We start from the raw sequence: 57671 nt of genomic DNA, 5'->3' as shown, positions 1-57671 counted from the left end.
CGTGTAAAAGAGACCTAACCGTTTAAAATTCGAGAAACAACAGCCGCTGGCTATCAATACAGACCTGTTCACCGGGGTGCGTTACCCGCAAAAGATAAAAAATACAATAAAATACTATTGCCTTTTGCTATTTAATCACTGCAAGTCTCTTTCAGACAATTGATCTACACAGGTTATATACCAGGATATTATTTATCGAAAAATCCTGGCTCAAAGCGTTCTTGAAACAATGACGTCCCTAAACATATTACAGAGAGATTACGCAGATATAAAAAAGCCCACTCGGACAATGGGCAAAAGTTAAAAAAATCAAGTTTTGTTTACTCTGTAAAAAGAACAAGATACACGAGGACTCAAATAACACTGACCATCCTTGTATTCCTCATACAACACAATTGTGAAGTATGACCAGTGCTGGTAAAAACATAGCAACTGTTTTTTAAACCATAATTCAACCAGGCCAGTGAATTTTAAAACAGGCGATAACGCTTTTTGTTGAACACCAGAAAATTCAGCACTGACAGACAAAACAAGTGTGAATTTGCAATTTTGTAACATGTCAAGCAGAGAACATTAGCAGACTAATGACACAAAATAAAAAAAGTATATCTTTATATCACTTATGATCCTATATTCACCTTTTACTTATATAAAAAATTTATTGCCAATCCGTTTACTTTAACTTCATTACGCTTTTCTCTGTAGCTGATGCATTGCCTGGAAGGCATGCAATAAAAACAACGTACACATAGTTATATTCGCCCCGACATGGCCAGATGAAGGGGCATTTTTTTCAATGCCGCCACTGCGTTTTACATGTGAGAAAAAACTAACTCACTTCAAAAATATAGCCCTGCCCACGGATATTCCGGATCACATAACAAAAATCCGGGTACCATACAGAAATTTTTTGCCGTAAACGTGCAATAATAACCTCAAAGGAGTGATTTTTTTCCCCTCCCACCTCCATACGAAACTGGAGTAATATTTCAGCTTTATTCAATACCCTGCCTTTATTGCGCATCAGTACCTCAATAATCAGCGACTCGAATGGAGTAAGCTTTATCTCAAGCCCATAAACTGAGAATTTCCGTTTCCGCAGGTCATACTGGAAAGGATCTATTTTTAAAATTTCAGAGAAAAAACCGTGATTGCGTCGAGTAATCGTATCCAGCCGTGCAGACAACAGCCTGGCATCTTCAACATAGCTGTGGCAGTCAACGGCACCTGCTCGCAACAGCAAAACTTTATCCTGCCAGCAGTCTCGTGTCAGGGAAACGACAGGGATATGGCTTGCCCACTTAATAACGGATAACAAAAAACGTATCGCTACAGATATAGTATAGGGCGTCACATCAAGGATGACTGCCTGTGGATTATAGCTTTCTTTATATTTTGGATAAGCACGAAACGTTTCACAATGTTCATATTTAATATCCAGCACGTTATTATTTTCGAGAAAAACAGTGTGTAAATGATGCGCTCTTAATTTATCCTGAGTGATTAGTAAAAATCTCATAACTCATCCCTTTCTTGCCGAATATAATTTTGAATCCATAAAACAATAAAGATTCAGCTCGCCACCAGGAAAATGGCGAAACATATCCATATGATTATTTTGAGAAATTATGATTTAGCTATTTCTGATACATTACAACATAAAATATTTTAAAACCCCCATTAAAGACATAAAAAACCATAATTACGCCTGCGATTCAATATAACACTCCAAATGACCCCGTGTCACATCGCTTTTCATGCTTTCTTAAACCTCAGTTCAACAAAATAAATCATCAGCAGAGGCGTTTTATAATATTTAATATTATTTTCCCAACTTTATTAACCCATTTAACGTTAAGTTTATTATTACAAAACAACCACACTAAAAATAAGACTATAAAGCAAGATATAAATACCCAACGTTTCTATTACAGAATTCGCGGATAAAAATAAGACCCTAACATGCCTGATATTTACTCAATAAAGAATTTCAACAATCGCGAGAATAACCACGAACAATCTCACCATAACAGGGCAACGGCGGGCAGAAACGATCGGCACAGGTGCATTGTTTTTTTAGTTTTCTGTCAACCACCTGAATATTCAGAATAATATTTTTGGCATCCGGTTTGCAGTCTCCTTGTAACGTCATGTTATGGGGAGAGAGAAAATGAGTGCAACAACGACCCTGAACAGAACGCTTGGCAGCGTCCGCTTATGGGGGATTGCTGTCGGGCTGGTCATTTCGGGAGAATATTTTGGCTGGAGCTACGGTTGGGCGCAGGCTGGCACCTTAGGTTTTCTTATTGTCGCGCTGGCGATAGCCGCTATGTACTGCGCGTTTATTTTTAGCTTTACCGAGCTGACCACCGCGATCCCTCATGCTGGCGGCCCTTTTGCTTACGCTTGCCGCGCCTTCGGGCCTGTCGGCGGTTTTATCGCGGGCTTCGCCACCTTAATTGAGTTTGTCTTTGCCCCACCGGCCATTGCGATGGCGATTGGCGCATACCTTAACGTGCAGTTTCCTTTACTGGATGCCAAATGGGTCGCCTGCGGTGCATATCTTATCTTTATGACACTCAATATTCTCGGCGTGGGTATCGCCGCGACCTTTGAGTTGATCGTTACTCTGCTGGCCATTTTCGAACTGCTGGTCTTTATGGGCGTGGTCTCACCCGGTTTTTCCTGGGACAATTTTACCGCGCACGGCTGGGCAGGCGCAGACAGCTTTAGCGGCCAAACCTTACCAGGCATGTTTGCCGCTATCCCTTTTGCTATCTGGTTTTTCCTCGCAATAGAAGGTGCGTCTATGGCTGCGGAGGAAGCCAAAGATCCTAAGCGAACCATTCCCCGCGCCCTGGGCGGCGGGATCCTGACCCTGACAGTGCTCGCCATCGGCGTGATGATTTTCGCAGGCGGCGTGGGCGACTGGCGCGCGCTCTCAAATATCAACGATCCGCTGCCGCAGGCCATGAAAACGGTGGTTGGCAGCAGCAGTGGCTGGCTGCATATGCTGGTATGGCTGGGGCTTTTTGGCCTGGTCGCCTCGTTTCACGGCATTATTATGGGTTACTCGCGGCAAATTTATTCGCTGGCACGAGCGGGTTATCTTCCGGCAAGGCTTGCCAGGCTTAACCGTAGAACGCGCACCCCGCAGTTGGCGATCCTGGCTGGCGGCGTCGTAGGGATTGCGGCTATTTTCTCTGATTCGCTCATCACCATCAGCGGCATGCCGCTCACCGCCTGCATTGTGACGATGTCAGTATTCGGCGCTATTGTTATGTATATCGTCTCGATGGCGGCGCTGTTTACGTTACGTCGTCGCGAACCGACGCTTGCGCGCCCGTTTAAAGCGCCGCTGTATCCGTGGGCACCCGCATTTGCGCTGGGAATGGCGGTACTCTGCCTGGTGGCGATGGTCTGGTATAACCCCCTGCTGGCGCTGCTCTTTGCGCTGATGATGTCAGGCGGTTATCTCGGCTTTCGTAAAACGGCGCAGGCACGTGAACGCGCAGCAGCCGACCCGCTACTGCGCGCGCTCTCCTGAGGAGGGAATATGTATAAAACGACGCTGGCACGCCGCACGTGGCAGTTTGCCAGCCTGAAAGACCTGCTGGCAAAAGCGTCCCCTGCCCGCTCCGGCGACATGCTGGCGGGTCTTGGCGCAGAGTCGGCAGAGCAGCGGATGGCGGCAAAAATTGCGCTGGCCGATGTGCCGCTGCGGGATATTCTCGCCACACCGCTCATCCCCTATGAGCAGGATGAGGTCACGCGGCTTATCATTGACACGCATGATGCCGCCGCCTTTGCGCTGATTGCGCATCTGACAGTTGGCGAATTTCGTGACTGGCTGCTGGCAGACACGACCGATACGGCCATTCTGAGTCATATCGCCCCGGCAATCACCCCGGAAATCGCCGCCGCCGTAAGCAAACTGATGCGCAACCAGGATTTGATCCTGATTGCCAGCAAGTGCCGCGTGATTACCCGCTTTCGTAACACCATCGGGCTTCCCGGCCATCTTAGTGTGCGCCTGCAACCCAATCACCCCACGGATGATATCAAAGGCATCGCCGCCAGCACGCTCGACGGCCTGCTGTATGGTGCAGGCGATGCGGTCATCGGCATCAATCCGGCCAGCGACAGCCTGCCGGTGCTCAAAAAACTCAACCAGATGCTGGATGACATCATCACGCGCTTCGCCATTCCCACACAATCGTGCGTACTGACCCATGTGACCAATACCCTGGCGCTAATGGAGCGCGGCACGCCGGTGGATCTGGTGTTCCAGTCGGTGGCTGGCACCGAGGCGGCGAACAGCGGCTTCGGTATCAACCTGGCCTTGCTGCAAGAAGCCAGAGAGGCGGCACTGAACCTGCAACGTGGCACCCTGGGCGATAACGTAATGTATTTCGAAACCGGTCAGGGCAGTTGTCTGTCGGCGAATGCGCATCACGGCGTAGATCAACAGACGTGCGAAGCGCGCGCCTACGCCGTGGCGCGGCATTTTAAGCCTCTGCTGGTCAATACCGTGGTCGGTTTTATTGGCCCGGAATATCTTTATGATGGCAAACAGATCATCCGCGCCGGGCTGGAGGATCATTTTTGCGGCAAATTGATGGGGCTGCCGATCGGTTGCGATGTCTGTTACACCAACCACGCCGAGGCCGATCAGGATGATATGGACACCTTATTGACCCTGCTGTGCAACGCCGGGCTGACGTTCCTGATTGGCGTGCCGGGCGCTGACGATATTATGCTGAATTACCAGAGCACCTCTTTTCACGATGCGCTGTATGCCCGCCGCCTGCTGGGGTTGAAACATGCGCCGGAGTTTGCCGAATGGCTGATGCGCATGCAGATAATCGACAGCCACGGCCAGCTGCGACTAACGGGCGCTAACCATCCGTTGTTGAGCGTCTTACCGCAAGGGGAATTCGCATGAGCGCCCCGGATGCCTGGTCGTTGCTGCGGGAATTCACCGCAGCACGCATCGCGCTTGGCCATTGCGGCGCCAGCCTGCCAACCCGTGAAGTCCTCAGTTTTGGCCTCGCCCACGCCCAGGCACGAGACGCCATCCACCAGCCTTTTGACAGCGAAAGCCTGGCAAACACCCTTAATGAGATGGGGCTGCAAACCCTGCAAGCACACAGCGCCGCCGCCGACAGGCATACCTTTCTTCAGCGCCCGGATCTGGGAAGAGTATTGAGCGAAGAGAGCCGCGAGGCCCTCACAGCCCGGCGCACGCCCGCACACGATCTTTTGCTGGTGGTCGGGGATGGCCTGTCGTCTTACGCCGTCCATCGCCAGGCGCCAGGGCTGATTGCCGCCCTGCAACCTTACCTGCAAACCCTGGGCATTACACTCGGCCCGGTGGTACTGGCGCACCAGTCCCGCGTTGCGCTGGGCGATGACATCGGTGAAACGCTCGGCAGCAAAGCCGTGGCGATATTGATTGGCGAGCGGCCGGGTCTGTCATCGCCGGACAGCCTCGGCGTCTATCTCACCTGGCAGCCGCTGCGCACGCGTATCGAGTCCGAGCGCAACTGCATTTCTAATATTCGCCCGCAAGGGCTGAGCTTTGATGCCGCGGCCTTTAAACTGGCGTGGCTGCTGGAGCAGGCTTTTTTACGTAAATTGACCGGTGTAAAGCTCAAAGATGAGAGCGATAACCCGGCGCTGCACGGGCGCGTCACGCCACGCATAGCAGGCGTCGGCTAACCCTTCAAACACGTCCCGTCTGTAGAGTGCCTGCTATACTCACAGCAGTGAAAATTGTGAACAAATAATGGCAAACGGGACACTATGGACGAGAGAAATTCACCGGAAAAGAGTCGTGATATCGATACGCAAGCGCTGAGTGCTATCGCGCTGGCAAATAAGTTAGGCGATATACTGGTGAGTCAGAAACTGCGCGTTGCGGTTGCTGAGTCTTGCACCGGCGGGCAAATCGCCACCTCTTTGTGTGCGGCGAAAGATACGCCCGAGTTTTTTGGCTGCGGGTTCGTCACCTTCACCGATGAGGCCAAAAGCCAGCTTTTGGGCGTCAAGCCGCAAACGCTCGCCCGCTGGACAGCGGTCAGTGAACAGACGGCAATCGAAATGGCCGAAGGCGCGCGAAACGTCAGCCGCGAAAGCGTAAGCCTTGCGGTGACCGGTTACGCCGGGCCGGATGGCGGAGAAGATGGCACTCCGGCAGGCACCGTGTGGTTCGCCTGGTGCTTGCCAGGCCAGCCGCCGCTCGCGGTAAAGCGCCTTTTTGAAGGCGACAGTAAGGCCGTGCTTGAGCAAGCGGTGAAGTATGCGCTGGCGCAGCTTATCGCCCTGTTAGAGTAACGTTTACATCAAGAACGTTGCACGGCGCGTTTTTTATCATTGAATTCAATCAACGCCCCATCAATAATCCCTGAGTCTTCCTCGCGGTGCGCCAGGCTGGCGTACTGCCGCAAACAATAAGGGACGAATGATGAAAATCGTGGTGTTAGATGGCGGCGTACTCAACCCTGGCGATCTGAGCTGGCAGGCGCTGGCGCAACTGGGCGAACTGCACCTGTATGACCACAGCGAGCCGGAGCAGATAGTCGAGCGGATTGGCGATGCCGACATTGTGGTTATCAATAAAAGCCGCCTTGATGAAAACGTGCTTCGCCAGTGCCCGCAGCTGAAGTTTATCGCGGTCACCGCCACGGGCTATAACGTGGTCGACCTGGATGCGGCCAGGGCGCAAAATATTCCTGTTTCCAACGTGCCAACCTACGGCACGGCAACGGTCGCGCAATTCACCACCGCGCTGCTGCTTGAGCTTTGTAACCGCGTTGGCGAACATGATGCGGATGTCCATGCAGGCGGCTGGAGCAAGCAGCGTGAATTTAGCTACTGGCTGAAACCGATGATTGAAGTGGCGGGTAAAAAGCTCGGCATTATCGGCTATGGCCGTATCGGCCAGGCGTTTTCAACGATAGCGCAGGCGCTGGGGATGCAGGTGCTGGCGTACAGCGCGCATCCCAATCCCGCGCTGGAAAGCGACCGCGTGCGTTATGTTTCCCTTGATACGCTGTATCGTGAGGCGGACGTCATCAGTTTGCACTGCCCGTTAACCCCGCAAACCCAGGCAATGATCAACGCCGAAGCGCTTAGCAAGATGAAGAAGACCGCCCTGCTCATCAACGCCTCGCGCGGTGATTTGATAAATGAGCGCGATCTCGCGCTGGCGCTCAACGAGGGGCGCATCGCCGGAGCGGCGCTCGATGTTTTATCTCAGGAACCGCCGCTTGCCCAAAACCCTCTGCTGGCGGCCCAAAACTGCCTGATTACGCCGCATATTGCCTGGGCATCGGTGGAAGCGCGCGGGCGCATCCTGGCCACCACGGTGGAAAACGTGAGCGCATTTCTGCGCGGGCAGCCGCAAAATCGCGTCGATCGCTAAACATTGTTACACCAGGCAGGTGTCGCGCCTTAGCATTACAATCAAAGGTTAAGCGTGCGATCCCTGTCACATTCTTTTGTATGGGCTACGCTTGTTCAAGAGATAAAACAAGAGCGAGGAATTGCCGATGCCATCAACGCCCCCCCTTTTTCCCCCACGCCAGCCCAACGCCGAGCCCAACTCTCCCATGCTGATGAATTGGGCCAAAAATGCCACGCTGGCACCAGCGAGCGCGTGGGTCATACCGGAAAATGAATCTCAGCTACAGGCGGCAATTGCTGGCTGCCAGGGTCGGGTGCGGATTATGGGAACCCGCATGACGCCGGGCAGAATGCTGAGCCTCGGTGGTGAGCAGGACATATTGATAGACCTGTCGCGTTTGCGCGGCAGGCTGGCGTTTGATGACAACAGCGTGACGTTCGCCGCCGGGACGCCGCTGCATGAAGTGTTTGAGATTCTGACGGCGATGGATCGCATGCTGTACGCTTCACCCGGCGTGATTGATATGCAGACGCTGGCGGGGGCGATATCTACCGGCACTCACGGCCAGGGGCTGGCGCAAAGCGGACTGGCTGATGAAGCATTAAGCATTCGTTTAATGGATGCCGAAGGCAATATTTATAATATTGACCGCTATCATCCATGGTTTCCCGCCGCCCAGCTTGGGCTTGGCACCCTGGGCGCTATCACGGCGGTCACCCTGCGCACGCGCCCGGCTACGCGCTATTCCTGTTTTAAAAGCGCCCACAGCGCTGATAACCTGGAAGAGGATCTCCTTGCCTGGAATCAGCAGTGGGCGTTCAGCAAGGCCTGGTGGTTTCCCGACGAGAACAAAGTCCACGCCTGGAATGCGCGCGAAGCCAATGAACAGGAACAGGCGCTGTGGCGTAAAAACCACGGCGATCTGGTCACGCTGGACGAGACCGATGAACAGATGAATGCCACGGTCGATAAAACGCTCGCCCGGATGCGTGACGACACAAAAATCGTTGATGAGAACGGTAAACCGTTTCGCACCGTCACGCGGTTTAAAGACTTTTCAGATGTGATTGGCGATATCTACCAGGTGTTTTGCCGCGGGATCGCCACGCCGCAAATTAATATCGAAATCGGTATTCCACTGGATAAAGCGCCGGCGGTAATACGCCGCATCAAAGCCTGGCATAACGGCGCGCACCCGCATATGCACTACCCGGTTATTTTACGTTGCACCGGCCCGTCCGATGCCTGGCTCAGCCCGGCATGGCAGCACCCGACCTGCTTCTTCGGTTTCGTGGTCTACTACGCGCAGGATGGTTCGCTCTCCGAAGAGGGGCTGGCCTTTTTGCGCGACGTCGAGCAACTGCTGGCTGAAGAAGGCGGCAAGCCGCACTGGGGCAAATATTTCACCCCTGACTTGTACGACTGGCCAACGCTCTATCCGCACTGGGCGCAATTTCAGGCAATTCGCCGCGAGCTGGACCCGCAGGGGAAATTCCTCAACCCGTTTATGCAGGAGCTGATGCGATGAGTCATGGCGCTTTCGCCTGGGCCACACTGCTGACCCAGCCAGGCTATCTGCCGGGCGTGGAGGCGCTGGCGCGTTCGCTGCGCGCCACGGATTCCCGCTGGCCGCTGGTGGTCATGGTAACTGAATCCATTGATGAGACGACGCGCCAGCGCCTGCGCGATGTGGCCTGCATTGTGCGCGACGTCCCGGTGATAGGCCCCAATCCTGCGCTGGCGCACCGCTATGCTAACGCCCGCTTCGCTGAAGTTTGGAGCAAACTGGCGGTGTGGACACTGACGGACTATCAGCGCGTGGCGTTTCTCGATGCCGACATGCTGGTGGTAAAAAACATGGATGAGCTTTTCTCGCAGCCACTGGCGCAGGGCACCATCGCCGCCTGCCATGCCTGTCGCTGCAATCCCCAGCGTATTGCGAGCTACCCGGCAAGCTGGAAGCCGGAGAACTGCTATTACAGCTGGTGTACAGATGATCAAATGCACGCCAGCCCGCCGCCGACGGTTGATAATTACCTCAACGGCGGATTTCTTTTGCTGACGCCCGATGCGGCAGTGTATCAGCAGATGCTGGCGCAACTGGCGGAAAAAGAGGACATTTCAGACTACGTGTTTGCCGAGCAAGACTTCCTCAATGAATTTTTCAAAGACCGCTGGCAGCCGCTGCACTATGGTTATAACGCGCTGAAAACCCTGGCGCAGCAGCACCCGCAAATGTGGAACCTGGCACGGGTAAAAAATATTCATTACATCATTGATAAGCCGTGGGAAAAGCGCCCCGAACCCGGCGATAAGTGGTATGAGCTGCATCGCTTATGGTGGGACAGCGTCTCCTCTTCATAATGCCAGCAACACCTGGGGCGCGCCCTGCTCCGGGTGCTGCGTCACATGCACCTGCGCGCCGTACCATTTACGGATCACCTCGCGCTGGATAACGGCTTGCGCCGTGCCTGCCGCCACAATTTTCCCCGCGTGGAGCAGTATCAGTCTGTCGGCCCACAGCGCGGCAAGGTTCAGATCGTGCACCACCACGCAGACATGAAGCGGACTGCCGCGCGTAAGATGCTTAAGCAGGCGCAATAACTGCTGCTGATGATAGAGATCCAGCGCCGAGGTTGGCTCATCAAGAAATAACCACCCTTGTGGACCACCATCCTGCCAAAGCTGCGCCAGCGCGCGCGCCAGCTGCACGCGCTGCTGCTCACCACCGGATAGGGTGTTATAGCGCCGCCCGAACAGCGCGCTGCAGCCAGTCAGCGCCATCACCTGACGCACAATGCCCTGCTCATCCGCCAGCGCCCAGGGCGCGCGGCCCATCGCCACAACCGTTTCCACTGACCAGTCGAAGGGCAGCTGCGTCTGTTGTAACATCACCGCCCGGCAGCGGGAGAGTGCTCGCGCAGACCAGTGCTCCAGCCTGCGCCCGGCCAGGGTACAGGCCCCCGCATCCGGCGCAAGATAGCCTGTCAGCAGGCGCAGCAACGTTGACTTCCCTGCACCGTTCGGGCCAATCAGCGCCACCATCTCACCCGGCGCCAGCGTTAATGAGACATCATCAATCACCGGGCGCCCTCCCCTGCGAAGCTGCAACTGCGCGGCGGTTAAAACGTTATCCATAAGCAGCGCTCCGCTGGCGAAAGATTAGCCATAAAAACCAGGGCGCGCCCAGCAGGCTGGTGAGCAGGCCGACCGGCATCTCCGCCGGAGCAACCAGCGTGCGGGCGGCGGTGTCGGCAAGCAATAACAGTATCGCGCCCGCCAACAGCGAGGCTGGCACCAGCGCGCGATGATCCGGCCCCAGCCACATGCGCATCAGGTGCGGCACCACCAGCCCGATAAAACCAATGATGCCGCCGATAGCCACAGACGCGGCGACCAGCAATGCGCTGCACAGCAGCAAAAGCCGCTGCATCAGCCGGACGTTGACGCCCAGGTAGTGCGCCTCTTCATCCCCCAGTTGCAGCAGGTTGAGCACCCGCGCAACGCGCCAAATCAGAAGCGATGCGGGCAACATCAGCGAGGCGACAACCAGCAGCGTTGACCACTGCGCTTGCCCCAGGCTACCCATTCCCCATAGCGCCAGCTGGCGCAACTGGGCATCGTTACTCACCCACGACAACACCCCCACGGCGGCACCGCACAGGGCGTTGATGGCAATCCCCACCAGCAACAGGCGTGATAACGCGCCGCCTCCCGCCTGGCTCAGCAGAAAAATCGCCGCCATCACCGCCAGGCTACCGATAAAGGCTGCCAGCATCGGCGCATACAGCGCCACGACCGCCGGAACCGAGAACGGCAGCACCAGCCAGCAGGCGACCGCCAGTGCCGCCCCGCTACTGACGCCCAGTAACCCAGGATCGGCAAGCGGATTACGAAACAACCCCTGCATCACGCAGCCGGAGAGCGCCAGCGCACCGCCCACCAGTAACGCCAGCAGCACGCGCGGCAGGCGTATTGTCAGCCAAATCTGGCGCAGCGCATCATCGCCGCCTTGCCACAGGCGAAACACCGGCAGCTGCATCGCGCCCTGGGTGGTGGCCAGTAGCGTCAGCCCAAGCAACAGCAGGGACATGCCCCACAGTTTTGCCAACACCGCGCGGCGCGTCATGGCAGTTGCTCCGCCCGCTGACGCAGCGCCAGCACCGCCCGTGGCGTGCGTAAGCCAAACGCCAGCAGCGCCACATCATCAACAATGAAGACCTGTTTATGACGCCCTGCCGGAGTTTGCGAAAGGCCCGGCAGCTTCCACAAATTTTCTTCTCCGCCGATGCTTTTTACCCCATCTTCAGAAATCACCACCAGATCAGGCTGGCTGGCGATGACACCTTCTTGCGACATGGCGCGATAATGGCTAAAACCCTGCATCGCATTCTCCAGCCCGGCTTCACGAATGGCACCGTCTGCGGCGGTCTCCTGCCCGGCAACCAGCGAATCCATGCCGCCATGACTGAGGATAAACAACACGCGCTTATGCAACGGCTGACGCGGCAGCGCGGCTATCTCCACATCCAGTTTCTTACGCAAAACGGCCGCTTGCGCTGTTTTTCCGGTCGCGCGCGCAATAAGCGCCACTTTTTTATCAATGCCCGCGAGCGTATAACCACCGGGCACCGGGACTACCGTGACATGATTTTTCTCTACGGTTTGTAGCGCCATTGATGGCCGTGCCTGCGCGCTCGCCAGCACCAGCGTCGGGCGCAAAGAGAGGATGCCCTCCGGGTTGAGCTGGCGCACGTAACCCACATCCGGCAGTTTTTGGGCGCTGGCAGGCCAGTTACTGGTACTGTCGCGTGCCACAAGGCTCTGCCACGCCCCCAGGCCATAGAGGATTTCGGTTACATCGCCGCCCAGCGAAACAATCCGCTCACTCGCCGCACTGCAGAACGGCAGCAGAAACGCCAGCAGGGTTAGCGCTTTTTTCATGTGCACAGCCCCTCACGCGCCAGCGCATCAATTTGCGCGCGCCACAGCACCTGTTCCGGGCTGCCTTCGCTGCGCTGCCCGTAAAGCTGGGCGATTTGCGTACCGTCACTGGCAAATAATTCCAGGCTGGTGACGTGCCCGTCGGCGGTCGGTTTACGCGTGATCCAGCTCTCCGCGATTTCATTAACGCGCAGATGTAGTGTGAATTGTTGGTTGAAGATATTGAGCCAGCCGGGGATCGGGGCAAGCTTCTCAAGCGCGCCGGTGAAAATTTGTACACACCCACGATTACCGACAAAAATCATGATTTCGTTGCCTTCAGACTGTACGGTGTCCAGAAGCCGGGTCAGTGCACCGTTGTCCACCAGGCACGCCAGCTCGTCATCGACCAGGCGAAACGCCTGCTGGCGCGAGACATTATGCTTTTTCAACAAGTTGAAAAACTGGTGCACATCATTCATTGCCCGCCATCCCTGGCGCAGCGCCTGCGCATCGGCAGATTGCGCATATTGCGCGGGCACCACGGCTTCCAGCGCCAGCGGCAGGCTAGCCTGTGCCGTAAAGCGCGCCACCAGCTCGCGCCAGGCGCGGAGATCGGTTTGCGCGGTGGTGTAGACTTTAAGCAGCGCATCACCGTGCCTGTCGAAAAACTGGATACTCTGGCGCTCGCCCCGCGAGGTTTGCTCGCAAAGGTAAAAAGCGCTGGCCCACTGGTTGATAAAAAGGCGCAAATCGAGCGCGCGCGGGTTCAGCACCAGCCCCGCATGTTCGCCCAGATGCTGGTGGGTAAAGCGGCCCATCTGCTCATGCACCGCGTACGCATTACGACAGATGCATTTGGTCTCTCCCACCGTTTCGAGCGCGGTAATAATGGCGCGTATCTCCTCGTTAAGTCGTGTGGCATCGTGCCCCACCCGCGCCTGCGTTAACTCAGCCTCGCTGATGCCTATTTTTGCAGCGATATCGCGCGCAAAGCTGATGGGTTCGTTCGTTTTGATAGTCTGATACTGTTGCCAGATGGCGCTATAATCTTTTGTTGAAACAGCCATTTGAAGCTCTCCCTGAAATGATGAGTCCCCCGCGTAACCGGGGGACATGCGATTAGAAATCCACACTGACGCCCAGCTGCCAGCTCCGCCCAGGCATTACCGCCAGCGCTTTGTCCCAGGCATCCCGCCGGGTTGTCTCTTCCTGTGTTCGACTGTTCAGATAATCCCAATATTTACGGTCGGTAATGTTGAAGACGCCGCCGTTGATTTTGACGTTTTTCGCCACCTGCCAGTAGGCCGTCCAGTCCAGCAGGCCGTAACCCGGCACGCGCATATAGCGATTGCTGGCGTCGGCAACCGGCGTGCCGCTGTTATTGTAGGTTTCGCGGGTGGTAGCGCTGGCGCGTTTGCCTTTGACAAAGGTGGCGGTCAGCGCAGTACCGTAGCGCTGCGCCGGATCGTCCCAGGCAAGACCCACCACCGCTTTCATCGGCGCAACGCTATCGAGCGGGATATATTTATCGCCCAGATAGCGGGATTTCGATTTCCCTTCGTTATAGCCATAAGCCAGCACCGCGCTTAGCCCGTCAGCTTGTTCAAACCAGTGGCCGACGTTAATTTTGGCGCTAATTTCGCCGCCATAGATAAAGGCCTTGTCGCGGTTTTCCGCCTGGTAAGTGGTATAGATATTGGACGGAACATTGACGAACTTATCCGGGCTGTCGGCACGGCGATAGCGGGTGTAAGCGATAAAGTTTTTGTAGCTGTTATAGAACAGCGCCGTGCGCAGCGTAATGCCTTCGACAGGCTCGCCCTTCACGCCCCACTCCAGATTGTTGCTGGTTTCGGTATCCAGACCGCTGTTGCCAATCAGCGCGTACTGGTTTGGCCCGGCGTAGCTGGAGGCAAGGTTCCAGGAACCATACAGCTGGCTGGCGGTGGGGAACTGCGCGCCGCGCTTATATTGCAGATACGTCATCAGGCGTGGCGTGAGGTCGTACTGGAAAGTGAGCGACGGTAGCAGTTCGGTCGAGGAATTTTTGCCATACAGGGTTGAGACGTCCGACTCATTCAGCACGTCATTGGTGGTCGTCAGGCTGACCAGATTGTCCGGTTTTGTTGACTGATGCACTACGCGTGCGCCCGGAATGATAGCGAAGGCGTGTCCCGCCAAATCGTAATTGATCTGATCCTGCACAAATGCGCCCAGCGTATAGCTGCGGCTGTCGGCCTCCGGTTGCATGATAGCGCTAAAGGCGCTGGCGATCGGCGTCTGCCTGAAGGGGCGCTGCGTTTTACCCAGGCTTACATTCACGCCGGCGCTGAGATCGTGGCGACCCAGGCTTTTTGCCAGCGTGCTCTGCATGCCCCAGGTATCGGTATCATAACTGGAATAGATGGTTTGCATGCGCGCGGTGATGATGTCTGGCATCCAGGTACGATCGTGAGCTTCAGTATGCTGCCAGTACACTCGGGTCGAGAGACTATCCAGCCAGCCGTTTGCGGGTGTCCAGTCATCTTTCAGGCTGAGACCCCAGCGGCGAGTCTGGGTGGTTTGCAGCGCCTGGCCTATAATCGCGCTGCTGGCATTGTTCCAGGCAGCAAAATTGGTGTGGTTCGTTTTGTGATAGAAGTCTGCGGTACCGGTGATTTTGTGCGCTTCGTTCGGCTGCCAGATGGCGGATGCCATTAACGCGTCGGAGTGCCAGTTCGCCGGGTACGCATTATGCGTGCCGCTGTTATTGCGCGTTTGTTGCCCGTCGCGGCGGCTATACACGATAATCCCGCGCAGCGTCTCATCCCCCAGCGCGCCGGTGATACCGTTGTGCCAGCTGCGATCGGCGGAGTCGTAACCGCTACGGTAGCCAAAAAAGGTCTCTTTACCCGGATTGAGATATGTGTCAGGGGATTTTGGCAGGAACGAAACGCTGCCGCCGATAGAGGTGTGGGCATTGTCAACGGCGGTCGCGCCGGACTGAATATCAACGCCACCGTACATATAGGGATCGATATAATCACGCCCAATGCCAAAGGTATTGAGACCCGCACGGCTGACATAGCTGCGCCCGGTCGCATCCGGCTGCGCAATCCCGTCAACATCAATGCCGACACGGTTGCTCTCCAGCCCGCGGATGTTATAGCCGGTGTAGCCGCCACGATCAAAACCGCTTTTACCGTGCCCGGAGCCACCGCTGGCTCCTGTCGCGCTGATTAACGGCTCGTAGCGCATAATCGAGCCAAAGTCGTTAGCGCCTTTATTTTGCAGATCTCCGGCGCTGAGCGTGTGGTTGCTGCCCGCTTTCAGCTCCGGAGCGGGCGCGGTGACCACCATTTCTTCCGCATTATCGTGCGAAGAAGCATGCGAAGCGGGTGCGAATGTTTTGGTATCAGCCGCGCAGGCGGAGGTCTGATACAAGGCTGCGAGTAGTGACGTCACCAGTGCGCTTTTATTCAGGCGCGGCCGGGAAAGTTGCGATATACACATAGTGTTTATTAAGCCTTCATATTTATTAGTATCAGGCTCACGTCTTTCTTCCAGTGGTTTCGCATCATGGCGCCATGCCAGCGCAGAACGCTGCCCGGTCACTCTTATCATGCGACATGGATGATAATGATAACCATTACCACTTGCAATAGTTTAATGACGGGCGATTTAAAAATATAAAGTAAGCGTTATTAAATAACTCATTAAGTGAGGTTAAATAAAAACATCACGTAATAAAAAACCGGAAAAATGAAAAGGAAATAAAAACAAAAAATAGCCACAAAAATTTACTGGTTATCTATCAACGAGATAAGGCGTTTTAATAATGATATATTTATTAAAAACAACATTACAGATTATTTCAAAACATTAACTTTAAGGTTAATCCTATACTAAAAATTAGGAATATTCACATACTGGTGGGGTAACGAAAATGCGTTTGCATGCCCTCAGGCACAGACCGGATTTCCTGTTCCTGAGGGTCTCTTTTTGCCGCATTAATCCCTTCCATTGTTCAATACGCCACCATGCCAGGCAGTAAGCTATTTTACGCGGCGTACAAAATGAATGGCAAAGCGAAACGAATCTTATGATTTCACAATTTGTACCGGGCATTTTATTAAGCATATATTGCGCAATAATAACGCGGGTAGAACTGTGCAGATATAAATGGAAGGTTTTATTTTCTGTAAGTTATTTCAGATGTCAGGATCCGCTTAGCCATTTTTTCGACCAAACGTTGCTTTGCAACAGGAAGAATTAAAAAATCCATACCAGTGTCGTTAAAAAACACAACACCGGATTGCTCCCGGCGAGCATTTGCAACAAACTGCTCTACTACCTGTTCGATTTTAGAATTTTCACCCACTAACTAATTTTGTATATTTTGTTCATAACCTCTGTTTCAGCACATTAATAAATATTGATCAATCATATTTCTTCCTGCTCCTGAGAGTTAAAAAAAAATAAAACGAGCCGTTTCCGACCCGTTTATTTCGCCCTGGTTTGTTAATTGACCAAAGGGTATGAGGACGACTATTTACGGCCGCCGCCGTGGCTCTGTTGCCCGCCTTTTTTTCCGGCTTCGGAAGCACGATCGGGGTCATTTTTGAAGTTACCCCCGCTATGCTGCCCGCCTTTGCGTCCTGCTTCGGAGGCTTTTTCACGATCTTCTGCGAAATTACCGGAACCGCCTCTGTGCTCTGCCATATTATATCTCCGATTTTGTCTTTCGATATAACCGATACGCTATTAAGAACCATATCGATCGCGTTGCATGATTAAGTTTGGCTACTTATTAAAATTAGTCAAACGAAAAACTTAAATATCTCATAAAAAATAAAATGTCACATTTTGTTATTTATAAAAAATGGTGCAAAACAGAAAAAAATGAGTAAGTTGCGAAAAGCAACATTCAACTTGTTAATTCTTAGTAAAAAACAAATAAGCGAATCGGTAATACCGCCTCGCTCACCCGATATATCCTGTGGTATTCAAACATTGCGACCATAATAAATTACGCACCGGTAAATTTTGTGCAGACTTAATTTACTGAGGACTAACGAAATGGAGGAATATATGCATCCGGAACATCAATCTTGTGCTGAAATGTGTTACAAATGTGCCGCTGCCTGCGAACACTGCGCGCTGTCCTGCCTGCAGGAAGACGATATGGCCATGATGCGTGAATGCATCAAGCTGGACGTGCAATGCGCCTCTTTATGCCGCCTCGCCGGGCAGTTTATGGCGCTTGAGAGCGAGCATTTACAGCAGGTCTGCCGACTGTGCGTAGACGTATGCCGGGCCTGTGCTGAAGAATGCGGGAAACACCAGCACGATCATTGCCAACGTTGCGCACAAGCGTGCCGCGAATGTGCAGAAACCTGCTTGCGTATGGTGGCGTAAACCAACGTGCATACCTGGCCCACTGAAGCCGTAAGCCGCACTGGCTGGCGGCTTCGCTGGGGGCATTGACTCGCTTAAGGCGAAATAACCTTACCGATCGCTGCGGTAAAATCCCCCCAGCCAGACGCGTTAACCTATTCTTCTGCCGCGCTGCGCAGGCAAAACCAAAAGCATGCAAGTTACCCCTACTAATATTAAGAGTATATTTTTAGCCTCGCTTTACTATCCTCGGCGATAAGAAAAATCTAAACAGCGAGGAATAACGAATGCTAAGCAAAAAGCTGGCACTTTTTCTCCCGGTGCTGCTGGTCGGTTGCGCAATAAGCGATACACAAATGCGTCAACGCTATGCAGAGCATTATTATCAACCACCAGAATATGTCGCCCACTGGCAGAAAAAGAGCGCGACGATGAGCGTGAATGAGCTGGCGGTGGAAGGTGCAGCCATGCAGAAAAAACGCCTGGCGGGTAAATCCCGCATGAAGATTGATGATTCTGTATACATTGTGGATGTCCATCCGCTAGAGAATAAAGTGGTATTTGAATACGCTTTAACGCAGGAGTGGTTAGCGCTCTCTCCTGCCGCTCAGCAAAAGCGGCAGAAAATGATGCAGAAAGATTTAATTTACCGGACCTGCTCTCTCGAAACGGTAAAACTGGCGCAGTTTAAAGGACTGGAAGAAGTGCATAATTACTATTCTCACTACCCTGATACCCTCGCCTTTACCCTGCACACCAGTCGGCAGATTTGCAATGAAAATGGCTTCCCGCGCTAACGCCTTCTGAGTTCACTTTCCCCACGTATCAAGCTGTCACGGCTTGATACGCCCACGTTATGTTTGCATCCCTTCGCCAGCACGATAAAACGTTGTACTTTTTATTTTGTTATAATATAACATATCATTTTACACAAAATGATACCCAGGGAGATGTTATGATCATGAGAAAAACCGCTTTTGTTGTTGGGATGAGTGTATTACTCGGCGCGACACAGAGCTTCGCGCACGAGCATCATTACGGCAAGCCGTTAACAGAAGTTGAGCGTAAAGCCAGCGAGGGATATTTCGCAGATAAAGACGTAAAAGACCGCGCGCTCAGCGACTGGGACGGGATCTGGCAGTCGCTGAACCCTTATTTACTTGATGGCAGCCTCGACCCGGTACTTGAGAAAAAAGCGCAGACGGGCGATAAATCCGTCGCAGCGTATCGCGCTTATTATAAAAAAGGCTACGCCACTGACGTGGAAATGATTGGTATCGAAAATAACGTCATGGAATTTCACGTAGGTAAAGCGGTGAACGCCTGTAAATATAATTACGCGGGTTACAAAATCCTTACTTATACCTCGGGTAAAAAAGGTGTGCGTTACTTGTTTGAATGCAGCGATGCCAACTCAAAAGCGCCAAAATATGTTCAGTTCAGCGACCATACTATCGCCCCACGCCAGTCTCAGCATTTCCACATTTATATGGGAAATGAATCTCAGGAGGCGCTGCTAAAAGAGATGGATAACTGGCCGACCTATTATCCTTATAATATGACCAAAGCGCAGATTGTCGACGAGATGCTGCACCACTAATGGCTACAGGCGGCACACGCGCTGGCATGTGCCGCCAAAGTGTCAGGCTGTACGGGTAATCGGCATGATATTATTCGGGATGAACAGGTGCGGCTCCACGCTGCTGATACTGCCAAACCCGTTGTGATGCACGGTTAGCAAACGGCTGCGGTTAAGTTCAGCCACCACCCCAGGCGTGATATGGAAACTTTTTGCCACTTCCTCATGTGCCAGCCCCGGTTTACGCGAGCGGCGCTCAACGCGAAAACGGTGCTGATTGTACCTGGCCCAGATAATCAGTAAGCCGCCATACGTTGCCGCAACAATAAGATAGATAACTACCGAGCTAAAGTTTGAGGCAAACGGGCGTGGCCCGATATTCGGCTGGGCAATGAATGCCCGCACCATTCCGGCGTAAATAAGCCAGAGAAATCCGCTCCAGGCGATCAGTGTTAAAAGTACATCTGTAAACTTTGGAAACCAACGACGTTCGGTGAAAATTAATGGCTGGTGCATAACTACATCCTCCCAATGCCGCGATCCGGGCTAACCCAACGGGCGCGGGCGCGATGGCGCCTGAGCATCACTTTCGGGAAAGCCACCAGAGTGGTGAAAAGACTTAACATCCAGTAAACGACCGGAAACCAGATGACCCAGAACAACGATTTGGCAATCCCTTTCTCATAGCGCCTGTCAATCAAAAGACTGACAAAGAATTGCAACAAACAGACAGCGCCAAGCAGAAGCCCGGTAAACTCCGGCGGTAAAATCCGGTGAATCAGCAGATTTTCCGGCAGCGTCACCACCAGGCTGAGGAAGAACAACAAGATGCTAATAGCGTAAGAAAAGGCCCAAATTGTCGACAGGCAAAATTCCGCAAATAACACCCACATACGCCGGAACTCCCACGCCCACAGCCGACGTATATTTACCAGGAACACTTCTGCGCCGCCCTGCGCCCAGCGCAAGCGCTGCTTCCACAGCCCTTTGAGCGTTTCCGGCATCAATATCCAGCACAGCGCGCGCGGTTCGAAGAAAATCGCCCAGTGGCTAAGCTGTAACTTCCAGCTAATGTCGATATCTTCCGTGACCATATCCGGGCTCCAGTAGCCCACTTCCGCCAGCGCACGGCGGCGAAACGCGGTGATAACACCGGAAACGGTAAAGATTTGCCCATACACGCGCTGAGTACGTTTGATAAGACCAATAATTGAAGAGAATTCCCCGACCTGTACCCTGCCAATCAGCGTTGAGCGGGTACGAATGCGCGGGTTGCCAGTCACCGCACCGACCCGCGGGCGCTGTAATAACGGAGCGACCAGATAAGCGGCGGTGTCCCGCTCCAGCAGCGCATCACCGTCAATACAGACTAAAAAATCGCTGCGGGCCGCAGCCGCACCGGTATTCAGCGCCACCGCCTTGCCCTGGTTTTCCGCCAGATGGATAACCCTCAGCATCGGATACTCATCGGCAAGCTCGTCCAGCACCTCTGCGGTGTTATCGGAAGAACCATCATTGATGGCAATGATTTCAATATTTTCATAGCGCTGCGCGGCGGCGGCGGCAATGGTTTCCCTGACGTTTAACCCTTCGTTAAAGCACGGGATAAGTATCGAAATCAGCGGATTGCCATCAAGGACAGGTGCCGGAACCTCCTCACCCCAGGGCCAGTGCCGCTCCCGGTGTAGCCAGAAATAGATGCCGCCCGTTATCCACAGCGCCGACATAAACAGCGGCCAGAAGAAGACGAAGTTCAGCACCACTGAACCGGTGAACAGCGCTACCGCACCCAGCGGCAGGCCCAGCACCAGGCAGAGCATCAGTAAAGCCAGAATTCTGTCAATCATTTTTGGGATACCAGTCAGGGGAGAATGCCGGACGTACCTCTGACATCTCCGGTTTACCTTCAATAAAATCATCAGGGTAATAGCCGATATGCGCCGCCCCGCTCAGCTGGAGCTGCGTCATCCATTCAGCCAGTTGCTTACCGCTAATATCCGCATGCTCATCGTCTTTGCGCCAGTCAAGCCCCTGAAGTTCAAAGAGGGTTTTATTCAGCGCGCCGGGACGTTTCGCCACGGCAGTGACCAGACTGTCCAGCCAGGCATTGCTTTCACTAAGAGGGACGTTCTCCATCAGCGGCATCGCCATCGGCGCTGTCCAGTCGTAGGTAGCCAGGAAATCATCAAGATTCTGCGCAAACCAGGCTTCGCTTTCGGGTTGCAGGATGGGCATCGCATAAATGTTGCGCGCTGTTTTTACCTGCGGGCCGCGAATAGCGTGCACCGCTTTTGTCAGCTGTTGCGTAAAATCAATCAGATAACGACTTTTGTAGCGCGTCCAGCGCTGAAACTCCTGCGGATTGCTGCGAATATCGCCGATGTCGCCGCGAAACCCTGCGGCGCGATACGCCTGCATAGCATCCGGCCCGGCATCTTCGAAATCAGATAACAACGCATCATCGTGGAACAGCACGCCATTGAACGTCGCCTGCCGCGCCAGGTCTTCATAGATTTCCGTGATGCGTTGCCGGGCCTGCGGGTTCCACGGAGAGAGCCGCTGGTACTGCTTCGGATCGACTCGCGCAACGCCAGTGCTTTCGTCCCAGCGCTGAACGCGCGGAATAGATTTATCGAGATCAAACGCCAGCACCGGCATCCAGGCGTAGATCCTGACGCTTGTGCGGGTATGAAGCTGCCAGGAGAGATAACCGAACAGATCGGCGCGTACCGGCAGCCAGCGGTTAGGAAAGTAGAGCGACTTCACGGTACCGTCGCCCTGCGGATCGGCATACGCCTGTAAAAAGACGTGGGTGACGCGCATGTCCCACACACGCTGGATCAGTTTGTCGATATTCTTTTTCTGCTGCACCGGATCGGCGTCATACACATAATCCAGATCGATATGCATCACCCTCGTGGTCACTTCTTCCTGGATCTCGACCACTTCATCGGCAAACTGCTTCAAATCCGGGTTACGGGAAACCAGTACGCGCGGAATATTGCGCAGATCGTTGATATCGCCCAGGCCTCTTTCGAGGGTAAAGGCAAGCTGGTAGCCATGCTTTTCGGCAATGGAAAGCGTGGTGCCGTTCGCCTCGCCATAAGGCCAGACCCAGGCGCGGGGCGCTTTGCCGGTCACTTCTTTAATTTTTTCTGTGATACGCCGGACATCCGCGTCAATGCGTTGTGTGAACTGCTCTTCAGTTTCGTACTGGCCGGTCGCTTTGTTGTACAGGCGGTTAGCCACCGCCGGGAGCGCACTACCTTGCGGGTTAGCCTGGCCGCCATAGTGTGAGTTCCAGGTATGGGAGCCGATTTCCACCAGCGGCGACTGGCTGACTTCACGCACCATATCCCAGGTCGCAAATTTAGAACGCGCGGTCATCAGGCCGCCAAAATCCACTTTCTGATCGCCAGGCATATCGACCCAACTGCCAACCGGTGCCCACAAGGCCGGGACTTTGTACGCTTCAAGCAGCGGCCAGACGCGAGTGTAAAAACTGCTAAAGCCATCGTCGAACGTCAGTAACACCGCTTTGGGTGGCAAAGGCGCGCCGCCGTTTCGTGCATCGAGGATTTGCTGCACGCTCACCGGCCGGTAGTCATTTCTTAAAAGCCAGGTGATTTGATCGCGCAGCGCCGAGGTACGCACAGAAAGGTAGCGCTGATCCGCACCGCCATCTTCCACATCGTGATACGCCAGCACCAGAAAGCGGTTGGCGGGCCACGGGTGATTTTGCGCTTCAGAGTGCCGCTCAGCGGGCGGCAGGTAGCGCATTTTTTCTGTGTTGCCGCATGAGGCGATGAGCAGTAATCCCATGGCAAGCAGTGCAAAACGAAGCATATGTCTACGCATGAAATATCCTTAGAACCTCAAATTCATATCAAAGGCCACGCCCAGATTGCGCTCGCGTTTGCCATCATAGGGACGTTTATCCCACATCACCGTTACGCCTACATCCAGCACATTATTGAGCTGCACTCGCTGACCATATCCCAACTGGGTGATAAGCCCGGTTCCCTGCCCTTTTTGCCAGTACGCGCCAGCGCCTGCGGTAATCAGCTGACTCCAGACAGTCTCATAACGGCGGTAAAGAATATGCTCGGCAGAAAGGCCTGGCGTGACGGAGAGATCGCGCTTCGGGTTGTAGTAAGGCACGTTCTCTTTGCTATTAGTGCTGGCGCTGATATCAGGCGTGAGATCGAGGGTAAAATAGGGGCGCGTCAAAAGCCGCTCTTTACCCGTTAAGCCATATTCCACGCGCCGGTTTCCATCGGAGAACCAGCCTGGCGCAATGCTGAGCTGATATTCGCGACGCTCGTTGTGATACCAGCGAACAAACGCCTGGCCGCCATTGGCGGTGACGCCGTTACGCAAGGCCCGCAGCGGCGTGCTTGCAGAGAGCCGTTCTGCCGTCGCGCCGACGCGCCAGTGGTCGCTAAAATCGTGCCAGAGAGAGAGCCGCGCGCCCAGTTTGTTGCCCTGGCCAAAGTTCTGATTAGAAAGCGCCGCTTCCACCCAATAATCACGGGCAGTGAACTCCACGCCGCCCAGCACATCACGGTTATAGCCGCTCCCCTCTTCAAACCGTCCGGTAACAAAATTAAAACCGGCAAAGGGCCGCCAGTGTTCGGCAAGCGGAGGGCCATACAGCACGGAATTCCAGGTAAAGTCGCGTGAGCCGCTAACCGGGCTATCGGAAGAGATGCCTTTGCTGGCGTTAATGCGCAGCTCAGATTTATGGTGAATGTTTCTCGCCCGCGCGAGTTGCCGCGTTGCCGAACTTTCCGGGCTGCGTTCAACAGCGTTATCAGTAAGTTGCTCAAACGCCCGCCACTGCTGGAGGGTTTGCGCGTTATACGCTTGCTGAATGATAAGATTCTGGTTAAGCGGCCCCAGCGCCTCGGCAATTTTTAGCTGCACTTGCGCCGCGCGCGGCAGGCCGCGAGATGCAAGCACCGTGGCATAATTGATTCGCACCTCCTGATTACCCGGCGCGGTGCGTGTCATCTGCCCGGTCAGCTTTTCGGCCCCGGCGAGATCGCCTGTCAGGGCGTAATACTCCGCCAGCTGTAACTGATTAATCAGCCATTGATCGTTGGGTGTTTTGACCGTTGAACCGTAGTCATGAACCTGATACGGCGTGATGGCAATCATCCGATCGACGATACGTTTTGCCGCCGGTAAATTATTGCTCTCCATTGCGGCATAAAACATATCGGGCTGGGTAACATTGCCCGGATTACGGCTGAATAACTCGTACGACTCCTCCGGGCGACGCTGTGCCAGCAGAGCCGTCGCCACCCAGAGATCGGTATAGCCCGGCAAGGGTTGCCCGTCTGCCTGCAGGGATTGCGCCTCCTGCACCACTTCGGCATAACGCCCGCGTGCAAACAGCGCCCCAAGCCTGTCGATACGTGCGGTGCGGTAATCTGCCTGGGCTTCTGGCTTGAACTTCCACTGCGCCAGTAACGAGTCATAACGCGCCAGCGCTTTATCGGCCACGAGAAAACGTTCGGATTCGCCACGGGACGTAATCTGCGCGATACGCACCAGCTCCGCCGCCGCGTCCAGCTCCAGGCGGCGGGTTTTCGCTTCGGGTAGCGTCATTGAACGCGAAAGGTTCAGCGCAGGATCGGCGATCCGGCTGGCGGTCCAGGCATCCAGCACATCGCTTTTCACCGAGGCATTATCCCTGTCGTGCTGCCAGGCTTTGGTCATGGCAAACAACTGATCCCAGTTTTTGCCTTCCGCGCGCCAGACATAGCCCAACGCCTGATAACTTTGCAGGCTGGGGTCGTCCTGTACCAGCTGCTCAGCCTCAACCAGCGCCGGGATATTTTTTTGCGCGTCCACCAGCGTCAGCACCCGGCCTGCCCGCAGCCCCTCGTCGGAAGAGGCTTTCTGGCGCGCGCGTTCCCACAGCGCCAGCGAGGTGTCCCACTGCTTAAGGTTACGGTAAGCGCGTGCGGCAGCCGTAATACCGCGCACCGGGATGTCCATCTGTAAGTGATAACGCTCCCAGACGCGGACCACGTCGCGATCGCGCCCGGCCCACCCCGCCACTTGCAGCCAGTCTGCCACCTGGCTCACGGTCAGCGTACTGTGTTGTTCCCGTTCTTGCAGCCAGGTAAGTAGCGCTTGCGTCTGGCCGTTGCGTGCTTGCAAAACTAACCGATCATATACAGCATCGGCAGCCGTTGCAGATGCGGAAAATAATATAAAACCCAACGCCCAGGCGAGCCTGGAGTGTTTATAGAAGGGACGTTGACTGCGCATATCTCTCCTTAAATATTTATTCCATACTTGCAACGGTTCCATCAGGCTATTGTTCCCGCGAATATTTAAATGCGTAATAACGGGAAAGTATGGGTTTCCGAAAAAAAGGTAATAGAAACCTCATACAGATTTATTTCCGGAGAGAAGAATAAATCTGACCTGAGATGTACTTTACACGTAAAATCAAAGAGTAATATCTTCACCACTCAGTTTTCACGCACCGACTTAAATCTTTAACAATAAACGTAAGAACAGCGTAATAAGCGAAAAAAACGCTTACTTCTCCATTGAAATGTTATTCCCGGAAAATTTACGGGAATTTTTATTATATTTTTATGACAACGAGCGAGCCATTTCCCCAAAACACACGGAAGATAAACATCGCCAACATGAAAAAGACTCAGCATCTTATTTATCCCATTTTCTTATACATGGAAACCTGAATCCCGATGTTTTAGGACTATTCATCAAACAATTACACTTACCCATAAATATCTGAATTTAGCCCAATGGCATGTTTTCCATGAGCTGTAGCGAGACAGCGCAGATAAAAGAGCACGGCGTCTGAATCTGTTGACGCCTCCCGCCCTTTTACCGGATTGAGACAGACCTCACACCTGTACTGACGAAAGATAAGCAACGGAAGACGTTACCGCTGGCTAAGTAATCGTGCCGATATCAAACAAATCTTAATTATGTCTTTTATGTCTTCGCTTCATTGTTTTTATGGCGGTGGTCATCAATAGTGGTGTTCACACCAGACAAAAAACACCCGATATAAAATAATGAGAAATTTCTTTTTATCTCTTTTTCAGAGCAAAGAAAGCCGTATCAAACGCGAGTACGCAGAAAAAACAGCGTGTTATGAAGCTCAACTTAATGGCTTTGGTTGTTCGTTAATGAACCTGCCGCTGGCCTTAGAAGATGTGGTTAACCTGGTTGGCACAAAGTCGCTCACAGAGTGTGAAGTGGATGCGGAACTCTTTAAAGCCAAGCTCGAATACCATAATTTCGCGCTGACGAGCAGCCATACGCATATGGCAGAACTGGATTATCCAGGCCAGCAACTGATAGTCAGATACTGCCTGCAATATACGGTGCATGATTGCATTACCAGCGCCGCGGCGGTTGAACAAATTATCCCTTCGGCGCGTGAAATGGGGTGTTCGTTCTATCAGGCGATAGAAGCCGCCGCCCATGCAAGTCATTTAACGGTCGAAGAGGTTTTTGGCATCAAAGTGCGGCAATAAACTGACTGGTGTGAGAAATATTTTATCTTTTACGCTGGCGGAGAATATATTCTGCCGCAGGCAAAATCCGGCCAGGAAAAGACTCACATCATTGAAATGAAATAAAGCAGTGCAAGCTTTGTGACATAAAGTCGTGTATGGTAGCAGGCCATTCATCAGGAAAAACTCTATGTCACAACGCAAAGACTCAAAAAATCGCCGCAATTATCTTGTTAAATGTAACTGCCCTCACTGCACCCAATCTTCAGAACACAGCTTCTCCCGAGTCCAAAAAGGCGCGATGTTAATGTGCCCCCACTGCAGCAAAATTTTCCATCCAGAAAAAACCGCTTTCGCTTAATTTTACCCGCTCAGTCTCCGGCTCTTTTCGACAGCGGGCAAAAAAAAACCGACGCACTCAGCGCCGGTCTTTTCAGGGTGACCGCGAAATCAGGCGTTTGTGGCCGGTTTTGCCTCGCCCTTAACCTGGTCTTTTTCCAGCATGCGGCGCACCGGTATAATCAGCACCATCAGCACCGCAGCACAGATAAGCAGCGCAACGGAGCAGCGGGCGAAGAGATCCGGCAGCATATCAAGCTGATCGGCTTTGACATGCCCGCCAATCAAGCCTGCCGCCAGATTACCCAGCGCGCTGGCGCAGAACCACAGCCCCATCATCTGCCCGCGCATTCTTTCTGGCGCTAACAGCGTCATGGTCGCAAGGCCTATCGGGCTAAGGCACAGCTCACCGAGCGTCAGCATCAGGATACTGCCCACCAGCCACAGTGGTGATACCCCGGCACCGCCGTTACTCAGGACATTCTGCGCGGCCAGCATCATTAAGCCAAAACCCGCAGCGGCAAATAAAATACCAATCACGAACTTGCTGATGCTGCTCGGACGGATATTTTTCTGCGCCAGCTTCGGCCATGCCCAGCTAAACACCGGTGCCAGCAAAATAATAAACAGCGCATTAATAGACTGGAACCATACGGCAGGGATCTCAAAATCCCCCATCATGCGATTGGTATAATCGTTGGCAAACAGGTTAAAGGAGGTAGGCTTCTGCTCAAAAGCTGACCAGAAAAAGGCGGCTGAAACCAGCAGAATAAAGCACACCAGCAGCCTGCCGCGCTCTTTGCGGTTCAGACCGGCAAACACAAACAACCAGATGAAATAGAGCGCAACCGAAATCGCAATCACATACACCAGCATGCTGGCAACCGCGACAGGGTTGATAACAATAATGCCTTGCGCAATCAGGGTAATGATAATCGCCACGCCAACGGCCAGTGCCAGCAGCCAGCCGCCCACACCCTTTCTCTTCACCACCGGGCTATTCCAGGTGGAATCCAGCCCCACTTCTTTATCGTAGCGCTTCATGGCCGGAACGGCATAAAAGCGGAAGATAACCAGCGCGACCAGCATCCCGATGCCGCCAATACCGAATCCCCAGTGCCAGCCGTGAGATTTAATCAACCAGCCGGAGATTAGCGGCGCGATAAAGGAACCGATATTGATACCCATATAAAAAAGTGAGAAGCCGCCATCGCGACGCGCATCCCCTTTCTTATATAACGTCCCGACCATAACCGAGATACAGGTTTTGAACAAACCGGAACCCAGCACGATAAACATCAAGCCGATAAAAAAGAGGTTGTTGCCCATCACTGCAGACAGCGCGATAGAAAGATGGCCGAGCGCAATCAGAATCGACCCGTACCAGACCGCTTTTTGTTGACCGAGCCAGTTATCCGCCAGCCAGCCGCCCGGCAGCGCAGCCAGATACATGCTGCCGGCAAAAATCCCCACGATAGCGGAGGCATTTTCACGCGCCAGCCCCATCCCGCCATCGTAAACGGTTGCCGCCATAAACAGGATCAGTAATGGCCGGATACCGTAAAATGAGAAACGCTCCCACATCTCTGTGAAAAATAGCGACCCCAGCGGATAAGGATGACCAAAAAAAGTCCGTTGTTTTTGAGGCGTAGAGGAATGCATAAATTCTCCCGAAAAGGTATGCCGTCGTGCTTGCAAGCATTTAAACGAGGCCGTCCAACGTACTGTCTGGCCATTTTTTTACATTTAGCGAAATATTATTTAACCATTTGATAATCAAGCAGTGGTTTTGTCTAGTGCTAACCGGCAAACTTTAAGATGAAAAGTCGACGATTGTCTACTTTCTCAGTTTTTTTGTTGGCAATCCGCGAATAATCATTGACATCAACGTACCCGCAAAAAGCACCACTTCAGGTTTTACTTAAGTCATAACTATATCTGCCCGCATCCTGACTTCTTTCTTCCCCCCGCCACCCGCACGTTTTAAGAATAATCCCGCCGCAAGTGCCGACTATGCTTAACGTTTAAAAACAGTCAGCACGCTAACGAATGCGTCGCCTATTTTTTTCATTCATTTTGAATACCGGAGGCCAGGCATGAGCAACCAAGGCAATACCCCTGCAAATCCCTTTCCGGCAGCGACTGAACACCCGGAGCCAGAAACGCTTCTCCTGACCTTAAACGTGAACGGCAAAACGCAACAATTGCAAGTTGATCCGCGCACAACGCTTCTCGATGCGCTGCGCGAACATTTACATCTCACCGGCAGCAAGAAAGGCTGCGATCACGGGCAGTGCGGTGCCTGTACCGTGCTGGTGAACGGGCGCAGAATCAATTCCTGTCTTACCCTTGCGGTGATGCACCAGGATGCAGAAATCACCACCATCGAAGGGCTGGGAACACCTGACAACCTTCACCCTATGCAAGCGGCGTTTATTAAACATGACGGTTATCAGTGCGGTTACTGCACGCCGGGGCAAATCTGCTCCTCCGTTGCGGTGCTGGGCGAAATAGACGCCGGAATTCCAAGCCACGTGACGCTGGATTTGGTCTCTCCCCCGGAGATGACATCTGAGGAAATACGCGAGCGAATGAGCGGCAATATCTGCCGCTGCGGTGCCTATTCCAACATTCTTGCTGCTATCGAAGAGGTCGCCGGGGAGCCAAAACCATGAAATCTTTTACCTATGAACGCGTGACAACGCCTGGCGAAGCCGCCGCCAGCGCCCGGCGTAACACCGGGGCGAAATTTATCGCAGGCGGTACCAATCTGCTCGATCTGATGAAGCTGCAAATTGAAACGCCCACCCATCTGATTGATGTCAATGGTCTTGGGCTGGATAACATCGACGCGACCCCGGACGGCGGTTTGCGCATCGGCGCGCTGGTGCGCAACACCGACCTAGCTGCCGACACACGTATTCGCCGTGATTATGCGGTGCTCTCACGGGCGCTACTTGCCGGAGCGTCCGGCCAGCTGCGTAACCAGGCCACCACCGCAGGCAATCTTTTACAACGCACGCGCTGCCCTTACTTTTACGACACCAATCAGCCCTGTAATAAACGCACTCCTGGCAGCGGCTGCGCGGCGCTTAACGGATACAGCCGCCAGCTTGCGGTCGTGGGTGCAAGCGACGCCTGTATTGCTACCCACCCCAGCGATATGGCCGTTGCGATGCGGCTTTTAGATGCCGTGGTAGAAACTGTTAACCCGGACGGGGACGAGCGAAAAATACCGCTGGCGGATTTTTACCGCGCACCCGGCGATACGCCGCATCTGGAAACCGTGCTGACGCCCGGTGAGCTGATTGTCGCCGTCACATTACCCGCGCCGCCCGGCGGCACGCATGTTTACCGCAAGGTACGCGATCGCGCCTCTTACGCCTTTGCGCTGGTCTCGGTCGCCGCCATCGTGCAGCCCGACGGTACCGGGCGCGTGGCGCTTGGCGGCGTTGCGCATAAACCCTGGCGGCTGGAAGAGGCAGATGCGCAGCTCGCGCAAGGTGCTCAGGCGGTATACGAGCGTCTTTTCGCCAGTGCGCGCCCCACAGCGGACAATGCATTCAAGCTCAGCCTGGCGAAGCGCACGCTCGCCTCTGTGCTGTCGGAAGCGAGGGCCTGACAAATGAAATTTGATACTCCCGCAGGTGAAAACCCAATCGATCGGCTTTCTGTCGTAGGGCAGCCCCACGACCGTATTGATGGCCCGTTAAAAACAACAGGTCTTGCCCCTTATGCCTATGAGCGCCACGATGTTGCGCCCCACGCAGCCTATGGTTATATCCTCGGCGCCGGGATTGCAAAGGGGCGCATCACCACGCTGAATACAAAAGCCGCCGAACGCGCGCCGGGCGTGCTGGCGGTGGTGACCGCCGATAATGCCGGGCCGCTGGGTAAAGGCGAGAGAAATGCCGCCACGCTTTTAGGCGGGCCGGAGATTGAGCACTATCATCAGGCGCTCGCGCTGGTGGTGGCTGAGACGTTCGAGCAGGCGCGCGCGGCGGCGGCGTTAATTCAGGTGGAATATCAGCGCGAAGACGGCGCTTACGATCTTGGCGCTGAACAACCCGCGGTAACGACCCCGCCGGAAGATACGCCGGATAAAACAACCGGTGATTTCGCCACCGCCTTTGCCGGGGCAGACGTCAAGCTGGATGCGACTTACACCACGCCCGATCAGAGCCATATGGCAATGGAGCCGCACGCGTCGATGGCGAGCTGGCAGGGTGAGAAACTGACGCTTTGGACGTCAAACCAGATGGTGGACTGGTGTCGAACCGATCTGGCAGCGACCCTTAACATGCCGGTAGAAAACGTGCGCGTGATTTCCCCCTACATCGGCGGCGGGTTTGGCGGCAAGCTCTTTTTGCGCAGCGATGCCCTGCTGGCAGCGCTGGGTGCCAGAGCTGTGCAACGCCCGGTAAAAGTAATGATGGCCCGCCCGGATATTGCGAACAATACGACCCATCGCTCGGCCACCCTTCAGCACATACGCATCGGCACCGATAGCCGTGGGAAAATCATCGCCATTGCCCATGAAAGCTGGTCCGGCAACCTTCCCGGCGGCGCGCCGGAGACCGCTGTCAATCAGACGAAATACCTCTACGCGGGCGCAAATCGCCTGACCGGGCTGCGCCTTGCCCGGCTCGACTTGCCGGAAGGCAATGCCATGCGCGCGCCCGGTGAAGCGCCGGGTCTGATGGCGCTGGAAATCGCTATTGATGAGATTGCCCAAAAAGCGGGGATCGATCCTGTTGAGTTTCGCATCCTGAATGATACCCAGGTCGATCCGTCCAATCCCGAGCGCCCCTTTTCGCGTCGCCAGCTCATCGAGTGCCTGCGCACCGGCGCGGAGCGTTTCGGCTGGCTGCGGCGCAATGCCACGCCAGGCCAGCTTCGCGATGGCCGCTGGCTGGTTGGCTTAGGCATGGCGGCGGGGTTTCGCAACAACCTGGTGACCACATCGGGCGCACGCGTGCAGCTCAGTGCCGACGGAAAAGTGACGGTTGAGACAGATATGACCGATATCGGTACCGGCAGCTATACGATCATTGCCCAGACGGCGGCAGAAATGCTCGGCGTGCCGCTGGAGAAGGTCGAGGTTCGCCTGGGCGATTCCACCTTCCCTGTTTCCGCCGGTTCCGGCGGGCAATGGGGCGCGAACACCTCCACGGCGGGCGTCTACGCCGCCTGCGTGAAACTGCGCGAAACGATAGCCAGCACGCTGGGCTTCGATGAAACAGCACGCTTTGCTGATGAGCAGATAAGCGATGGCGCGCGCAGCGTTCCGCTTCACGAGGCGGCAGCTAACGGTACATTGATCGCCGAAGATAGCATCGAGTTTGGCAAGTTAGATGAGCAGTATCAGCAGTCCACCTTTGCCGGGCACTTTGTTGAAGTCGGCGTGGATATCGCTACCGGCGAGGTGCGCGTGCGCCGGATGCTGGCGGTGTGCGCAGCAGGGCGCATTCTTAACCCTAAAACGGCGCGCAGTCAGGTCATCGGTGCGATGACGATGGGACTGGGTGCCGCGCTGATGGAGGAGCTGGCTGTTGATACGCGCCAGGGCTATTTCGCCAATCATGATATGGCGAGCTACGAGGTGCCGGTTCATGCGGATATCCCTGAACAAGAGGTGATTTTCCTGGACGATACCGACCCGGTCTCCTCGCCAATGAAAGCCAAAGGGGTGGGTGAGCTGGGGCTGTGCGGCGTCAGCGCGGCGATTGCTAATGCTGTGTATAACGCGACGGGTGTGCGGGTGCGGGATTACCCGATTACGCTGGACAAACTGCTCAGCGCCCTGCCGGACGATGTATAAGGAGGCGCGATGCTGCACACTTCGCTGACAGGCCTGACGGACGATCTGCTGCTCACGCCGGAGCAATCGTTTCTGACCGACGACCGTCAGGCTATTTTACGCTTCGCGGTGGAGGCGTTAACGTCCGGCATGGATGCCGCGCTGGTGACGCTGGTGGAGATCCACGGCGGCGCAGCGCGCGCTTTAGGGGCGCAGATGGTCGTTCGGGAAGATGGTTCCTATTGCGGCTTTGTTTCCGGCGGCTGCGTAGAAGCTGCTGCTGCCTTTGAAGCATTGGCCGTCATCGCCTCCGGCGAGGATCGCTGCGTTCGCTATGGCGAAGGATCGCCCTGGTTCGACATCGTGCTTCCCTGCGCGGGCGGGATCACGCTCAGTATTCATAAGCTTCGCTCGGCGCAACCGCTGCTGGCCGTGCTAAATAGCCTGGCGCAGCGCGAGGCTGCCGGGCTGCGCTACTGCCCGCGAACGCAAACACTGCAAAGGGTGACGCCAGGCGTCAAAACCGGCTGGCAGCACGGTACATTTATCACAACTTACTCTCCCGGCGTGCGGGTTATGGTTTACGGACGCTCTATCGAGGCGCAAACCACCGCAGCGCTTGCTCAGGCGGCCGGGTATGATGTTGTTCCTCTTGACGACACCACGTCGCAAGCCATAGATGCCGACAGCGCCGTGCTTCTGCTCTGGCATGATTTGGAGCGCGAGCTGCCCGTATTACAGGCAGCGCTGGCCGCCAGGCCTTTCTATATTGGCGCGCTGGGCAGCGAGCGCACGCATGCCAGGCGGGTGGAAAAACTCCAGGCGCAGGGCTTTAGCCAACAGGCGATAAACCGTATCAAAGCACCGATCGGCATCTTCCCCAAAGCGCGGGATGCGCGCTCGCTGGCGCTGTCTGTGCTGGCGGATGTCGCGGCGGCGCGCCTTCGCCAGGGAGAGGGGTGATGCGCTCCCCCGTCGTGATTATCCTTGCCGCCGGGCGTGGAGAACGCTTTTTTGCCTCCGGCGCAACGATGCATAAACTGGACGCCACGCTGGGTGAGCACACGGTGCTGGCGCATACGCTCCGGGCGGTCGCCGCATCTCACCTGCCGTGGTACCTCGTCAGACCCGACGGCGGCACCGCAGGGATGGGCGATTCTATCGCTCTGGGCGTTCGCGCCAGCGCTGAGGCATCCGGTTGGCTGATCCTGCCCGCCGATCTTCCCCTGATTCAGCCTGCGTCCCTGCGCCGCGTTGGCGAAGGGTTGCAGGAAAAACCTCTCGTTGTGCCGCACTATCGCCAGCAGCAGGGGCACCCGGTAGGTTTTGGCCGCAAGTTTTTGCCCGCGCTGCTGGCGCTGTCCGGCGATGCGGGGGCAAAAGAGATAGTGCGACGCGCACGGCGGCAAAAAGGCGTGCTGGATCTCGCGCTTACCGATTACGGTATCGTGCGCGATATTGATACGCTGTATGATTTAGAAAAAGCGCGGCAATTATTCAACCCCTGCCAACATGATGGCAGCGGGCGACAACGATATTTGCCTTAAGCGTTACGGGACGGCGAGTTTGATCCTGGCGCAGGGGAAAATTATTAGCCGAACCTTTTATATTTCAATCTTTAGAATCACAGAAGGGTAAAACGCTTTTAATTGGCTTGCTTGTGTAAAGATACCTCTTTCCATGCACACCTTATAAAACTCACCGCAAGCAGCGGGAATCTCGTATTGATATATCCTTAGATTAGACCCGCTGCATAAGCGAATAAAATCAATAAAAACAATCAAAAGTGCAGGTTTAATAGTTCAAAGGCGATTAAAAACAGCGGGGTCACTGTTTCTTATTTAAGAAATAGTCTTTTAAAACAAAGAGAAAAAATAAATACGTCACCACATTAAACAAATTGAAAAAAATAACAGATCAGACCAATAAGAATGCCTAAAATAATATTCTGATTGCGTTTATAAACCTGCTCTTTTCTTGTTATCTGTAGGGGCATTTAACCGCGCGACTAAAGAAAGTCGCGCGATGCGGATAGTGAAACAACGGGCTGTCGTTTGCGGGCGATTAGCGCTCTCTCTCACCGCTCGCGCAGCGCCTCTTTGACTTTATTCAGCGGCTTAAGCAGATAATCAAGCACGGTTTTGCTGCCCGTTTTAATATCAACGGTGGCAATCATGCCGGGAAAAATAGGGAAAGTTTTATTCTGTTTATTGACCAGATGATTACTGTTGGTGCGAATATAGACCCGGTAGTAGTAGTTATCTTTTTTTACCTCATCCTGAATAGTGTCCGGGGAGATAGTGGTCACTTCGCCTGCAACCCACCGTAAATTGAGTAGTCATAAGCGGTGATTTTCACCAGCGCCTGCTGGCCGGGATGCACAAAAGCGACGTCGCGCGGAGATATTTTGGCTTCAATCAGCATCTGATCTTCAAGCGGCACAAGGCTCATCAGTTTGCCATTTGGCGCGATGACGCCCCCCACCGTGGTGACATCAATATCTTTCACGATACCGCGCATCGGCGCGCTAAAGGTCAGGCGGACCAGCGAATCCTCACGCCCACGGATCACAGAGCGCTGTTCGTTAATATCAGCATTCGCTTTTGCCAGCTCTTCCCGCGCCCGCACAAAGTACTGGTTTTGCATCTCGACAATTTTATTTTCCATCTCGTTTTGCTGACGTTGCAGACGCAGCACTTCCACGCTGCCCGCAGCACCCAGCTTCACCAGCGGTTGCGTCATTCTTAGCTCTTGCGAGATAAGCGCGATGCCTTCGCGTAATCCGGCCACGCCTTTCTCAAGACTTTCCCGGCGCGAGCGATAAAGGGCTGTCTCCTGTTCAACCAGACCTTTATCAACAGAGGCAGGGAAAATCAGCGCTTTTCCATTTACCTCGGCATTCAGGCGCGCCGCCGTTGCCAGCGCCGCGTTCAACCGCGCCTGGCTCTCCTGTACGCTGGCTTCTGTTTTCGTCCGGTCAAGCTGCGCCAGTTGCTGGCCGCGCTCAACGATATCGCCTTCATGGACAAAGAGTTGTCGAATAATGCCCCCTTCCAGCGACTGGATCATTTGCTCATGGCGCGATGGCACGACTTTGCCGTTTCCCGTTGTCACTTCATCGAGATGAAACGCGTTCGCCCAGACCACAAACGCCAGCACCAGGGTAAACATCGCCAGCGCGACCATTGTCGGACCAGGCAGACGCGGCTCGCGTAACCGACTGTTGTAGCGGGTTATCTCGGTCATAACACCTCCTCAACAGAGGGATCGTGAGTCTGCCGGTTATGATTAAACGTGACGGTGCGCAGATGCACTTTTTGTGACGCAGACATGACGTTATGTGCCTGCATGATCTCCTCTTTTGGCCCATCCAGAACAATCCGCCCGTTTTCCAGCACGATGATACGGTTGACCATATTAAGAAGCGGCAGGCGATGGGTCGCTACCACGAATGTCTTTTGCCCGCCGATCCAGTGCGTCAGGTGCTTAATAAATTGAGCTTCACTCATCTCATCCAGCCATGCAGTTGGCTCATCCAGCAGCAGTATGCGAGGCGATGTCAGCAGCGTGCGGGCCAGCAGCAAGGCCTGGCGCTGCCCTCCGGATAAGCCTGCGCCGCCCTCGCTCAGCAGGTAGTCCAGGCCCATTTTTTGCCTGCGAACGAACGCCAGCGCGCCGCTCAGAACCAGCGCTTGCTGAATATCTTCATCCGTTGCCAGTGGATTTCCCATCACGATGTTGTCGCGCACGGTGCCGAAAAAAAGGTGGGCATGCTGGGGAAGAAGCTGCGTATCGCGACGCACATCGGCGGGATCGAGATGGTTAAGGGCGATGTCATCAAGCAAAATGGTGCCCCGCTGGGGTTCGAGCATCCCGGCCAGGATCTGCAAAAGCGTACTCTTACCCGAACCGTTACGCCCGAGTACGGCAATACGCTCTCCCGGGCTGATGTGCAGACGGGAAATATCCAGCACCTCGCTCATCTCTTCCCGATCGTACCAGAACCCTATGTTTTCCAGAAAGAAGTCTCCCCGCAGATGCGCTTTATGGATCTTTTTGCCGTGAGTGGGCCCGTCAATCGGGCGTTGCATTAAATCATTAAGCCCTTTGAGAGCCACCTTTGCCGACTGCCAGCGGGAAAGCACGCCCGATATCTGCGACAGCGGCGCGATGGTACGCGAGGCAAGAATCGACGTCCCGACCAGCGCACCGGTGGTCATTTCCCCGCCAATCACCAGAAAACAGCCGACCAGCAGAACCACGGCGTAGACAATCGACTGGACTTCCTGCGTCCAGGTCATTAACAACCCGGTAAGCCAGCGCTGTTTCATACTGATGCCGGAGGCAACATCATTGGTATTGTTCCACTGGTTTTGAAAACGCTGCTCGGCGCGCATTAACTTAATGTCGTCAATGCCTTGCACCGCTTCGACCAGCGTGGCGTTGCGGATGGCCGATTCACGCATTCCATCATTCGATAATCTTGCCAGCGAGGGCTGTATTAATAGCCCAGGGATCACCAACAGCGGCACTGCGGCCAGCACGACCCACACCAGGGGGCCGCCAATTAACCAGAGGATAGCGACAAAAAACACAAAAAAAGGTAAGTCGGTGATGGCGGCAATGGTGGTGGAGGTGATCAACTCACGCACGGCTTCCAGTTCACGGAGCTGAGCGATAAACGAGCCTGTCGATTTTGGCCGCTCCCCGCTTTTGATGCGTAGCGCATGGGCAAAAACCCGGTCGGAGACACGCAGGTCGGCGCGCTTACCGACGACGTCCGAAACATGCACACGCAGCATGCGCATGATCATTTCAAACAAAATGGCCAGCATCACCCCGCCAAACAGCACCCACAACGTCGGCTCGGACTGAGAGGGCACCACGCGGTCATACACCTGCATGGAAAAAAGCATGCCGGAAGCGCCAGCACATTTGCCACGAGCGCAACCAGCATGATTTCGCTATAGCGATGCCAGTCTTTCAGCGCCAGTTGCCAGAACCAGCTTTTTTTGTAGGGTTTAATATAATCATCGACACGGGCGTCCGGCGTCGATTCAAGGGGGCGCAACACAACCCGGTTGACCAGGCGCGCGGCCAGCTCGGCACGCGTCAGAACGATTTCCAGACCGCCCTCGCCGCTGAGTTGCAAACTGATGTTGCCTTCGCTGTCCATACGGTTAATGACCGCCACCTGATGACCGGTGAATTCCGCCACCAGAGGCAACCGCCACGGATCGATCAACGCAACGTCTGCGGGCGCGAAACGCAGCCCCATGCCAGGCTGGCGCGCCATATCTTCCAGCACTAATTGGCGCGGCGACTCACTTTCATGGCTAATGGTCACGCGGACATGTTCTTGCGAAAAATCCAGCCGATAGCGTTTTGCTACCACGACCATCGCCTGTAGCCAGGGTTCATATTGCTGATGAAAACTCACCATCGTTACCCTCCAGCGCCTTTTTCAGACACGGTTCACACCACCATCAATTGATGGTTCGCCAGTAAGGTGGCAAGATCGGTTTGCACCCCATTGATGGTAATTGCCACCGTGGGTGTAAATGCGCCCGCGGCGCCGTCCCGGTCTATTAGCACCTCGCTATTACTGCCACTTTGTATTACGTTGATATAGCTGGTGATATTCCCCGCGCCAGCGTCCAGGGTCGCGACCCCATTGATATAACTTGCCCCCGCGTTTCCGCTGTAGCCACTGCCTGAAAACAGCTCCCGCAGGTCGATTCTGTCCGTATCCGCCGTTCCTTCCCAGGTACCGAGGGTGAAACCATTGACCACATCGCTCCCGTTGCCGCCCGTTGCGTCAGCACTATTGAGTAGCTTGAATAACAACGTGTCATGGCCCCCGCTACCGATATTCAGCGTGTCGTTGCCGCCGCGTCCCTCCAGCGTGTTATCCTGCGCATTCCCGGTCAGGGTGTCGTTAAAGTCGGAACCGGTAAGCCCCTCGATATTGATGAGCGTCGCCGTGTTAAAACCTGTCGCCTGGGCGGTGCTGTTGCCTAAATCCACCGTGACCCCCGTGGTCGCCATGCGAAAATCCACCACATCCATCCCGCCGGTGGCGCTCCAGGTTCCGTAACCGGAGAGATATGTCCAGCCGCCTGCGCCGGTATAACTGTCGGTTCCGGCTGTGGCGAAAAAGGTGTCGTTATACCCCGTGCCGACAAAATTTCCGTCATTGGTGGCGCTCCCGCCCTCCCCGCTCAATACATAAGCGTGAGTGGCATCGGTCGCCTGTAAGCCGCCCCAACTGGTATTCACCGTTTCGTTGATATTGGAACTCACCGTACCCACGCTTCTGACCAGCTCAGCGTGATAGGTTTCGCCAGCAAGCAACCCATAGAAGCTAACCAGCGCGGAAGAATCATTCATCCCCATCCCCGCCTGAGGATTGATAATTTGCGACGCGACCAGTCTCCCGGAAGCGTCATACAGCCGGACCGTATTACCGTAGTAAGTGTTGATACCGTTTTGATCGAGAATGCGCAGGTGAAGCGAGGTGCCATAATCAACCGCGTTGGTATTACGAATAAGGTACACCGCGCCCGTTTGCCGGGTAACCAGCACATCCACGGCTCCGTCCCAGTCATAATCCATTGTCGCCAGGCCGCTGCTACGCCCCTGCATATCACTGCCGAAGGCGGATTCCACCCAGTTACTGCCGCCCCCTTGGTTGGTATATAAGTAAGACTGTCCGTTGTTGGCGATACGCACGATATCCATCAAGCCATCATGGTTCCAGTCAGTCGCGGCGCTATAAAATCCTTCATAGCTCGTTCCGCCGCCAATGGTGACCGGTGCTGACAACCCCCCTGCGCCATCATTGGTGAGTAGCGATCCATAACCACTCTGCGAGCGCGTAGCAGGCAGATATAAATCCATAAAACCATCGCCATTAAAGTCCGCCCAGGTCATTGAAACAGCGTTGGCCGCACCGCTTGATCCCGTCGAACCATAAAAGGTATTGATGGTATTTTGCCCCCAAACGAAGGAGCCATCGCCCTGGTTGATAAGGGTTGAGAGGGTATAGTAGTTATTGAGGTTATAGGTGTGCTGGGCCAGATCGACATGCCCGTCATTATTTAAATCAACCCCGGACGCTTCAACCAGGCTAAAGTAACCCGCCACAGTTTGGCCTGGCGTTGCACTCGCGCTATTATTAGCCGTCGTCGATGCCGCCGTTAAGATTCCCCCAGTGTTCCATAAGAAGGTGTTTGAATCAGGCCCGCCGGCATCAGTAACCAGAAAATCCAGATATCCATCCCCTTCCCGATCGAAAGCGATGAGGCTGCTATACCAGACCAGTACCGATGTCCCCACTTCATAGGCACCCGACCAGGTACCATTACCATTATTGGTATAACCGACAACATTACTGCCTGAGTAATCATTCCTTGCCACTAACAGATCCAGCGTACCGTTACGGTCCCAGTCAGCCAGTGAACTGGCGGAGTAGCGCTGGGAAGCGACAACCAACGTCAGCGGAGTATTCGTCCAGTTAAGCGGATCGGTGGATTGCATCACCTCCTGATTGGTGACCACCATCCACCTGCCGTTGTTATCCAGCGCCACCGTCGTACTGAAAGCTTGATTATCAGCCCCCGTGCTCCAGGTCGGGGTATAATCAATCTCTTGATTGACCGTCACTTCTCCGGTGCTAATTCCGCTGACCGCGCCATTACCCGCCGTGTTTTTCACCTGGGTGGTAACGGTGTAAGGGGTCGCAGAGGCCGCCAGCGCAGCGCTAGCCGGGAGTTGCAAATACCAGGTATTGTTTGCCGGATCGACGACAACAGCACCGCCAGGCAAAGAGGTATAAGTGACGCCATTCACCGTCAGCTCGATATACTCCCCATTCACCAGGGCGGCTGACAACGTACCATTGATAATCGGGGTGACATCTCGCGTGGTCTGGTTATTAATGGGCGCTAACGTCGTTGGTACGGAGGTATCGACGGTCAACACAAAGTCCGTAGAGGTGTTGAGATTGCCCGCCAGATCTTCAACCCGTGCGGTATAGGTATAGCTCCCACTGATAAGTCCACTCTCGGCATAAGTCCAGTTCAGTGCGCCGACCATGGTCACGGCCTCCAGGCGTATACCGTTGCGATAGAGGTACAGCACTTCATCGCTTGCCAGCGGCGCATCAAGCACACCGCTGATTAACGGCGCAGTATCATCGGTCACATAAGTGCTATCAAAGGTTCCCTGCCGCTCCCCGGTATCGTCGGTATAGGAGACAATTTCGGCCGTCGTCACCGAAGCCTGGGTATCCACGACCACCGTTTGCGTGACCGGCTGGCTTGCGTTCCCGGCAGCATCAATCACGCGAAGCTGGTAATCATAACTCCCGTCAGTAAGCGTCCGGGTATCGGTAAAACTCCACTGATTTGCACTAAGGGTAAGCGGTATCCATGTGGCACCATTATTGGTGCTAATTTGCAACGTTTCGCCCACACTCAAGGGGCTGGACACCTCGCCATTAATCGTTAAGGTTGTATCACTGGTAATAAAGTCGCTTACCGAGCGCCCGGTATCGTCATTAAGGCTGGTGACGGTCACCCCTTGCGCAGGAGCCGTAGTATCAACCACCACAGTTTGTGTACTGAATGACCCCACATTACCCGCCACATCAATGACCCGAACCCGGTATTCATACGATCCATCTGTCAGGGCGCGCCCATCGGTATAGGTCCAGCCAAGACCATCGGCCGAGAGGATAACATTGACCCAGCTTTGCCCGGAGTCGACGCTTATCTGCGCCACTTCCGTTGCAGAGAGCGCCGCCCCTAACTGACCATTCAACGTGAGTGACGTATCATTGGTGATAAAATCGCTGCTGCTGGCACCTGAATCCGTGGTGATGGCGGTGATAGTAATGGTTTTGCTGGCATCCGGCGCGGTGGTATCAACAACGACGACCTGGTTATCAGTCGCCCCTACATTGCCCGCGTTATCAATAACCCGCACCAGATAGATAGCGTTGCCATCGGGCAAGGTACGGCTGTCGCTGTAGATCCAGCTTGTGCCGTTCACCACAAGGTCGGTCCAGCTTACCCCGCCATCAATACTGATTTGCGCTTTTTCATTGCCGCTAAGCGGCGCCCCGACGGAACCATTAATCACCAACTGCGTGGCGTTGGTATTGAAATCCGTGCTGCTAAGGCCGCTGTCGTTGAGCAATGAGTCAATGCTGATAGTCATGCCAGGCGGGGTGAGATCAACCGTCACCGTATGGCTGTCGCTCCCGGTATTTCCTGTCGCATTATTGACCGCAGCAGTGATCACATAGGCCCCGCCATCGGCCAGCGCTGACACATCCGCGCTGCCCACGGTGTAATTCCAGCTGCCATCGCTTTGTACCGTCGTGCTATAGGTTTTACCGTTGAGGGTGATTGTGACCGTCTGGCCTGCGGGAGCATTTGTTGTGCCGCTAATGATAAGCGGCGTCGCGTGTTCTGCTGCGCTGACAATATCGTCGCTGGCGAAGGTCGCAATCGTGATAGTGGGCCGATCGCCACTGAGCGTCACCGTATGGCTGGCCGTGGCCGGGTTGCCTGCGCTGTCAGTAATCGTCGCGGTGATAGCGTAGTCGCCGTCGCCCAACCCGAGGAAATCTCGTGCCGGTACCACGACCGACCAGCCACCGCTACTGCTAACAACAGCGGTATAGTTATGTCCGGCAAAGGAAACGGTGATAGTCTGGCCTGGCTCAGCGGTCGTTGTCCCGCTGACGGTCTGCCCGGCCTGCTGTTCACCTGTATTGATGATGTCATCTCCGGCCACGGTAGCAAAAGTAATGGTTGGCGCGGTTTTATCCACGGTCAGGGTATGTGTTGTCTGCGCGCTGTTACCCGCCAGATCGCTGACCGTCGCGCTGACGGTTTGCGCGCCTTCAGGCAGCGAAGCAAGATCCGCCGCCGACACCGTAACGACCCAGCTGCCGTTAGCCGCAACCGTGGTCGAAAATTGTTGACCGGCCAGGGTCATCACCAGGCTATCGCCCGCTTGCGCCCCGATTGCCGTACCGCTGATAATTTGCGACTGCGTATGTTCGATACTGTTGATGACGTCATCGCCGGTCACCGCATTAAACTGGATAACCGGCGCGCTGGCATCCAGGGTGAGCGGTTTCGTGGCACTGCCCGGATTGCCCGCAGTATCGTTGACTGAGGCTTGCACTGTGTAATTATTGTCCGCCAGAGTCTGGAGATAGCTGGCGGGTATCGTCAGGCTCCAGCTGCCGTCGGCCTGAACCTGGGTGGTGTAACTGGTACCGTTCAGCGACACCGTCACCGTCTGACCCGCTTCTGCCGTGCTGCTTCCGGAAACGACGACGCCAGCCGCCGCTTCACTGCTGTTAATCGTGTTATCGCCAGCGATGGTATCAATGATTATCAGCGGGAGCGCCGCATCCACCTGGTATTCATGCCCGGCGGCGTTTATCACATCATCGCCCGCCAGGGTGTTCACCGTGATCGCCACCGGCGCCAGGTCCACCGTGACGTTATGCGTGATGCTCACCGGGTTCCCGGCGCTGCTGCTGCCGGAGACCGCTATCGCCACCGTGCCCGCAGGCCAGGCGCTGACATCCGCCGCCGGTACGCCGGTGCTCCAGCGCCCGTCCGCCGCCACGCTCGCCTCGTAACTGACGCCGTTAATCACCACCGCCAGCGTCGCGCCCGCACTCAGCCCGCTGCTGCTGCCGGAGATAATCAGCGCCTGGCCGTGCTCGATGCTGTTCACCACATCGTCACCGGCCACCGTGTCCACCCGCAGCCCCGGCAGGTTCGCATCAATGGTCACCGCCCGGCTGCCGCTGCCGCTGTTACCCTGTGCATTGGTCACCGAGGCGCTCACCGTCAGCGCACCGTTACCGAGCGCGGCCAGGTCTGCCGACGGCACCGTCACGCTCCAGCTCAGATCCGCCTGCACCGTCGCGCTGTAACTGTTGCCGCCCAGCGTCACCGTGTCCCCCGCCGCCGCGTTCGTGACGCGACCGCTGATGAGTTGATCCGTTGCCGCTTCGGCAGCGTTGATGATGTCATCCGTGGCTATCGGGTTTATCGCTAGCCCGGCAGAGAGCTGTCCACCTGCACAAAATGGCTGCTGGTCACACTATTGCCTGCCGTGTCGGCGACGGTCGCGGTGACGCTATAGCGCGCTTCACCCAGCGCGCCGACTGCCAGGGCGGGCACCGTTACGCTCCAGTTGCCGCTGGCATCCGTAGTGGTATGGTAATCCAGGCCATTGAGGGTCACCGTCACCGCCGCGCCCGCCACCTGGTTGCTGGTGCCGCTGATTGTCAGCGCCTGCCCCTTCTCGGTGGCGTTGATAATGTCATCACCGGCGATCGTGTTGATGGTCAGCGTGGGCACGGTGGTCGTGACGGTGAATGTTCGTGTTTGGCTACCGATGTTGCCCGCGCTATCGCTAACGGTGGCGCTGACGGTGTAAGTACCATCGCTCAGGCCGCTTACGACCGACGCAGGCAGCCCGATACTCCAGTTGCCTGCACTGTCCACAATCGTTGAATAATTAACATTATTAATGGTGAGGTTTACTACATCTCCCGCAGCGGCTCCCGCCACACTCCCCGTGATCACTTGTGCCTGAGTATGTTCGCGGGCATTAATGACATCATCCCCCGCAATCGTATCAATGGTCACAACCGGAACGCCGGTATCAACAGTCGCCGTATGGGTGGTGTTGGCCGCGTTGCCTGCGATATCGCTGACGCTGGCGCTCACGCTAAGAGTACCGGGACTCAGCGCACCCACATCGGCTGCCGGGACGGTGACGCTCCAGCTTCCGTCAGCCTGCACGGTCGTTTGATAGTTTTTCCTGTTCAGGCTCACAATGACCGTTTGCCCGGCCTCCGCGGTGGAAGTACCTGTGATGGTGAGCGCTTGTTGCGCTTCAGCGCCATTAATAATGTTATCTGCCGTCAGATTGTTAATCGCCAGCAAGAGAAACTGACTATCAACGGTAATATCGCGCTGGGATTGCGCGCTGTTACCCGCTGCGTTCGTGACATTCACTACTACCGTTGCCAGGCCATCAGGCAGCTGATTTATCTCACTGGCCGGGATGCTCAGGCTCCAGGAACCATTCGCCTGAACCTGAGCCGTAAACGTCTGCCCGGCAAACTGGATAGCGACGGTCTGCCCGGCTTCCACGTTCTGCGTCTGCCCGGACAGCGTTAACACAGTGGCTTTTTCTGTCGCATTCAGGATGTCGTCACCGGCAATAACATTTATCGAGATTGCGACAGCACTGAGTTCGATCGTAATGGGACGATCAATCGACGCCGCATTTCCCGCCGGGTCCTGGGCGCTGGCGTTCACAACGACAGTTCCGGTCGGCCAGCTTTGAAGATCGGCGGCAGGCACGCCGATTTGCCAGTTGCCGCTGGCGTCAGTGACGGCCTGGTAAGTCAGGCCATTGATAGTAACGGTGACAACGGTACCCGCCGGGAGATTGCTGCTTGAACCTGAAATAGCCAGGTCCTGTTGCCGCTCAACACTGTTCACCACATCATCGCCGGATATGGTATCGATACGTAACCCCGGCAGGCCAGTATCAATGGTGATGTCATGTCGGGTGCTGCCAGTGTTGCCACGGCTATTGGTGACGGAGGCGGTAAAAGTCAATGGCCCATCACCAAAACTTCTCAGGTCGCTTGCGGGTACGGTGAGGTTCCAGCTCAGATCGCTGGCAACCGTGGCGCTCCAGGTCTTACCGCCGAGGGTGACTATCACTGTGTCTCCGGCGGCGGCACCAACGACCGTGCCGCTGAGAGGTTGATCAATGCCGGCTTCGGTATTGTTGACCTGGTCATCACCCGCAAAGACATTCACCGTTACGCGTGGCAACAGGGTATCGACCAGCAAATTCGCCTGTGCCGAACCGGTGCTTCCCGCAATGTCCGTGCCCGTGGCAGTGACGACATAAATCGTGTTCGCCAGTTTCACCACATCCGCCACCGGTACTTCTACGGCCCAGACGCCGCCGGTCGCGGTCGTGGTATAGGTGACATTGTTCAGCGTCACGGTGACGACATTGCCATCGGGCAGATTTGTCGTACCGCGCAACGCCAAAGGTTGTAAGGCCTCCTGCGCATTGAGAATATTGTCCTGACTGATGGTATCAATCGTCAGAACCGGCGTCGTGACAACGACGCTAATATCATGCGTTGCACTGCCGCTATTTCCTGCCGCGTTCGTGACGGTGACAGAGATAGTGTGGCTGCCTGCGCCAAGCGTCGCGGGAGGCACGCCGACGCTCCAGCTACCATCAGCCTGTACCACCGTGGTAAAAGCGCTACTGCCTAACGTAACGCTAACCGTATCTCCCGCTGCCGCACCGCTCACTTGCCCGGAGATAATCTGCGCAACCGCCAGTTCGCTATTATTAATGACATCATCACCTGCCACGGTGTTTACCGTTACCACCAGAGCCGTGGTATCAACGCGAAAGCCCGCATCAGCACGACCGATATTCCCGGCTTTATCGCTGACGCTTACCGACAAGGTTTTGTCGCCTTCCGTCAGGGCCTGGACGTCGCTGGCATCCACGGTCGCTTGCCATGTTCCATCGCTGGCGACGGTCGCCGTGTAACTCTTACCGTTCAGGCTCAGCGTGACGACCTGCCCTGGCTGAGCATCGGTGCTACCGCTCAGAACCAACACTCTGTTATGTTCGGCGGCATTGATGATGCCATCCTGTGCGACAGGATTGACCGAAATCGTTGGCGGCGCGGTATCAACAATAAATGTGCCAGGCCCGGTAATGGTATTTCCCGTGGCGTCTTTGCCCGAGACGCTAACTGTCCAGCTGCCATCCGTCAGGGCTTTCGCATCTTCGGCGGGTACATTGACGCGCCAGTTGCCGCTGCTATCTACTGTTGCAGCGTAGTCTTTCCCATTCAGGCTGACGGTTAGCGCGGTGCCTGGCGCAAGGTTAAGGGTCGCGCCACTGAGAGCGAACCCCGCCGCTTGCTCTGCAGCATTGACGATATTATCACCAGCCGTGGTCGCAAGGCTGATACTGGCGGCTGCGCTATCTACTGTCAGCGTTATTTCACCAGCCGGTGTCGTTTCGCTCCCGTTAATTTGCACGACTGACCAGGTGTGTTCTCCGTCTGATTGTGTCGGGAGCTTCACCGTCCAGGTACCGTCCTCTTTCACCATCGCGCTGGCAATTGTGTTACCGCCGCTGTCTTTCACCTGGATAGTCGCGCCGGGTTCACCGGTTCCACTAAAGGTTGGCGTCGTATCATCCGTTATCGCCCCGGAATTTAATACGCCCTGGCTACCGCCCACTGTATCGGTGACTAAAAACGTGGGGGGCGACGGCTGTGCGCCAGGCGGGGGTTGCACAACTTCTGTTTCTGTCTGCCCGCCGTTGTCATTTGCCAGCAGGAAGCCTGCCGCACCAGCGCCCAGCGCAGCTACGCCGCCCAGTGCCCACGGAAGTATACCCGCGTCAGCCTCAAGCCCAAGGAAGGGTTCGATACTGTCGATGGGGGTCATGTGAGGGATTAACTCGACAGGCCCGGGTGTCGTTGCCGCGACGGCACCAGATTCGGTAAAAGTAATATGTGTAAGGCTTTGCCCGTCGTCAAAAACCAGCTCAGAGTGTTCACCGGTGTCCAGCGCTTCCACGAAAAAGTCATTGCAACGGATAACTGTCCCATCCTGCATATAAATCAGCAGGTCATTTCCCTCACGGGCATAACGGGCAACGGCCCCCGATGCGACCGGAACCTGCACCTTCACAACTGAAGGCTCATAAACCACCAGGGTCACATTCCCGCTGCTTACAACCGTTTGTTTAACGGAGGTTTTACGGGAAATAATGTCAACAGCTGCGCTCATAATTAACTCCAGTGACCATGCGTGAGAAGATGTCGCCAGTTAATGCAGTTCGGGCAAATCGCCATAGACACCGCTGCTAATACCCAGCAGCGGAATTAAGTTATTTACTGAAGACGCATAATTTACCGCTGCGCGCCAGCCATCGAATTTTGCGTTTATTTCAGCAGACTGTGCCTGGAAAACATCCTGTTCAGCGCTTAAAAGGTCATTCAGGCTACGTGTGCTTAACTGATATTCTCCCTGATAGATTTTTCGCGTCTGAAGAGCACTCACCGCCTGTTCTGCATTCACCTTTTCACGGCTGCGAGCGCCCTGCCATTCAGCAAACGCCACCGATGCTTTTTGCAAAACATCCAGTTTGGCTTGCTCGATAAGGGTCGCTGAGACCTGCCGTTTTCCTTCTGCTTGTTGCACCCGTGCCGAAACCGCTCCTCCCTGATAAATAGGCGCTTCAACATTGAGCTGTAGCTGATCGTTCCAGTAAGAACGATCGCGGGTTTGATTACGAATTTTCCCGCCCTTGAGAGAGAGTGTCGGCCAGTGTTCAGCTTTGCTGCTCTGGACACCGTAATCCGCTGATAAACGGGTATATTCTGCAGCCTGTACAGCGGGAACGTTGGCATAATCAATGTTATCAAGGGCCGTTGGCTGCTCTGCTAATTCTTGCGGCAAGGGCGCTAAAGATGCAGGCTGTACCCCATTTAACACCGCCAGTTGCGCTTTCGCGCTTTGTTGCTGAGCTTGATACTCCTGATAATTAGCACGCATACCCGCAATGCGTGTTTGTGCCTGAAGTTCATCGGACGTAGAGTTTAATCCTGAGTCAGCGCGTAATTTAGCCAATCGCCTGACAATGCCCAGTGCGTCAATATTTTTGCGGGCGGCTTCACTAAGCGTTTGATATCGATTGACTTCAATAAAGGCGAGCGCTGTTTTTTCTGCAACATCTGCCAGTGTCGCCATTAATTCAAAACGATCGCGCTCGTGAATCGCGCCCTGCTCTTTAATGGTGTTACTGGTTTTCCCAAAATCGTAAACCAACTGGCTGAGGGTAATACCATAGGATGCTGAGTTATCCAGGCTGCCGCTTGAATCATACTGCCGCGATGGACCGGCATTGCCCATTAGTGCAATTTGCGGATACCAGCCGCTTTTCGCTTCATCAATTTGCGCCTGGCTAATACCCATTTGCGCCGCTTTCTGCGCTATTTCCGGGTTGCGGGCAAAAGCGCGTAATATGCTCTCTTTCAACGTTAAATTGCTAAGAGAATTGTATCCAGACGCCGCATATCCAGGCGAATTAATAGAAGACAGAAACGAAGCGATTAACAGGCAAGCGCCGATGTGTTTAACATCTTTAAATACCATCATCGATAAGGATCCTTATGGATTTTTTTCTCAACCTGCTCAGTCATATAAAAAAGTATTACGCAGCGTAAAAAAAATATTCCCCAAACACGACGCAGACGAGCCTTTCAGGGGATGTAGAAAGACGCCAGGATTAAAGAGTTATATTTATTACAAAATTCAGTATAATCCATTTCCTTTTATCTTCTACTTATCTTCCTCTCTGCAGTTAATTTTATGATATCCAATCATATAAGGAGATTAACCAACACATGAAACAACCAGACGTTACTGTTAAGACTGACAAATAAAATTAATTAAATCAGCAGGTTTATTGCCAGGTTAAGCTTTATTTTTGTTTGCTTATTTAACCCTTTATTTCTATGTTCCTTGTGGGTTCAGCCAGCATCAATTAATTGATACGCCTGACAATATTTCATGCTTAACACGCCCAAACGTATTTAACGTCATCTGGGTAGTGAAAGCATTACTTCACTTTCCCCTCGTTTATAAGTTACGCAATACAATCTATTAATATTGGGATGGTATTTTTGGCGAATATCTCGCTGATTTGCATCATATTATATTGAGGAAAAATTACCCTGTGAGATAAACGACGCAGAGGTAAAGATACGTTAAGGCATGCGGAGCAGAGGGGAAGAGGCAACGTCAACCTTATGCAAAATTTGCGATATATCTTATGCATTCACCAACACACGCCTGGTGACCTTGACCCCGAGGGCTGACGACGCGGCAGGTTCGGTGCTCTTCGCAGGGCGCTGCTGTTTGCTGCCATTGAGCGGTAGCGGTACGAGCTGCGGCTGATCCACAACACTACTGCCTTATTGTTTTATGAATTTCATTCATAACGGCTATTTCATTTGCGTAATTATCTTTCTTTTCAACTTCGTTAAATATGTGGGTCGACCTGACAGCAGCGCTGCTGGCTGAACATGGCGCTTAAGAGCAAATAGAGGAGTTTGTCGAGCAAGGGGGCTAAATAATTAACGCTGACAACTCAGATATGATTGAACGGCAAACACAACAGAGGGCGTAATCTTGAGGATAATCTTAAAAACGCTGGCCATCTGCGTGATGGCGGGTAGCCTGGTGGCACAGTCGGTAAATGCCGGGCCACTGGTCATTCAGGAACAGGGAAGCTTTTCTGCTGGCGGCACTATCATCACCGCGCCGGGAACATTTGACGCGAAAAAGCCGCTGGATTCTGCTGGCCAAACTTATCATGGCGATCATGCGTCTGTGTTCTACCAAATCCCGGAGAATCCGCATAAATACCCGATTGTCATGCTGCACGGCGCTGGTCAGTTTTCCCGTACCTGGGAAAGCACGCCGGATGGTCGTGAAGGGTTCCAGAACATATTCCTGCGCCGCGGGTTCTCAACTTACCTTGTCGATCAGCCACGCCGGGGCAGCGCCGGGCGCACGACTGTAGAGGGTACGGTTACGCCAAAACCGGATGAGCAGATGTGGTTTAATCAGTTCCGCGTTGGCGTGTGGCCGGAGTATTTTAAAGGCGTTCAGTTCTCTCACGACAAAGAAGCGTTGAATCAGTATTTCCGCCAGATGACCCCGAATACCGGGCCGTTTGATATCAATGTTATCTCTGATGCGATGTCCGCCGTCGTGGATAAATCCGGCCCGGCTATCCTCTTCACCCACTCTCAGGGTGGCGGACCAGGCTGGTACACGGCGATGAAAAACAACAAGGTCAAAGCCATTGTCGCCTTCGAGCCTGGCAGCAGTTTTGCCTTCCCGGAAAAAGAACTCCCTGCCCCTATGCCAAGTGCGTTCGACACGTTGAAGGGTGAGCCTGTGCCGATGGAACAGTTTATGGCGCTGACAAAAATCCCGATTTTGATTATTTACGGCGATAACATACCGGATAAACCTGTCGCCATGCCCGCACTGGACAGCTGGCGCGTACGCCTGGCAATGGCTCGCGAGTGGCGTGACGTGGTGAATAAACATGGCGGGGATGTGACGGTTACGCACCTTCCTGAGTCAGGAATCAAAGGGAATACCCACTTCCCGTTCTCTGATTTAAATAATGTGCAGATTGCTGATTTGGTGAGTCAATTCCTGAAGGAAAAAAATCTGCAGTAGTACGCGATAATATTGAGCCTTCATTATTGGCGGCTCAATACAAACATCAGCCCTATAAAAAATAAATGGCCTAATCCTGGCGAAAACAAATGAACCTGACGGTCTGCTTTGAGCGAGGAGCAGATCGGGTATTGATGATAGTGCCAGGTTTTATCGCGTGTCAGTGTCTCAGTCCGTAATCGATTTACTCATATTGACACCCGTAACCCCGAATCCGCTGGTTTCATAAACATGCCGGGCACGAGCATTATCACCTGCGACACGCAATCTGATCTCTTTGAAACCCTTTTCCTGCAGATACGCTTCAAAAGCACGTAGAGATTGTTTGCCAAGTCCCGCCCCCTGGCAGGGGTTGAAAATATGAAAATCGTAGATAAAAACAGTGCGCTTAGTCGAGTCTGGTTTGTACCAGAGATAACCTACATGGCTGTTCGCCTTGCCCGACTGAACAATAATACACATTAATACTTGCCCGAGTGTATTAACTCCATCAGGAAGCATTTCCGAGATCTCCTGCTTCGCTCTGGCAAGAGAATCATGAAGGGACTCCCCGTAGTTTGATTTGATTTCACATGCATAATCATTAACAAAATATTCAAGAAAAGCAGGATACTCATCTTTTGTCATCGGTCGGAAAGTAATCACATGGGCCCCTCAACCTCATGGTACTAAAAGTATTAAAATAGTAATACCGATGCGGTTCCCTATCGTCAATAGTATTAATTTGTGAATACACTTTCAGGTTAAGAGAATAGTTATCAGGACAAAGTCTGCTCCTGCCACGAATCTGTCCATCAAGAACTTAGTTAGGGTAGCTACGAGCTGTGAGTTCAACGGGTCGATGCAACGCTATCCTTAATCAAGGGGGGACGTTGCCATGAAACGAAGAACGCGCATTAACTACACGCCAGAGCAGAAGGCAATTATCTGGGACAGATATAAGCAAGGTGATTCTCTACATGATATCGCCAGAATGTTCGACAGATATCATTCTTCCATTATGCCCACTATCCACCAGACAGGCGTCTACCGTCCTCCCGTGCGAAAGCGGCACCGATTAGCGCTTTCGCTAGATGAAAGAGAGGAAATATCCAGAGGACTGGTAGCAAAACTCAGTATCAGGGACATCGCCGCCAAATTATCAAGAGCGCCCTCAACGATTAGCCGCGAGGTCAGGAGGTACGGAGGTGCCAAACAATACCGTGCAGCAAAAGCCAATGCTACTGCGTGGGAAAATGCGCTGAGACCAAAACCTTGCAAGCTAATTGAAAGCCCCGCATTGTGTAAAATCATTGCAGAGAAGATGCATCAGGACTGGTCGCCGGAACAGATCGCCGGTTGGCTGAAACGCTGTTATCCGGATAATCAGGAAATGCATGTGTCACACGAAACGATTTATAAAACACTTTTTATACAACCCCGGGGAGCATTAAAAAAAGAGCTGCAGCAATGCCTCAGAAGCGGAAGAGCGGTTCGTAGATCCAGAACGTCTTCGCTTAAAGGGAAAGGGTTAGGATCAATCCCGGATGCGATACCAATAAGCGAAAGGCCACCTGAAGTTGCAGACAGAGCCATACCGGGTCACTGGGAAGGTGACCTGATCCAGGGCTCGAAAAACGCCTATCTCGTCACTCTCGTAGAACGCCATTCCCGCTTTGTTATGCTGGCCAAAATCAGAGACAACAAGACCATAACGGTTATATCTGCACTCATCAGACAAGCCCGGGAATTACCTGTTGAGCTTTATAAAACACTAACATGGGATCGGGGGGCTGAAATGACCAGCCATACCCGATTTACTGTAGCGACAGACATTCAGATTTATTTCTGTGATCCTCAATCTCCCTGGCAACGCGGCTCAAATGAAAATACAAACAGATTACTCAGACAGTATTTTCCAAAAGGAACTGACTTATCAGTTCACAGCCAACAAAGACTAAACAGTGTCGCCAGACAGCTCAACGAGAGGCCGAGAAAAACGCCAGACTATGAATCACCCGCAGAGCGGTTCAATCAATGTGTTGCATCCATCGGTTGAACTCACAGCCAGAAACGGATATTACAAATATCATCGTTTGCGAATAAAGAGGAAGCCGGGCAGTGTTTTTGAGCATTTGCTTCGGTATCCGGGCGCTTCTCGCCGCGTTAAGCATATTCAACGATTTTAAATACCCAACATCTACGTTCAAGGATGTGGTTTGCTGGTCGCAGTTGAAGAAGGGGAGCTTTGAAAAATTGTATTCTGCCGTCTAAAAACGCCTGGTGGAATTCCCACGTATTTACTGAATGCCACGTTGAAAGCACTTGCAGATTGGTAACCTGTCTGGAATGCAATCTGTTCGATTTTATCATTGCTACTCATCAGTGCTTTTTTCGCTAACGACATTCGCCAGAAGAGCAGGTATTGCAGTGGAGACATACCAACTGTCTTATTGAATACAGCAAAAAAAGATGAACGAGACATTGCGCAGTGGCTGGCGAGCTGTGCTATTTTCCAGTCAAAATCCGGCTTTTCATGAATGAGATGCAGCGCTAAGGCGATCTTTTCGTGTTGTAGCCCTTGCAGGATGCCTGCCCTTTTTGACAAGTCATCATTATTACGTAACGACTCGACCAACAACAGTTGTAAAAGACGCATCAATACTCCTTCGCGCCCTGGTCGCTTGCTTCGGCTTTCATCTAAGAGGAGTTCAAGCAGCATTACGAAACGATGTTGTCCTTTAATAAGTATCTCGTTTGGTAGTAAAGAGACGATCAGTTTTTTTTCCGGCGTATCGAATTCACAGTGACCCACATTCATGAGCAGATCAGCCGGCCCGATTGTTGAGCCAATTCTCACGTGTCCTTCGCTGATAACTGTCGGCATAGTAATTTCTGTTGGACAGGACGCTCCCGCATTGGTGTTTTCAAAAGAGTTTGCTGCGGGTATTAAAAGGAAATCACCAGCCACGAGTAACTGAGGACCTTGTCCGTTAATATTAATCAGGCATTTACCTTCTAATACCGCGCAGTAAAAAGCCTCTCCTCCAGACTCCCGAACAATACGCCACTGCCCGGCACCTTCCACGAGTTTCGAATGAGAAGGTTTAGGATTGAGTAAGGCAACGATATCGGTCAATGGATCTGACATTGGACGATCTCTCAATTCATCTGGATTTTTGATTATATATTGTCCTGATAGTGGCGGCTATCATCACTTTTCTTGTCTAAAGAGAGGATGAAACATGTCAACAGTACTTATTACCGGATGCTCTTCAGGGTTTGGTCTTGCAACAGCAAAACTTTTTTTGCAAAAGGGCTGGGATGTGATTGCAACGATGAGAACGCCCGATCCAACACTTTTACCTGACAGCAGCAAACTGAGCGTTTTGCCGCTGGATATTACTTCCGCTGAGAGCATCGATAATGTGGTGAAAGAGGCCGGGGCAATTGATGTACTGGTGAACAACGCTGGTTTTGGTGCACCAGTACCGGTCGAGCTAACGCCTTTAGCAACCGCGCAGCAATTAATGAACACGAATGTCTTAGGTCCCTTGTCATTAACTCAAGCGTTTCTGCCTCTGATGAGAGAGAGAAAATCAGGGGTGATCATAAACGTCTCTTCCTCAGTGACAACCAGAGCGCTGCCATTAATTGGGCTCTATCGCGCAAGCAAAGCGGCTCTCAATGCCTGGAGCGAGTCATTATCAATCGAAGCCAGGCCTTTTGGTATTCGCGTCCATGTCGTATTACCGGGGCGCTCACCTGAAACGAAGTTTGGAGAGAATGCACGGGCCCATTTTCGCGGGGAAGACGATCCTGTTTATGGGAAAATGGTGGAGGAATTTGTCCAAAGGGTGAGAGAGACCCATTCGCCTGTGACTTACGCTGATGATGTAGCAAATGCCATTTTCGCGGTTGCTAACGATCAACATGCTCCGATCTACACCGCTGCGGGTGAAGATGCCAACGATTGGCTCAATGAGGCACAACAACTCTCCCCCTTCTCCTGTTAATAGCACCGAACGAAAACCTTATGAGTGGTGAAAACCAAAGAGAGGATATCTTCCTCTCTTCACCATGCGCGGCGAAATCACTAAAGTCAGCTTTTTGCTCATAGCGGATGACCGGCGAGGGTGGGTATTAGAGAAGGGCATAATAGAAGAGCAATTGGTGTATCTTTTGCATCCCTTTGGGTCGTCAGAGGTATGTTTATAGTTACCCGCGCAGTGCCGCTGGGAATACCTCGATTAGCCAGTTAATAAACACTCGTAACCGGTGCGTCATGTAACTGTTCTGCGGATAGACGACATAAAAAGGATAATTCGCGGGCCGCCATGCCTGTAGGATCTCAACAAGTGTGCCGTTGTTCAGTTCATCTTTCGCCGCATAGCAAAAGGTCTGGATAATTCCCATCCCGGCCACGGCCGCAGCCAAATGCGCATTACTTTCGTTAACCCCGATGTGATGCTGCATCTTCATCTCCCGCATTTCACCTTCTACGATGAAGCGAAAAGGAAAGGCTCTGCCCGTCAGCGGAGACAAATAGCTCACCAGCTTATGTCCATTTCTTAATTCATCCGGATATGCAGGTACGCCAGCGGCTTTCAGGTATCCCGGCGTAGCGCAGGTCACCATCGAGGCATCACCAATATGACGGGCGATCAACGATGAGTCATCAAGAGAGCCACCACGGATTACACAGTCCACATTTCCGCTAATAAGATCCACCGGCCTATCGGACACGCCTAAATCGATTTTGATTTCCGGATAGCGCTGCAAAAAATCCGGTAACGCTGGGATCAGGACTTCACGTGCGGTAGAGCCGCCGACATCAATACGCAGATACCCTTTAGGTCTGCTCTGTGAGGCGCTAAATGAAGTGTCTATCTCCTCAATATCAATTAGCACCCGAGAGGCTTTTTCATAATAGTCCTGACCCTCTGGCGTTGCGACGACGTGCCGGGTCGTGCGATGTAAAAGACGCACACCGAGATGGGCCTCCAGTGATTTAACCAGCTTACTTAATGTGGCATTCGGCAGATTCAGTGAATCCGCTGCCCGCGTAAAATTGCCGGTTTCCACCACTCGCGTAAACGCACGCATAGCCATTAACTGATCCACGTTTTGTTTCTCCGTGTGACAGCTGATTATTCACCTGTAGAAATAGTGTTTTCTATTTCTACTAATTTATCAATAATTTCTCTGCGGCTAAAGTGTGTTCACAGGCTGAATGACGGCCACTTCGAAACAACGTCGAGGATATGAATAATGAGTAAACCACTTTCAGACAAAATCGCCCTGGTCACGGGCGGCAGCACAGGAATCGGTCTTGCCAGTGCTCAGGAACTGGCGGCACAGGGGGCAAAAGTCTACATCACCGGACGTCGTCAGCAGGAGCTGGATGCGGCCATCGAGTTGATCGGCACGTCGGCTAAGGGGATTCGGGCTGATGTCTCCCGTCTTGACGATCTGGATAAGGTTTACGCGCAGATTGCGGAAGAGTCGGGGCGTCTGGACATTTTGTTTGCTAACGCCGGTGGCGGAGATATGCTGGCGCTGGGTGCTATAACCGAAGAACATTTTGACCGGATTTTCGGGATTAATGTTCGCGGAGTATTATTCACCGTCCAGAAAGCACTGCCACTGCTTGGTGCCGGTTCATCCATTATCCTCACCGCTTCCACCGTTTCGGTAAAAGGGACGGCTAACTTTAGCGTGTATAGCGCCAGTAAAGCCGCAGTGAGAAACTTTGCTCGCTCATGGGCGCTGGACTTGAAGGGGCGTGGTATTCGGGTGAATGTCGTGAGTCCGGGTCCGGTCAAAACGCCTGGATTAGGGGGGCTGGTTGCCGAGGAAGAGCGTCAGGGCCTGTTTGATGCACTGGCAGCACAGGTTCCGTTGGGCCGGATTGGTGAGCCAGCGGAAGTCGGCAAAGCCGTTGCATTTCTGGCTTCTGATGCCGCCAGTTTTATCAATGCCATAGAACTGTTTGTTGACGGCGGTATGGCGCAGATTTAAAGCTGATATCACACCGTTAAATCCCCCGAGGCGACGGGTTTTCAATGGACGGCTGGCGTCACGCAATTTTAACTTCACAGTGTGACAGCGCACAATACGGCTCCAGCCATCCCTGATGGGTTTTATCATCTCGCAAAACATAGCGACCGTTTGCAAATCACTCACCATCGTCAACAAAATTTGCGCATAACTCCCTTCTTATGACGAGTTTTGGTCATAACGGCTGCTGTGTGCCAGTGTAAAGACACCCGTTTTAATTCCATGCACTTTTTGAGGTTCCGGCATCAGTATTTACTATCCGGTACTCTTCCGGTGTCAGATGGTTCAGGGATTCGTGTGGGCGCTCACAATTATATTCGTTCAG

Annotated in this window: 44 protein-coding genes; 21 read left to right on the top strand and 23 right to left on the bottom strand. The window is 53.8% G+C overall.

What is annotated here, in order from left to right:
• Positions 1-829: 829 nt before the first annotated feature.
• The gene (locus ACTU3N_RS19380; protein ID WP_443087763.1) at positions 830-1519 is read right to left on the bottom strand and encodes a winged helix-turn-helix domain-containing protein; all 690 of its coding nucleotides are present in this window, start codon (positions 1517-1519) and stop codon (positions 830-832) included.
• Between the two features lie 651 nt (positions 1520-2170).
• Between ACTU3N_RS19380 and eat the strand changes: the two genes are divergently transcribed.
• The 7 genes from eat (at position 2171) to ACTU3N_RS19345 (ending at position 9772) form a co-directional block, all read left to right on the top strand.
• A complete protein-coding gene (eat, locus tag ACTU3N_RS19375) occupies positions 2171-3547 on the top strand; it encodes an ethanolamine permease (RefSeq protein WP_443087762.1) in 1377 nt (458 codons plus the stop codon).
• A gap of 9 nt (positions 3548-3556) precedes the next feature.
• Positions 3557-4945: an ethanolamine ammonia-lyase subunit EutB gene (locus tag ACTU3N_RS19370; protein WP_443087761.1), complete on the top strand. Its 1389-nt coding sequence runs from the start codon at positions 3557-3559 to the stop codon at positions 4943-4945.
• Positions 4942-5721, top strand: coding sequence for an ethanolamine ammonia-lyase subunit EutC (eutC, locus tag ACTU3N_RS19365; protein WP_443087760.1), 780 nt, complete (start codon positions 4942-4944; stop codon positions 5719-5721). Before ACTU3N_RS19370 ends, eutC begins: the two co-directional genes overlap by 4 nt.
• A gap of 84 nt (positions 5722-5805) precedes the next feature.
• A complete protein-coding gene (locus ACTU3N_RS19360; RefSeq protein ID WP_443087759.1) occupies positions 5806-6336 on the top strand; it encodes a 2-oxo-tetronate isomerase in 531 nt (176 codons plus the stop codon).
• Positions 6337-6466: 130 nt separating this feature from the next.
• Positions 6467-7426, top strand: coding sequence for a D-2-hydroxyacid dehydrogenase (locus ACTU3N_RS19355; RefSeq protein WP_443087812.1), 960 nt, complete (start codon positions 6467-6469; stop codon positions 7424-7426).
• A 127-nt stretch (positions 7427-7553) separates the two neighbouring features.
• Positions 7554-8936, top strand: a complete 1383-nt coding sequence (locus tag ACTU3N_RS19350) for a D-arabinono-1,4-lactone oxidase (protein WP_443087758.1) — start codon at positions 7554-7556, stop codon at positions 8934-8936.
• The gene (locus ACTU3N_RS19345; protein WP_443087757.1) at positions 8933-9772 is read left to right on the top strand and encodes a glycosyltransferase family 8 protein; all 840 of its coding nucleotides are present in this window, start codon (positions 8933-8935) and stop codon (positions 9770-9772) included. Before ACTU3N_RS19350 ends, ACTU3N_RS19345 begins: the two co-directional genes overlap by 4 nt.
• On the opposite strand, the gene ACTU3N_RS19340 is transcribed toward ACTU3N_RS19345, so the two are convergent.
• The 7 genes from ACTU3N_RS19340 to ACTU3N_RS19310 form a co-directional block, all read right to left on the bottom strand.
• The gene (locus ACTU3N_RS19340) at positions 9767-10546 is read right to left on the bottom strand and encodes a heme ABC transporter ATP-binding protein (protein ID WP_443087756.1); all 780 of its coding nucleotides are present in this window, start codon (positions 10544-10546) and stop codon (positions 9767-9769) included. The genes ACTU3N_RS19345 and ACTU3N_RS19340 overlap by 6 nt on opposite strands.
• Positions 10539-11537 (bottom strand): FecCD family ABC transporter permease, encoded by a 999-nt coding sequence (locus ACTU3N_RS19335; RefSeq protein WP_443087755.1) that lies wholly within the window; start codon positions 11535-11537, stop codon positions 10539-10541. Before ACTU3N_RS19335 ends, ACTU3N_RS19340 begins: the two co-directional genes overlap by 8 nt.
• Entirely contained in the window at positions 11534-12352 is an 819-nt protein-coding gene (locus tag ACTU3N_RS19330; RefSeq protein ID WP_443087754.1) for a heme/hemin ABC transporter substrate-binding protein, read from the bottom strand. The genes ACTU3N_RS19335 and ACTU3N_RS19330 overlap by 4 nt, the downstream gene beginning before the upstream one ends.
• Positions 12349-13401 (bottom strand): hemin-degrading factor, encoded by a 1053-nt coding sequence (locus ACTU3N_RS19325; RefSeq protein WP_443087753.1) that lies wholly within the window; start codon positions 13399-13401, stop codon positions 12349-12351. Before ACTU3N_RS19325 ends, ACTU3N_RS19330 begins: the two co-directional genes overlap by 4 nt.
• Positions 13402-13453: 52 nt before the next feature.
• Entirely contained in the window at positions 13454-15778 is a 2325-nt protein-coding gene (locus ACTU3N_RS19320; protein WP_443087752.1) for a TonB-dependent receptor domain-containing protein, read from the bottom strand.
• A gap of 727 nt (positions 15779-16505) precedes the next feature.
• A complete protein-coding gene (locus tag ACTU3N_RS19315) occupies positions 16506-16694 on the bottom strand; it encodes a hypothetical protein (RefSeq protein ID WP_443087751.1) in 189 nt (62 codons plus the stop codon).
• Positions 16695-16861: 167 nt separating this feature from the next.
• Entirely contained in the window at positions 16862-17035 is a 174-nt protein-coding gene (locus tag ACTU3N_RS19310) for a general stress protein (RefSeq protein WP_443087750.1), read from the bottom strand.
• A gap of 462 nt (positions 17036-17497) precedes the next feature.
• Between ACTU3N_RS19310 and ACTU3N_RS19305 the strand changes: the two genes are divergently transcribed.
• From ACTU3N_RS19305 to zinT, 3 genes are all read left to right on the top strand, one after another.
• On the top strand, positions 17498-17731 hold the full coding sequence (locus ACTU3N_RS19305; RefSeq protein WP_443087749.1) for a four-helix bundle copper-binding protein: 234 nt from the start codon (positions 17498-17500) through the stop codon (positions 17729-17731).
• Between the two features lie 266 nt (positions 17732-17997).
• A complete protein-coding gene (locus tag ACTU3N_RS19300) occupies positions 17998-18507 on the top strand; it encodes a hypothetical protein (RefSeq protein ID WP_443087748.1) in 510 nt (169 codons plus the stop codon).
• A gap of 158 nt (positions 18508-18665) precedes the next feature.
• Positions 18666-19310 (top strand): metal-binding protein ZinT, encoded by a 645-nt coding sequence (gene zinT, locus ACTU3N_RS19295; protein ID WP_443087747.1) that lies wholly within the window; start codon positions 18666-18668, stop codon positions 19308-19310.
• 42 nt (positions 19311-19352) lie between these two features.
• Here the strand turns inward: zinT and pgaD are convergent, their stop codons facing one another.
• From pgaD to pgaA, 4 genes are read right to left on the bottom strand one after another with little or no spacing between them, the layout of a single operon-like run.
• On the bottom strand, positions 19353-19805 hold the full coding sequence (gene pgaD, locus ACTU3N_RS19290) for a poly-beta-1,6-N-acetyl-D-glucosamine biosynthesis protein PgaD (protein ID WP_443087746.1): 453 nt from the start codon (positions 19803-19805) through the stop codon (positions 19353-19355).
• Positions 19806-19807: 2 nt separating this feature from the next.
• Entirely contained in the window at positions 19808-21136 is a 1329-nt protein-coding gene (gene pgaC, locus ACTU3N_RS19285; RefSeq protein WP_443087745.1) for a poly-beta-1,6-N-acetyl-D-glucosamine synthase, read from the bottom strand.
• The gene (gene pgaB / locus ACTU3N_RS19280; RefSeq protein ID WP_443087744.1) at positions 21129-23147 is read right to left on the bottom strand and encodes a poly-beta-1,6-N-acetyl-D-glucosamine N-deacetylase PgaB; all 2019 of its coding nucleotides are present in this window, start codon (positions 23145-23147) and stop codon (positions 21129-21131) included. The genes pgaC and pgaB overlap by 8 nt, the downstream gene beginning before the upstream one ends.
• Before the next feature lie 9 nt (positions 23148-23156).
• Positions 23157-25571, bottom strand: a complete 2415-nt coding sequence (gene pgaA / locus ACTU3N_RS19275; RefSeq protein ID WP_443087743.1) for a poly-beta-1,6 N-acetyl-D-glucosamine export porin PgaA — start codon at positions 25569-25571, stop codon at positions 23157-23159.
• 785 nt (positions 25572-26356) lie between these two features.
• On the opposite strand from pgaA, the gene ACTU3N_RS19270 reads away from it, so the two are divergent.
• Complete coding sequence (locus ACTU3N_RS19270; RefSeq protein WP_443087742.1) at positions 26357-26821, top strand: hypothetical protein; 465 nt, start codon at positions 26357-26359, stop codon at positions 26819-26821.
• 133 nt (positions 26822-26954) lie between these two features.
• Positions 26955-27161, top strand: coding sequence for a YnfU family zinc-binding protein (locus tag ACTU3N_RS19265; RefSeq protein ID WP_443087741.1), 207 nt, complete (start codon positions 26955-26957; stop codon positions 27159-27161).
• 89 nt (positions 27162-27250) lie between these two features.
• On the opposite strand, the gene ACTU3N_RS19260 is transcribed toward ACTU3N_RS19265, so the two are convergent.
• On the bottom strand, positions 27251-28801 hold the full coding sequence (locus ACTU3N_RS19260; protein WP_443087740.1) for a peptide MFS transporter: 1551 nt from the start codon (positions 28799-28801) through the stop codon (positions 27251-27253).
• Between the two features lie 434 nt (positions 28802-29235).
• On the opposite strand from ACTU3N_RS19260, the gene paoA reads away from it, so the two are divergent.
• The 5 genes from paoA to ACTU3N_RS19235 are packed head-to-tail and all read left to right on the top strand — an operon-like array spanning position 29236 to position 34486.
• Positions 29236-29814, top strand: a complete 579-nt coding sequence (paoA, locus tag ACTU3N_RS19255; RefSeq protein WP_443087739.1) for an aldehyde dehydrogenase iron-sulfur subunit PaoA — start codon at positions 29236-29238, stop codon at positions 29812-29814.
• The gene (locus ACTU3N_RS19250; protein ID WP_443087738.1) at positions 29811-30761 is read left to right on the top strand and encodes an FAD binding domain-containing protein; all 951 of its coding nucleotides are present in this window, start codon (positions 29811-29813) and stop codon (positions 30759-30761) included. The genes paoA and ACTU3N_RS19250 overlap by 4 nt, the downstream gene beginning before the upstream one ends.
• Positions 30762-30764: 3 nt before the next feature.
• Entirely contained in the window at positions 30765-32960 is a 2196-nt protein-coding gene (gene paoC / locus ACTU3N_RS19245; RefSeq protein ID WP_443087737.1) for an aldehyde oxidoreductase molybdenum-binding subunit PaoC, read from the top strand.
• 9 nt (positions 32961-32969) lie between these two features.
• Entirely contained in the window at positions 32970-33902 is a 933-nt protein-coding gene (locus ACTU3N_RS19240; protein ID WP_443087735.1) for an XdhC family protein, read from the top strand.
• Positions 33902-34486, top strand: a complete 585-nt coding sequence (locus ACTU3N_RS19235; protein WP_443087734.1) for a nucleotidyltransferase family protein — start codon at positions 33902-33904, stop codon at positions 34484-34486. The genes ACTU3N_RS19240 and ACTU3N_RS19235 overlap by 1 nt, the downstream gene beginning before the upstream one ends.
• A gap of 530 nt (positions 34487-35016) precedes the next feature.
• Here ACTU3N_RS19235 and ACTU3N_RS19230 read toward each other — a convergent pair.
• The 7 genes from ACTU3N_RS19230 to ACTU3N_RS19200 are packed head-to-tail and all read right to left on the bottom strand — an operon-like array spanning position 35017 to position 49207.
• Positions 35017-35247 (bottom strand): hypothetical protein, encoded by a 231-nt coding sequence (locus ACTU3N_RS19230; RefSeq protein ID WP_443087733.1) that lies wholly within the window; start codon positions 35245-35247, stop codon positions 35017-35019.
• Complete coding sequence (locus ACTU3N_RS19225) at positions 35244-36185, bottom strand: HlyD family efflux transporter periplasmic adaptor subunit (protein WP_443087732.1); 942 nt, start codon at positions 36183-36185, stop codon at positions 35244-35246. The genes ACTU3N_RS19230 and ACTU3N_RS19225 overlap by 4 nt, the downstream gene beginning before the upstream one ends.
• Positions 36182-37855 carry a type I secretion system permease/ATPase gene (locus ACTU3N_RS19220; protein ID WP_443087731.1) on the bottom strand — a complete coding sequence of 558 codons (1674 nt, stop codon included), beginning with the start codon at positions 37853-37855 and terminating at the stop codon, positions 36182-36184. The genes ACTU3N_RS19225 and ACTU3N_RS19220 overlap by 4 nt, the downstream gene beginning before the upstream one ends.
• Positions 37774-38382: a hypothetical protein gene (locus ACTU3N_RS19215; protein WP_443087730.1), complete on the bottom strand. Its 609-nt coding sequence runs from the start codon at positions 38380-38382 to the stop codon at positions 37774-37776. The genes ACTU3N_RS19220 and ACTU3N_RS19215 overlap by 82 nt, the downstream gene beginning before the upstream one ends.
• Positions 38383-38414: 32 nt before the next feature.
• A complete protein-coding gene (locus tag ACTU3N_RS19210; RefSeq protein WP_443087811.1) occupies positions 38415-43997 on the bottom strand; it encodes an Ig-like domain-containing protein in 5583 nt (1860 codons plus the stop codon).
• 29 nt (positions 43998-44026) lie between these two features.
• A complete protein-coding gene (locus ACTU3N_RS19205; protein ID WP_443087729.1) occupies positions 44027-47836 on the bottom strand; it encodes an Ig-like domain-containing protein in 3810 nt (1269 codons plus the stop codon).
• Positions 47837-47875: 39 nt separating this feature from the next.
• On the bottom strand, positions 47876-49207 hold the full coding sequence (locus ACTU3N_RS19200; RefSeq protein WP_443087728.1) for a TolC family outer membrane protein: 1332 nt from the start codon (positions 49205-49207) through the stop codon (positions 47876-47878).
• A gap of 1035 nt (positions 49208-50242) precedes the next feature.
• On the opposite strand from ACTU3N_RS19200, the gene ACTU3N_RS19195 reads away from it, so the two are divergent.
• Positions 50243-51307, top strand: coding sequence for an alpha/beta hydrolase (locus tag ACTU3N_RS19195; RefSeq protein WP_443087727.1), 1065 nt, complete (start codon positions 50243-50245; stop codon positions 51305-51307).
• A gap of 168 nt (positions 51308-51475) precedes the next feature.
• On the opposite strand, the gene ACTU3N_RS19190 is transcribed toward ACTU3N_RS19195, so the two are convergent.
• Entirely contained in the window at positions 51476-51952 is a 477-nt protein-coding gene (locus ACTU3N_RS19190; protein ID WP_443087726.1) for a GNAT family N-acetyltransferase, read from the bottom strand.
• Positions 51953-52184: 232 nt separating this feature from the next.
• On the opposite strand from ACTU3N_RS19190, the gene ACTU3N_RS19185 reads away from it, so the two are divergent.
• Positions 52185-53345, top strand: a complete 1161-nt coding sequence (locus tag ACTU3N_RS19185; RefSeq protein WP_443087725.1) for an IS30 family transposase — start codon at positions 52185-52187, stop codon at positions 53343-53345.
• Between the two features lie 147 nt (positions 53346-53492).
• Here ACTU3N_RS19185 and ACTU3N_RS19180 read toward each other — a convergent pair whose 3' ends face one another.
• Complete coding sequence (locus ACTU3N_RS19180; protein WP_443087724.1) at positions 53493-54437, bottom strand: AraC family transcriptional regulator; 945 nt, start codon at positions 54435-54437, stop codon at positions 53493-53495.
• Between the two features lie 94 nt (positions 54438-54531).
• On the opposite strand from ACTU3N_RS19180, the gene ACTU3N_RS19175 reads away from it, so the two are divergent.
• Positions 54532-55302, top strand: coding sequence for an SDR family oxidoreductase (locus ACTU3N_RS19175; RefSeq protein WP_443087723.1), 771 nt, complete (start codon positions 54532-54534; stop codon positions 55300-55302).
• Positions 55303-55504: 202 nt separating this feature from the next.
• Here the strand turns inward: ACTU3N_RS19175 and ACTU3N_RS19170 are convergent, their stop codons facing one another.
• Positions 55505-56398, bottom strand: a complete 894-nt coding sequence (locus ACTU3N_RS19170; protein WP_443087722.1) for a LysR family transcriptional regulator — start codon at positions 56396-56398, stop codon at positions 55505-55507.
• A gap of 159 nt (positions 56399-56557) precedes the next feature.
• Here ACTU3N_RS19170 and ACTU3N_RS19165 point away from each other — a divergent pair, with 159 nt between their 5' ends.
• Positions 56558-57307 carry an SDR family NAD(P)-dependent oxidoreductase gene (locus tag ACTU3N_RS19165; RefSeq protein WP_443087721.1) on the top strand — a complete coding sequence of 250 codons (750 nt, stop codon included), beginning with the start codon at positions 56558-56560 and terminating at the stop codon, positions 57305-57307.
• Positions 57308-57671: the final 364 nt, after the last annotated feature.

It is taken from the genome of Vagococcus sp. WN89Y (genome assembly GCF_052220145.1).
In the GTDB taxonomy this organism is placed as follows: domain Bacteria; phylum Pseudomonadota; class Gammaproteobacteria; order Enterobacterales; family Enterobacteriaceae; genus Kosakonia.
Note: the sequence above shows the minus strand (reverse complement) of the source record. Positions and strands in the feature narration are given on the sequence as shown.

Bases quoted from the DNA above. Each gene is read 5' to 3' on its own strand.
- ACTU3N_RS19380 (WP_443087763.1), bottom strand. From the start codon at position 1,519: ATGAGATTTTTACTAATCACTCAGGATAAATTAAGAGCGCATCATTTA.
- eat (WP_443087762.1), top strand. From the start codon at position 2,171: ATGAGTGCAACAACGACCCTGAACAGAACGCTTGGCAGCGTCCGCTTA.
- ACTU3N_RS19370 (WP_443087761.1), top strand. From the start codon at position 3,557: ATGTATAAAACGACGCTGGCACGCCGCACGTGGCAGTTTGCCAGCCTG.
- eutC (WP_443087760.1), top strand. From the start codon at position 4,942: ATGAGCGCCCCGGATGCCTGGTCGTTGCTGCGGGAATTCACCGCAGCA.
- ACTU3N_RS19360 (WP_443087759.1), top strand. From the start codon at position 5,806: ATGGACGAGAGAAATTCACCGGAAAAGAGTCGTGATATCGATACGCAA.
- ACTU3N_RS19355 (WP_443087812.1), top strand. From the start codon at position 6,467: ATGAAAATCGTGGTGTTAGATGGCGGCGTACTCAACCCTGGCGATCTG.
- ACTU3N_RS19350 (WP_443087758.1), top strand. From the start codon at position 7,554: ATGCCATCAACGCCCCCCCTTTTTCCCCCACGCCAGCCCAACGCCGAG.
- ACTU3N_RS19345 (WP_443087757.1), top strand. From the start codon at position 8,933: ATGAGTCATGGCGCTTTCGCCTGGGCCACACTGCTGACCCAGCCAGGC.
- ACTU3N_RS19340 (WP_443087756.1), bottom strand. From the start codon at position 10,546: ATGGATAACGTTTTAACCGCCGCGCAGTTGCAGCTTCGCAGGGGAGGG.
- ACTU3N_RS19335 (WP_443087755.1), bottom strand. From the start codon at position 11,537: ATGACGCGCCGCGCGGTGTTGGCAAAACTGTGGGGCATGTCCCTGCTG.
- ACTU3N_RS19330 (WP_443087754.1), bottom strand. From the start codon at position 12,352: ATGAAAAAAGCGCTAACCCTGCTGGCGTTTCTGCTGCCGTTCTGCAGT.
- ACTU3N_RS19325 (WP_443087753.1), bottom strand. From the start codon at position 13,401: ATGGCTGTTTCAACAAAAGATTATAGCGCCATCTGGCAACAGTATCAG.
- ACTU3N_RS19310 (WP_443087750.1), bottom strand. From the start codon at position 17,035: ATGGCAGAGCACAGAGGCGGTTCCGGTAATTTCGCAGAAGATCGTGAA.
- ACTU3N_RS19305 (WP_443087749.1), top strand. From the start codon at position 17,498: ATGGCCATGATGCGTGAATGCATCAAGCTGGACGTGCAATGCGCCTCT.
- ACTU3N_RS19300 (WP_443087748.1), top strand. From the start codon at position 17,998: ATGCTAAGCAAAAAGCTGGCACTTTTTCTCCCGGTGCTGCTGGTCGGT.
- zinT (WP_443087747.1), top strand. From the start codon at position 18,666: ATGATCATGAGAAAAACCGCTTTTGTTGTTGGGATGAGTGTATTACTC.
- pgaD (WP_443087746.1), bottom strand. From the start codon at position 19,805: ATGCACCAGCCATTAATTTTCACCGAACGTCGTTGGTTTCCAAAGTTT.
- pgaC (WP_443087745.1), bottom strand. From the start codon at position 21,136: ATGATTGACAGAATTCTGGCTTTACTGATGCTCTGCCTGGTGCTGGGC.
- pgaB (WP_443087744.1), bottom strand. From the start codon at position 23,147: ATGCGTAGACATATGCTTCGTTTTGCACTGCTTGCCATGGGATTACTG.
- pgaA (WP_443087743.1), bottom strand. From the start codon at position 25,571: ATGCGCAGTCAACGTCCCTTCTATAAACACTCCAGGCTCGCCTGGGCG.
- ACTU3N_RS19270 (WP_443087742.1), top strand. From the start codon at position 26,357: ATGAGAAATTTCTTTTTATCTCTTTTTCAGAGCAAAGAAAGCCGTATC.
- ACTU3N_RS19260 (WP_443087740.1), bottom strand. From the start codon at position 28,801: ATGCATTCCTCTACGCCTCAAAAACAACGGACTTTTTTTGGTCATCCT.
- paoA (WP_443087739.1), top strand. From the start codon at position 29,236: ATGAGCAACCAAGGCAATACCCCTGCAAATCCCTTTCCGGCAGCGACT.
- ACTU3N_RS19250 (WP_443087738.1), top strand. From the start codon at position 29,811: ATGAAATCTTTTACCTATGAACGCGTGACAACGCCTGGCGAAGCCGCC.
- paoC (WP_443087737.1), top strand. From the start codon at position 30,765: ATGAAATTTGATACTCCCGCAGGTGAAAACCCAATCGATCGGCTTTCT.
- ACTU3N_RS19240 (WP_443087735.1), top strand. From the start codon at position 32,970: ATGCTGCACACTTCGCTGACAGGCCTGACGGACGATCTGCTGCTCACG.
- ACTU3N_RS19235 (WP_443087734.1), top strand. From the start codon at position 33,902: ATGCGCTCCCCCGTCGTGATTATCCTTGCCGCCGGGCGTGGAGAACGC.
- ACTU3N_RS19225 (WP_443087732.1), bottom strand. From the start codon at position 36,185: ATGACCGAGATAACCCGCTACAACAGTCGGTTACGCGAGCCGCGTCTG.
- ACTU3N_RS19220 (WP_443087731.1), bottom strand. From the start codon at position 37,855: ATGCTTTTTTCCATGCAGGTGTATGACCGCGTGGTGCCCTCTCAGTCC.
- ACTU3N_RS19215 (WP_443087730.1), bottom strand. From the start codon at position 38,382: ATGGTGAGTTTTCATCAGCAATATGAACCCTGGCTACAGGCGATGGTC.
- ACTU3N_RS19205 (WP_443087729.1), bottom strand. From the start codon at position 47,836: ATGAGCGCAGCTGTTGACATTATTTCCCGTAAAACCTCCGTTAAACAA.
- ACTU3N_RS19200 (WP_443087728.1), bottom strand. From the start codon at position 49,207: ATGATGGTATTTAAAGATGTTAAACACATCGGCGCTTGCCTGTTAATC.
- ACTU3N_RS19185 (WP_443087725.1), top strand. From the start codon at position 52,185: ATGAAACGAAGAACGCGCATTAACTACACGCCAGAGCAGAAGGCAATT.
- ACTU3N_RS19180 (WP_443087724.1), bottom strand. From the start codon at position 54,437: ATGTCAGATCCATTGACCGATATCGTTGCCTTACTCAATCCTAAACCT.
- ACTU3N_RS19175 (WP_443087723.1), top strand. From the start codon at position 54,532: ATGTCAACAGTACTTATTACCGGATGCTCTTCAGGGTTTGGTCTTGCA.
- ACTU3N_RS19170 (WP_443087722.1), bottom strand. From the start codon at position 56,398: ATGGCTATGCGTGCGTTTACGCGAGTGGTGGAAACCGGCAATTTTACG.
- ACTU3N_RS19165 (WP_443087721.1), top strand. From the start codon at position 56,558: ATGAGTAAACCACTTTCAGACAAAATCGCCCTGGTCACGGGCGGCAGC.